This window comes from Streptomyces sp. JJ38, assembly GCF_019303475.1.
GTDB lineage: Bacteria > Actinomycetota > Actinomycetes > Streptomycetales > Streptomycetaceae > Streptomyces.
In genome coordinates this window covers 62,921-116,240 of sequence record NZ_JABLSI010000001.1, presented here as the reverse complement: position 1 = coordinate 116,240, position 53,320 = coordinate 62,921, and the positions used below count along the sequence as shown (strand labels likewise).

Annotated in this window: 44 protein-coding genes (1 of these 44 only partly in view); 12 read left to right on the top strand and 32 right to left on the bottom strand. The window is 73.1% G+C overall.

Translation table 11 applies throughout. The annotated features are described in order from the left end of the window. Nucleotides 1-22 precede the first annotated feature (22 nt). Nucleotides 23-1,174 (bottom strand): GTP-binding protein, encoded by a 1,152-nt coding sequence (locus HPT28_RS00450; RefSeq protein ID WP_219088175.1) that lies wholly within the window; start codon nt 1,172-1,174, stop codon nt 23-25. 92 nt (nt 1,175-1,266) lie between these two features. On the opposite strand from HPT28_RS00450, the gene HPT28_RS00445 reads away from it, so the two are divergent. After that, nucleotides 1,267-2,169, top strand: coding sequence for a sucrase ferredoxin (locus HPT28_RS00445; protein WP_219088174.1), 903 nt, complete (start codon nt 1,267-1,269; stop codon nt 2,167-2,169). A gap of 8 nt (nt 2,170-2,177) precedes the next feature. Here HPT28_RS00445 and HPT28_RS00440 read toward each other — a convergent pair whose 3' ends face one another. The 3 genes from HPT28_RS00440 to HPT28_RS00430 all read right to left on the bottom strand — a co-directional run bounded on the left by HPT28_RS00440 (nt 2,178) and on the right by HPT28_RS00430 (nt 6,733). Further along, nucleotides 2,178-3,773, bottom strand: a complete 1,596-nt coding sequence (locus HPT28_RS00440; RefSeq protein WP_219088173.1) for a cation acetate symporter — start codon at nt 3,771-3,773, stop codon at nt 2,178-2,180. Continuing rightward, on the bottom strand, nt 3,770-4,408 hold the full coding sequence (locus HPT28_RS27670) for a DUF485 domain-containing protein (protein ID WP_374226899.1): 639 nt from the start codon (nt 4,406-4,408) through the stop codon (nt 3,770-3,772). Before HPT28_RS27670 ends, HPT28_RS00440 begins: the two co-directional genes overlap by 4 nt. Before the next feature lie 198 nt (nt 4,409-4,606). Then, nucleotides 4,607-6,733, bottom strand: a complete 2,127-nt coding sequence (locus tag HPT28_RS00430; protein ID WP_219088172.1) for a type IIA DNA topoisomerase subunit B — start codon at nt 6,731-6,733, stop codon at nt 4,607-4,609. Between the two features lie 426 nt (nt 6,734-7,159). Between HPT28_RS00430 and HPT28_RS00425 the strand changes: the two genes are divergently transcribed. Further along, complete coding sequence (locus HPT28_RS00425) at nt 7,160-7,390, top strand: hypothetical protein (RefSeq protein WP_191209959.1); 231 nt, start codon at nt 7,160-7,162, stop codon at nt 7,388-7,390. A 184-nt stretch (nt 7,391-7,574) separates the two neighbouring features. On the opposite strand, the gene HPT28_RS00420 is transcribed toward HPT28_RS00425, so the two are convergent. The 6 genes from HPT28_RS00420 to HPT28_RS00395 all read right to left on the bottom strand — a co-directional run bounded on the left by HPT28_RS00420 (nt 7,575) and on the right by HPT28_RS00395 (nt 15,650). Next, nucleotides 7,575-8,402: a trypsin-like serine protease gene (locus HPT28_RS00420; RefSeq protein WP_219088171.1), complete on the bottom strand. Its 828-nt coding sequence runs from the start codon at nt 8,400-8,402 to the stop codon at nt 7,575-7,577. 191 nt (nt 8,403-8,593) lie between these two features. Then, nucleotides 8,594-10,189: an RNA polymerase sigma factor gene (locus HPT28_RS00415; protein WP_308119020.1), complete on the bottom strand. Its 1,596-nt coding sequence runs from the start codon at nt 10,187-10,189 to the stop codon at nt 8,594-8,596. 400 nt (nt 10,190-10,589) lie between these two features. Then, the gene (locus tag HPT28_RS00410) at nt 10,590-11,549 is read right to left on the bottom strand and encodes a FadR/GntR family transcriptional regulator (RefSeq protein WP_308119019.1); all 960 of its coding nucleotides are present in this window, start codon (nt 11,547-11,549) and stop codon (nt 10,590-10,592) included. A 97-nt stretch (nt 11,550-11,646) separates the two neighbouring features. Continuing rightward, the gene (locus tag HPT28_RS00405) at nt 11,647-13,557 is read right to left on the bottom strand and encodes an ATP-binding cassette domain-containing protein (RefSeq protein WP_219088168.1); all 1,911 of its coding nucleotides are present in this window, start codon (nt 13,555-13,557) and stop codon (nt 11,647-11,649) included. 97 nt (nt 13,558-13,654) lie between these two features. Continuing rightward, complete coding sequence (locus HPT28_RS00400) at nt 13,655-14,398, bottom strand: NUDIX domain-containing protein (protein WP_219088167.1); 744 nt, start codon at nt 14,396-14,398, stop codon at nt 13,655-13,657. Between the two features lie 73 nt (nt 14,399-14,471). Further along, nucleotides 14,472-15,650: a DUF4192 domain-containing protein gene (locus HPT28_RS00395; RefSeq protein ID WP_219088166.1), complete on the bottom strand. Its 1,179-nt coding sequence runs from the start codon at nt 15,648-15,650 to the stop codon at nt 14,472-14,474. Between the two features lie 132 nt (nt 15,651-15,782). Between HPT28_RS00395 and HPT28_RS00390 the strand changes: the two genes are divergently transcribed. Further along, nucleotides 15,783-17,948, top strand: coding sequence for a RecQ family ATP-dependent DNA helicase (locus tag HPT28_RS00390; RefSeq protein ID WP_219088165.1), 2,166 nt, complete (start codon nt 15,783-15,785; stop codon nt 17,946-17,948). A 165-nt stretch (nt 17,949-18,113) separates the two neighbouring features. Then, nucleotides 18,114-18,641 (top strand): hypothetical protein, encoded by a 528-nt coding sequence (locus HPT28_RS00385; protein WP_308119018.1) that lies wholly within the window; start codon nt 18,114-18,116, stop codon nt 18,639-18,641. Nucleotides 18,642-18,659: 18 nt separating this feature from the next. On the opposite strand, the gene HPT28_RS27315 is transcribed toward HPT28_RS00385, so the two are convergent. From HPT28_RS27315 to HPT28_RS00325, 12 genes are all read right to left on the bottom strand, one after another. Beyond that, nucleotides 18,660-19,058, bottom strand: a complete 399-nt coding sequence (locus HPT28_RS27315; RefSeq protein WP_306824556.1) for a hypothetical protein — start codon at nt 19,056-19,058, stop codon at nt 18,660-18,662. A 281-nt stretch (nt 19,059-19,339) separates the two neighbouring features. Beyond that, nucleotides 19,340-20,050: a ribonuclease HII gene (locus tag HPT28_RS00375; RefSeq protein WP_219088163.1), complete on the bottom strand. Its 711-nt coding sequence runs from the start codon at nt 20,048-20,050 to the stop codon at nt 19,340-19,342. Between the two features lie 9 nt (nt 20,051-20,059). After that, nucleotides 20,060-20,968, bottom strand: a complete 909-nt coding sequence (locus HPT28_RS00370; RefSeq protein ID WP_219088162.1) for an ADP-ribosylglycohydrolase family protein — start codon at nt 20,966-20,968, stop codon at nt 20,060-20,062. A gap of 66 nt (nt 20,969-21,034) precedes the next feature. After that, nucleotides 21,035-21,691 (bottom strand): histidine phosphatase family protein, encoded by a 657-nt coding sequence (locus tag HPT28_RS00365; RefSeq protein ID WP_219088161.1) that lies wholly within the window; start codon nt 21,689-21,691, stop codon nt 21,035-21,037. 118 nt (nt 21,692-21,809) lie between these two features. After that, complete coding sequence (locus HPT28_RS00360; protein WP_219088160.1) at nt 21,810-22,418, bottom strand: YdbC family protein; 609 nt, start codon at nt 22,416-22,418, stop codon at nt 21,810-21,812. Nucleotides 22,419-22,438: 20 nt separating this feature from the next. Continuing rightward, nucleotides 22,439-23,266 carry an arylamine N-acetyltransferase gene (locus HPT28_RS00355; protein ID WP_219088159.1) on the bottom strand — a complete coding sequence of 276 codons (828 nt, stop codon included), beginning with the start codon at nt 23,264-23,266 and terminating at the stop codon, nt 22,439-22,441. A gap of 153 nt (nt 23,267-23,419) precedes the next feature. Beyond that, on the bottom strand, nt 23,420-26,311 hold the full coding sequence (locus tag HPT28_RS00350; RefSeq protein WP_219088158.1) for a vitamin B12-dependent ribonucleotide reductase: 2,892 nt from the start codon (nt 26,309-26,311) through the stop codon (nt 23,420-23,422). A gap of 125 nt (nt 26,312-26,436) precedes the next feature. Continuing rightward, entirely contained in the window at nt 26,437-26,961 is a 525-nt protein-coding gene (gene nrdR / locus HPT28_RS00345) for a transcriptional regulator NrdR (RefSeq protein WP_219088157.1), read from the bottom strand. Nucleotides 26,962-27,574: 613 nt separating this feature from the next. Further along, the gene (lexA, locus tag HPT28_RS00340; RefSeq protein ID WP_219088156.1) at nt 27,575-28,381 is read right to left on the bottom strand and encodes a transcriptional repressor LexA; all 807 of its coding nucleotides are present in this window, start codon (nt 28,379-28,381) and stop codon (nt 27,575-27,577) included. 192 nt (nt 28,382-28,573) lie between these two features. After that, nucleotides 28,574-30,583: an ATP-dependent DNA helicase gene (locus tag HPT28_RS00335; RefSeq protein ID WP_219088155.1), complete on the bottom strand. Its 2,010-nt coding sequence runs from the start codon at nt 30,581-30,583 to the stop codon at nt 28,574-28,576. A 49-nt stretch (nt 30,584-30,632) separates the two neighbouring features. Further along, nucleotides 30,633-31,376 carry a GNAT family N-acetyltransferase gene (locus HPT28_RS00330; protein ID WP_219088154.1) on the bottom strand — a complete coding sequence of 248 codons (744 nt, stop codon included), beginning with the start codon at nt 31,374-31,376 and terminating at the stop codon, nt 30,633-30,635. 25 nt (nt 31,377-31,401) lie between these two features. After that, nucleotides 31,402-33,384 (bottom strand): IucA/IucC family protein, encoded by a 1,983-nt coding sequence (locus HPT28_RS00325; RefSeq protein WP_219088153.1) that lies wholly within the window; start codon nt 33,382-33,384, stop codon nt 31,402-31,404. A gap of 222 nt (nt 33,385-33,606) precedes the next feature. On the opposite strand from HPT28_RS00325, the gene HPT28_RS00320 reads away from it, so the two are divergent. Next, nucleotides 33,607-34,812, top strand: a complete 1,206-nt coding sequence (locus tag HPT28_RS00320) for a serine protease (RefSeq protein WP_219088152.1) — start codon at nt 33,607-33,609, stop codon at nt 34,810-34,812. 139 nt (nt 34,813-34,951) lie between these two features. Next, nucleotides 34,952-36,157: a serine protease gene (locus tag HPT28_RS00315; protein ID WP_219088151.1), complete on the top strand. Its 1,206-nt coding sequence runs from the start codon at nt 34,952-34,954 to the stop codon at nt 36,155-36,157. A gap of 75 nt (nt 36,158-36,232) precedes the next feature. Here HPT28_RS00315 and panD read toward each other — a convergent pair whose 3' ends face one another. From panD to HPT28_RS00265, 10 genes are all read right to left on the bottom strand, one after another. Next, nucleotides 36,233-36,649 (bottom strand): aspartate 1-decarboxylase, encoded by a 417-nt coding sequence (panD, locus tag HPT28_RS00310; protein ID WP_219088150.1) that lies wholly within the window; start codon nt 36,647-36,649, stop codon nt 36,233-36,235. Nucleotides 36,650-36,854: 205 nt separating this feature from the next. Further along, nucleotides 36,855-37,463, bottom strand: coding sequence for a hypothetical protein (locus HPT28_RS00305; protein ID WP_219088149.1), 609 nt, complete (start codon nt 37,461-37,463; stop codon nt 36,855-36,857). Between the two features lie 34 nt (nt 37,464-37,497). After that, a complete protein-coding gene (locus HPT28_RS00300) occupies nt 37,498-37,926 on the bottom strand; it encodes a helix-turn-helix domain-containing protein (protein ID WP_308119016.1) in 429 nt (142 codons plus the stop codon). Nucleotides 37,927-38,050: 124 nt separating this feature from the next. Continuing rightward, nucleotides 38,051-38,626 carry a GAF domain-containing protein gene (locus HPT28_RS00295; protein ID WP_219088147.1) on the bottom strand — a complete coding sequence of 192 codons (576 nt, stop codon included), beginning with the start codon at nt 38,624-38,626 and terminating at the stop codon, nt 38,051-38,053. Next, complete coding sequence (locus HPT28_RS00290; protein ID WP_219088146.1) at nt 38,623-39,465, bottom strand: S8 family serine peptidase; 843 nt, start codon at nt 39,463-39,465, stop codon at nt 38,623-38,625. Before HPT28_RS00290 ends, HPT28_RS00295 begins: the two co-directional genes overlap by 4 nt. 8 nt (nt 39,466-39,473) lie before the next feature. Further along, nucleotides 39,474-42,587, bottom strand: coding sequence for an adenylate/guanylate cyclase domain-containing protein (locus tag HPT28_RS27310; RefSeq protein ID WP_219088145.1), 3,114 nt, complete (start codon nt 42,585-42,587; stop codon nt 39,474-39,476). A 20-nt stretch (nt 42,588-42,607) separates the two neighbouring features. Continuing rightward, nucleotides 42,608-42,823 (bottom strand): aroma-sacti cluster domain-containing protein, encoded by a 216-nt coding sequence (locus tag HPT28_RS00280; protein ID WP_219088144.1) that lies wholly within the window; start codon nt 42,821-42,823, stop codon nt 42,608-42,610. After that, nucleotides 42,820-43,572, bottom strand: a complete 753-nt coding sequence (locus HPT28_RS00275) for an iron-containing redox enzyme family protein (protein WP_308119015.1) — start codon at nt 43,570-43,572, stop codon at nt 42,820-42,822. The genes HPT28_RS00280 and HPT28_RS00275 overlap by 4 nt, the downstream gene beginning before the upstream one ends. Next, entirely contained in the window at nt 43,569-44,705 is a 1,137-nt protein-coding gene (locus tag HPT28_RS00270) for a radical SAM protein (protein ID WP_219088143.1), read from the bottom strand. Before HPT28_RS00270 ends, HPT28_RS00275 begins: the two co-directional genes overlap by 4 nt. 48 nt (nt 44,706-44,753) lie before the next feature. Then, a complete protein-coding gene (locus HPT28_RS00265) occupies nt 44,754-46,583 on the bottom strand; it encodes an AfsR/SARP family transcriptional regulator (protein ID WP_219088142.1) in 1,830 nt (609 codons plus the stop codon). A gap of 323 nt (nt 46,584-46,906) precedes the next feature. Here HPT28_RS00265 and HPT28_RS00260 point away from each other — a divergent pair, with 323 nt between their 5' ends. The 6 genes from HPT28_RS00260 to HPT28_RS00235 all read left to right on the top strand — a co-directional run. Next, nucleotides 46,907-47,068, top strand: a complete 162-nt coding sequence (locus HPT28_RS00260) for a hypothetical protein (protein ID WP_219088141.1) — start codon at nt 46,907-46,909, stop codon at nt 47,066-47,068. Nucleotides 47,069-47,186: 118 nt separating this feature from the next. After that, nucleotides 47,187-49,832, top strand: coding sequence for a class III lanthionine synthetase LanKC (gene lanKC / locus HPT28_RS00255; RefSeq protein ID WP_219088140.1), 2,646 nt, complete (start codon nt 47,187-47,189; stop codon nt 49,830-49,832). A gap of 29 nt (nt 49,833-49,861) precedes the next feature. Continuing rightward, nucleotides 49,862-51,187, top strand: coding sequence for an MFS transporter (locus tag HPT28_RS00250; protein ID WP_219088139.1), 1,326 nt, complete (start codon nt 49,862-49,864; stop codon nt 51,185-51,187). A 259-nt stretch (nt 51,188-51,446) separates the two neighbouring features. Beyond that, nucleotides 51,447-51,980, top strand: coding sequence for a ParH-like protein (locus tag HPT28_RS00245; RefSeq protein WP_219088138.1), 534 nt, complete (start codon nt 51,447-51,449; stop codon nt 51,978-51,980). Nucleotides 51,981-51,985: 5 nt separating this feature from the next. After that, a complete protein-coding gene (locus tag HPT28_RS00240) occupies nt 51,986-53,251 on the top strand; it encodes an MAB_1171c family putative transporter (protein ID WP_219088137.1) in 1,266 nt (421 codons plus the stop codon). A gap of 53 nt (nt 53,252-53,304) precedes the next feature. Then, nucleotides 53,305-53,320, top strand: the start of a protein-coding gene (locus HPT28_RS00235) for an ROK family protein (protein ID WP_219088136.1). It continues 947 nt past the right edge of the window; 16 of the gene's 963 nt are visible here — the first part of the coding sequence; the start codon lies at nt 53,305-53,307; the stop codon falls past the right edge of the window.

Genomic DNA, 53,320 nt, shown 5'->3' with positions numbered 1-53,320 from the left:
CGGCGGGCGCCGCCGGGCTCGCTCAGACCGGTTCCCCGTAGGGCTCCGGGGCGTCGGGGTCCTCGATGTCGGGGTCCTCGTAGGCGTACTGCTCACCGTGGGTGTCCGCGTCCTCGGCGGACGGTGTGTCCACGTACCGCAGGACGCCCCACAGTGCGCTGGGCCCCGTCTCGTCCGGTCCCGGCCCCGCACATCCCTCCAGTCGGCGCCGCAGCGCGTCGACGTCGAGCCCGGCGCCGATCAGCACCAGCCGCGTCGACCGGGGTTCACCCGGCGGCCACGGCCGCGGGGTGAAGCGCAGGAAGCCGCCCACCGCGTGGACCGTCCAGCACCGCTGCCGCTCGTCCCCGCCGAGCAGGACGTGGCCCTTCATCCGGTACAGCCCGGCCGGGCGCTCGTCCAGGAACTCCAGCAGTCGGCGGGGGCTGAGCGGTTCGTCGCAGGTGAACGACAGCGCCTCGTAGGCGTCGTGCGGGTGCTCGTGCGCGTCGTGCCCGTGCCCGCACGCGTCGGGCCCGTCCTCCGCGTACAGATCCTCGAACGAGAGCTGGCGGACGGCTGGCTCCCCATCCCGGGCGGCATCGTGGTCGAAGAGCAGTCCGGGGTCGATCCGGCCGTGGGCCGCGGCGACGACGGGGGTGCCCCCGGCCAGCGAGTTCAGCCGTTCCAGCAGCGCGTCGCGTTCACCGGCGGGCACACGGTCCGTCTTGTTGAGGACGACCAGGTCGGCCACACGGACGTGCCGCTCCAGCTCCGGGTGGCGTCGGCGCACGGCGTCGAACTCGGCGGCGTCCACGACCTCGATCAGGCCCCCGTAGACGATGCGCTGGTCGGTGCTGGCCAGCAGCATGCGGATGAGGGTCTGCGGTTCGGCCAGTCCGCTCGCCTCGATGATGATGAGATCGATTCCGGCGGCGGGACGGGCGAGGGCGTCCAGCACCTCGTCCAGGTCCTCGGTGTCGACGGCACAGCACAGGCAGCCGTCGCCGAGCGAGACCATCGAGTCCACCTGCCCGGACACCGTCATGGCGTCGATCTCGATGGCCCCGAAGTCGTTGACGACCGCCCCGATGCGCACGCCCCTGCGGTTGCGCAGGAGATGGTTCAGCAGCGTCGTCTTGCCGGAGCCGAGGAAACCCGCGAGGACGATGACCGGAATACGGTGTGTGACCACCTGTGCCCCTTCTCACGCAGACATGCGGCACCGCCGGAGGCGGCCCTCGGGTGAAACGGCAGTCGATCGTAACGGAGGTTAGGCTCACCTCCGTGACCACATGCGCGAGCGCCTCCCGGAACCGGGCCGAGCCCCTCGCGGCCACCGCCGCGACCGCCCGCACCTGGCTGCTGCTCGAACAGCCGGGCCCGTGGGGCACGGACGCCCTGCACGCCAGTCACCTGGACCGCGACACCGCCCGCACCCTGACCGCCGCCGTCGAGGGCACCGACGTGCGCGTGGCGCTGATCCGCCGCCCCGGCCGGCACGCGGACCGCACTCCCCGGCCGCCGCGCCGCGTCTACCTGGCCCACACCCTGCCGGGGGCGTCCTGGGTCCGCACGTGGCTCACCGACACGCCGGAAACCCTCAGCGCCCTCGACTTCGCGGCGCTCGGCCGCGGGGAGCACGGGGGCACCGGCGAGCCGTACCGCGGCGATCCGCTGGCCCTGGTGTGCACCAACGGCCGGCGCGACCGCTGCTGCGCGCTCCTCGGCCGCCCGCTGGCCGAGGAACTGGCCGCCTCCGGGGACGCGAACACCTGGGAGATCACCCACATCGGTGGCCACCGCTTCTCCCCCACCCTGCTGGTGCTGCCGTACGGCTACGCCTACGGCCGGGCCGACGCGCCCGCGCTCAAGGGCGTCCTGGGCGCCGTGCGACGCGGCCGCGTGGTCACCGAACGGTGCCGGGGCCGCTCCGCCTGGGGCCGCGCCGGGCAGGCCGCGGAGCTGGCGGTCAGGGAGCTGACGGGCGAGGAGGACGCCGACGCGCTGACCCTGGACGAGCCGCCCGCCGACGCGTCGCGGTGGGCGCTGGTGGTGCGCCACCGCGACGGCCGGTCCTGGCGCGTCGACGGCGTGACGGAGCCGGGCCCCGCGGTACCCGCGAGCTGCGGGGCCGCCCCCGGGCCCCAGCCCCGCGCACAGGCCGTCGCCGTCACCGCCGCGGACTGAACCGGTCCTCAGACGGCACCCGCACCCGTCAGCGCACGGACCTCCGTCTCGGCGTGCTGGAAGGGGTCGGGGCGCTCCCGCCCGCCCAACGTGCCGAGCCAGCCCGCGAGGAAGCCCAGCGGGATGGAGACGAGCCCCGGATTCTGCAGCGGGAACCAGGCGAAGTCCCGCGCGGGGAACAGCGCGTCCGGGCTGCCCGACACCACCGGCGAGACGACGACCAGGGCGATCGCCGGAATCAGCCCGCCGTACACCGCCCACAGCGCGCCGCGCGTGGTGAAGCGCCGCCAGAACAGCGTGTAGAGCAGCACCGGGAGGTTGGCCGAGGCCGCGACGGCGAACGCCAGGCCGACCAGGAACGCCACGTTGAGGTTCTGGGCCAGCAGTCCGAGTCCGATGGCGAGTGCGCCGATGCCGATGGCCGCCAGCCGCGCGACCGTCACCTCGCTCGTCCGGCGCCGCCGACGACGGGCCAGCGAGCCGTACAGGTCATGGGCGATGGCGGCCGATGAGGCGAGGGTGATCCCGGCGACGACGGCGAGGATCGTGGCGAACGCGATCGCCGCGACGACGGCGAACAGCACCGTGCCGCCCGTCGTCCCGGCCCCGCCGCCGAGGAAGCGGGCCAGGAGCGGCACCGCCGTGTTGCCCGCGGCGTTGTCCGCCCGCACCGCGTCCGAGCCGAGCAGCGCGGCCGCGCCGAACCCCAGGACGATCGTCATCAGGTAGAAGCTGCCGATCAGGCCGACGGCCCACAGGACCGAACGGCGCGCCGCGCGGGCCGTGGGAACCGTGTAGAAGCGCGAGAGGATGTGCGGCAGGCCGGCCGTGCCGAGGACGAGCGCGAGGCCGAGGCTCACGAAGTCCGCGCGCGAGGTCCAGCTGTCGCCGAAGAGCAGCCCGGGCGCGAGGAACTCGTCGCCGTGCCCGCTGCGCTCGGCGGCTCCGGAAAGGAGGGAAGCCGGATCGCCGCCGAAGCGCAGCAGGACGAGGGCGGTCAGGGTGATGGCGCCGCCCATGAGGAGAACGGCCTTCACGATCTGGATCCACGTCGTCCCGCGCATCCCGCCGAACGCCACGTAGACCACCATGAGCGCCCCGACGCCGACGACCGTCCAGGTGCGCACCTGGGAACCGGTGTCGCCCAGCAGCAGCGCGACCAGCGTCCCGGCCCCGACCATCTGGGCCACCAGGTACATCAGCGACACGGTCACCGAGGCCGTGCCGGAGGCCACCCGGACCGGGCGCTCGCGCAGCCGGGAGACGAGGACGTCGGCGAGCGTGAAGCGCCCGCAGTTGCGGACCAACTCGGCGACGAAGAACAGTACGACCAGCCAGGCCACCAGGAAGCCCACCGAGTAGACCATGCCGTCGTACCCGTACAAGGCGATGAGCCCGGAGATGCCCAGGAACGAGGCGGCCGACATGTAGTCCCCGGCGATGGCGAACCCGTTCTCCAGCGGGGAGAAGAGCCGCCCGCCCGCGTAGAACTCCTCCGGCGACCCCTGGCGCCGACGCCCGGCCCACGTCGTGATGGCGATCGTGACGGCGACGAAGACGCTGAAGAGGACCAGCGCGGGGAGCCGGTCGTCGTGCCAGCTCACCGCACCGCCTCCCGGGTGCGCTGCTGGGTCTCCCACCGCAGGTCGAGAGCGGCACGGTCCCGCCGGAAGTGGGCGTGCCAGGCGTACGCGCCCACCAGCAGGGCCGTGCTGAGGAACTGCCCGAGCCCCGCGAGCAGACCCACGTTGACCGGGCCGCCGCCCACGGGCGTGGCCATGAGGCCGGGGGCGGTGGTGGCGGTGACGATGTACGCGAGGTACCAGAGGAGGAACACGACGGCGGCGGGGAAGACGAACCGGCGGTGGCGGCGCCGCACCTCCTGGAACTTCGCGCTGCGGTGCACCGCGAAGTACACGGCCGCCAGGCCGTCGTCACGTGGCCGCTCGTCGCGAGCGTCTCGGGCGTCTCGGGCGTCTCGCGGGCCTTCCGGTCCGGCGTCCTGTGGACCCAGGCCCGCCGGGACGCGACGCTCGGCCGACGGGTGCGGCCTGCTGGGCGGCAGCGGCTGGGCGTTCCACGGCACGGCCCCGCCCGACGGAGCGTTCCTGCACCCGCCCCCGGGCCGGGACCGCTCGGCCGCCGGGCCGGGAAGGCCGGAGGCCACCGCGTCGTACCACGGGTCGTCCTCGTACCGCAGCGCGCCGCCGTCGTCGTCCGGACCGCCTTGCTCTGTCACCGCACGTCTCCTCAGATCCCCCGGGGGGCTTCCCGGGGCACCCAGGATGGCGAGACGGACGGTGAGAGGAGCGGGGCTTGCGGCCACCTTCACCTTTTCAGGTGATGCTCGAACGGTCGCGGCACGGAGCTTCGGGGCCGCGACCGTTCGGCGCGGAGCCGTCCCGGCCCGGCGCACGGGTGCGGGACGGCGTCCGGCTCAGACGTCGATCCGGGAGCGGTCCAGCGTCGCCGCCGAGGTGGTGATGAACTCCTTGCGCGGCGCCACCTCGTTGCCCATGAGCAGGTCGAAGGCCTTCTCCGCCGCCTCCAGGTCGCCGATGTTGATACGCCGCAGCGTTCGGTGCCGCGGGTCCATCGTGGTCTCCGCGAGCTGGTCGGCGTCCATCTCGCCCAGACCCTTGTAGCGCTGGATGGAGTCCTTGAAGCGGATGTTCTTGCTCTGGAGCTCCAGCAGCGTCTGGCGCAGCTCGTTGTCCGAGTACGTGTAGCGGTACTTCTCCTGGCCCTTCCTCGGGTTGATCAGCTCGATGCGGTGGAGCGGCGGCACCGCCGAGAAGACCCGGCCCTGCTCGACCATGGGCCGCATGTAGCGCTGGAAGAGGGTCAGCAGCAGACACCGGATGTGCGCCCCGTCGACATCGGCGTCGGCCAGGAAGATCACCTTGCCGTAGCGCGCCTGGTCGATGTCGAACGTGCGCCCCGACCCGGCCCCTATGACCTGGATGATCGACCCGCACTCCGCGTTCTTGAGCATGTCGGAGACGGAGGACTTCTGGACGTTCAGGATCTTGCCCCGGATGGGCAGCAGGGCCTGGAACTCCGAGTTCCGGGCGAGCTTGGCCGTACCGAGCGCGGAGTCACCCTCGACGATGAACAGCTCGCTGCGGTCCACGTCGTCGCTGCGGCAGTCCGCGAGCTTGGCGGGCAGGGCCGAGGACTCCAGAGCCGTCTTGCGACGCTGGGCCTCCTTGTGCTGCCGTGCGGCGATCCGCGTGCGGGCGGCGGCCACGGCCTTCTCCAGCACCGTCCGGGCCTGCTGTTTGGCGTCGCGCTTGGTGGAGGTCAAGAACGCCTTCAGCTCCTTGGCGACGACCTGCCCCACGATCCGGGACGCCGCCGAAGTGCCGAGCACCTCCTTCGTCTGGCCCTCGAACTGCGGCTCGGCCAGGCGGACGGTGACGACCGCGGTGAGCCCCTCCAGGGCGTCGTCCTTGACGATGTCGTCCTCGGCCACGCGCAGCAGCTTCGTCGCGCGCAGCACCTCGTTGACCGTGCGGGTGACCGCACGCTCGAACCCGGCGACGTGCGTCCCGCCCTTGGGCGTCGCGATGATGTTGACGAACGAGCGGACCGTGGTGTCGTAGCCGGTGCCCCAGCGCAGCGCGACGTCCACGCCGAGCTCCCGGGTGACCTCCTTGGGCATCATGTGCCCGCGGTCGTCGAGCACCGGGACCGTCTCCTTGAAGGTGCCCTGGCCCTCCAGCCGGATGACGTCGTTGAGCGGTCTGTCCTGCGCCAGGAACTCGCAGAACTCGCTGATGCCGCCGTCGTAGCGGAAGACCTCCTCGGCGGCGGCCGAGCCGTCCCCCGTGCCCCGCTCGTCCCGGACGGTGATCGTGAGCCCGGGCACGAGGAAGGCCGTCTGGCGGGCGCGGGCGTGCAGCGTCTCCAGCGAGAGCTGGGCGTCCTTGAGGAAGATCTGGCGGTCCGCCCAGTACCGCACCCGGGTACCGGTGCGGGTCTTCGGGATCTTCTTGCCCTTGAGCAGCCCGCCGGACGGGTCGAAGGGGGCCTCGGGGCCGGACTCGGTGAAGATCCCCGGGACGCCGCGGCGGAAGCTGACGGAGTGCGTCCTGCCGCCGCGGTCGACCTCGACGTCCAGGCGGGCCGAGAGCGCGTTCACCACCGAGGCGCCGACGCCGTGCAGACCGCCGGAGGCGGCGTACGAGCCGCCTCCGAACTTGCCTCCGGCGTGCAGCTTCGTCATGACGACCTCGACGCCGGACAGACCCGTCTTCGGCTCCACGTCGACGGGGATTCCGCGGCCGTTGTCCCGGACCTCCACGGAGCCGTCCTCGTGCAGGAACACGTCGATCCGGTCGCAGTGGCCGCCGAGCGCCTCGTCGACCGAGTTGTCGATGATCTCCCACAGACAGTGCATGAGCCCCCGGCTGTCCGTGGAGCCGATATACATGCCGGGTCGTTTCCGCACCGCCTCGAGGCCCTCGAGAACGAGGAGGTGCCGCGCGGTGTAGTTGGAACCGTCCCGGTCCGCTCCGGTCAGCAGCGCTGTGGACGACGGCACAGACGTCTCGGCGGTCACGCGGTTCGCTCCTCGCTGAATCCAACTGGGGGTGGCTTGCTTGCCGGACAGAGGGTACCGAGGCATAGGAGCCCTGGTGAGCAGCCACCCACGGGTAAACCTATGCTAGAGGAGAGTCGTATGCACGTTCGATAACCCAAGCGGGTGACGTGTACATCACGTTCCCTTTGAGGCATGAACCATCTAGGCTCCGGGCACGTCCTCCGATACAAGCCGGGTGACTTCCCGGAACCAACCTCAGGACGAACGGCATGAGACCCGCAAGCAACCAGTAACCCTTCGCAATACGGCTCTTTCGCCGCCAACCGGTGACAGCCAACCCCTCGGCCGAAGAAGTTTCGAGGAAATGCTCCGGGCGGGAACATTCTCGGACTGGTTGGATGTTGACCCTGGTACGACAGCTCGTCGAGCTAGAGAAGAGGCGACGTGACTACTGTTCTGACCCCCGCGAGCCCGCTGACGGCGGCGGACCGCTGCGACCGTTGCGGCGCCCAGGCATACCTGCGCGTCGTGCTCGTGAGCGGTGGCGAGCTGCTGTTCTGCGCGCACCACGGCCGCAAGTTCGAGCCGGAACTCAAGAAGATCGCCGCCGAGATACAGGACGAGACGGAGCGGCTCACCGCCACTCCCGCGAACGCGTCCGACGACGAACGCTGACCTGCGGGTCTGCCGGAGTCGGCCCCGTTCTTCGGAGCCGGCCTCGCGGACGAGTGCTTCACCGGCCCATGAGCCGGGAAACGGCGGGCGGTCCCCCCGAAAGGGGGCGGCCGCCCGTCGTCGCACGCGGGCCGCCCTCGCCTCGGCCCTCCCCTGCCTCATGCACCCGGGCCTCACATACCCGTCAGCGGTGCTCCTCGATCAGTTCACGCAGGGCGCCCACCCGCGTGTAGACACCGGGCAGTCCGGCGCGGCCGCAGCCAACCCCCCACGACACCAGCCCCACCACGCGCCCCTCGGCCACCAGAGGCCCCCCGCTGTCCCCCTGACAGGCGTCCCGGCCCCCTTCGGGCACCCCGGCACAGACCATCGTCCCGGCCTCGTACGAGCCCGACGCGCCCTTCGCATACGCCTCCTCACACTGCGCGTCCGCCAGGACCCGCACGGATGCCGCCCGCAGCCGGCTGGCGTACATCCCGTTCCCGCGCACGTCCCCCCAGCCGAAGACCGTGGCCGCCGTGCCCGGCTCGTAGGCCTCGTCCCCCTTCTCGGCGAGCGGCAGCGCCGCCTCGGCGGGCAGCGGCCGGGCCAGGGTGAGCACGGCCAGGTCACCGGAGTTCGTCCGGCTGTCCCACTCGGGATTGACCCACACCTCGGCGACGCCCACCTCACGTCCCGCGCCGGTGCGCAGATCGGTACGCCCTGCGATGACCCGCAGATCCCCGACCTGCGGGAGCCGCTCTCCCAGCACCTCCTCGCTGAAGCAGTGCGCGGCCGTCACGACCGTGTCAGGGTCGACCACCGCGCCCCCGCAGAACTGCCCTGAGCGCCCGTGACCGAACTGCTGACGGCTCGCCACCGCGACCACCCAGGGGTGCTCCTCCGAGGTGACGGCGTCGCCGCCGATGACCCGTGGAGCGGCCGAGGCCGAGAGCGGCCCCGGCGCGACGACATGGCCGAGGGGCAGGGCGAGCGTGAAGGCGCCGAGCAGCAGGCGCGGGAAGTTCCTCATAGGGCTTCCTGACTCTACGCACCCAGGACGTCACACAGAGCCCTCCCGCCCTCGGTTTCGCCCGATCGGGAACCCCTCGCACACACGGTCAGCGGACGACGCCCCGAGGCCCGCCCGTGCGGGACGGTCGGCCAAGCACAGCGCCCCCGGACCGCGAAGGATCGGTCCGGGGGCGCTGTGGGGAGTGCGGCTCAGTCCAGGTAGTCGCGCAGGACCTGCGAGCGGGACGGGTGCCGGAGCTTGGACATGGTCTTCGACTCGATCTGGCGGATGCGCTCACGCGTCACGCCGTAGACCTTGCCGATCTCGTCCAGGGTCTTCGGCTGCCCGTCGGTGAGGCCGAAGCGCATGGAGACGACGCCCGCCTCACGCTCGCTGAGCGTGTCGAGGACCGAGTGCAGCTGCTCCTGGAGGAGCGTGAAGCTGACCGCGTCGGCCGGGACGACCGCCTCGGAGTCCTCGATGAGGTCACCGAACTCGCTGTCGCCGTCCTCACCCAGCGGCGTGTGCAGGGAGATCGGCTCCCGCCCGTACTTCTGGACCTCGACGACCTTCTCCGGCGTCATGTCCAGTTCCTTGGCCAGCTCCTCCGGAGTGGGCTCGCGGCCCAGGTCCTGGAGCATCTGGCGCTGGACACGGGCCAGCTTGTTGATGACCTCCACCATGTGGACCGGGATACGGATCGTGCGGGCCTGGTCGGCCATGGCGCGGGTGATGGCCTGCCGGATCCACCACGTCGCGTACGTGGAGAACTTGTAGCCCTTGGTGTAGTCGAACTTCTCGACGGCGCGGATCAGACCGAGGTTCCCCTCCTGAATCAGGTCCAGGAAGAGCATGCCGCGGCCCGTGTAGCGCTTGGCCAGGGAGACCACGAGACGGAGGTTCGCCTCCAGCAGGTGGTTCTTGGCCCGGCGCCCGTCCTCCGCGATGATCTCCAGCTCGCGCTTGAGCTTGGGCGCCAGCTTGTCCGAGTTCGCCAGCTTGTCCTCGGCGAAGAGACCCGCCTCGATGCGCTTGGCGAGCTCGACCTCCTGCTCCGCGTTGAGCAGCGGGACCTTGCCGATCTGCTTGAGGTAGTCCTTCACCGGGTCGGCCGTGGCACCGGCCGCGGCGACCTGCTGGGCCGGGGCGTCGTCCTCGTCCTCGTCGGACAGAACGAAGCCCTCGCCGGTCTCGCCCTCGGCCTTGCCCTCGGGCGCCGCCTCGTCGCCCTTGCCCCGCTTGGCGGTCGGCTCCTCGACGACCTCGTCGTCGCCCTCGAGCAGCTCGTCGACCACGGACTTCTTCGCGGTCGTCTTCTTGGCGGCGGCCTTCTTCGCCGTCGTCTTCTTCGCCGCCGTCTTCTTGGCCGCGGTCTTCTTGGCCGCGGCCTTCTTGACGGGCTTGGCCTCGGCGGCCGGAGCCGCGGCCGTATCCGCCACCGCGGCGGTCGCGGCCTCCGCCGGAGCGGGGTCGGCGGCAGGAGCGGCCTTCTTGGCCGCGGTCTTGGCAGCGGCCGGCTTGGCGGCGGCACGCCGGGCCGGTGCCTTCGCCGCGGCACTCTTACGGGTGCGCTTGGGCGCCTCGGCGGCACTCACCATCAGCGTCACACCCTCCTCGTCGAGGATCTGGTTGAGGCTGCGCAGAACGTTCTTCCACTGGGTTGGCGGAATCTGGTCAGCCTCGAAGGCCCGACGCACGTCGTCGCCGGCGATCTGCCCCTCAGTCTTTCCCCGCTCGATGAGCGCCATCACAGACTCGGACTCGGCGATCTCCGCGGGGAGCGTACGGGATGTGCTGGCCGACACGAACAACCTCTCGGAACGATGGGAACGGCTACGACCCTGCCCACGGGGGGCCGAGCCGAGGGGCACCGGCGGGGATGAACCGGCTGCCCGGGCGAGCAGTGCAGGGTGGGAACACAACGCCGATTCGAGCGCACGGTATTCCCGCTGTGGCTACTACCTCTTGAACCATCGCGCTGTCCGCGTGAAGCGTTACGCCCAATCCGCGTGTCGCGAGTCACAGGACATAAGTGTACGTACAAGAGTGTATGACCCATATCTGCCAAGGCGGCGGGAGCGGGACGCGGTCGCGATCAGCGACGGCTCGGGTCCCGTACGGGTGCCGGCCGTACAGAAAGGCGTCGCCGGATTCCACTCTGCGGGAATCCGGCGACGAGGGAAGACGATGGGCGTCGCGGGGGCCTCAGTGCTCGCGCGGCGGAGGGACGATGTGACCGTCCCCGGCCGCCGTACCCGCCGTCTCGGGGTGCACGGACAGCAGCTGGCGCATCGCCGCCTCGGCGGCGGCGGGCTCCCCCGCGTCGAGCGCGTCCACGATCCGCTGGTGCTCGGTGACCGCCGCCTCCGTGGGGCGCTCACAGCCGGTCGCGGGCCCGCCGGAGACGTGCAGCGCGGCGCAGACGATGCCGGAGAGGTGCTCCAGCATCCGGTTGCCCGCGGCCTGCAGCAGCAGGGTGTGGAACTCGGTGTCGGCACGGGAGAAGGTCAGGGCGTCGCCCTGGGTGAGCGCCCGGCCCATGATCTCCACCATGTCCGCGAGACGCTGCTGCAGCTCGTCGTGGCCGTGCCCCACCGCGAGCCTGGCGGCCAGCGGTTCGATCGCCCAGCGCAGCTCACGCAGCTCACGCCGCTGGTCGTCCCGCTGGGGCCCGAAGGCCCGCCACTCGATGATGTCGGGATCGAGCAGGTTCCAGTCGCTCACGGGACGGACCCGCGTACCGACGTTGGGCCTGGCGCTGACGAGGCCCTTGGCCTCCAGCACGCGCAGCGACTCCCGGACCACGGTGCGGGAGACCTCGAACCGCTGTCCGATCTCCTCGGGCACGAGCGGGCGGTCCGCACCGAGGTCCCCGGAGACGATCATTTGGCCGAGCTGCTGGACCAGTTGGCCGTGCAGGCCGCGTCCGCGGCTGCCGGACGCTCTCCGCCCGGCCCGGGCGAGGTCGGGCTCGCCGCCGTCCCAGGCCGGAACGCTGGTGGTCGCCCGCGGTACGCCGGTGGATTCGGCGTAGGAGTAGCGTCCCAGCTCGCCGCGGGCCGGGTCGGCGGGACGGGAGGACGTCATCGTGGAGTGCGCAAGGGTAGTCACGCATCCTTTGTCGGCGGCCGATCCAACGGGCTTGAGGGCTTTGGTGAAAAGCACACGAAAGGGTGATCGTCGCCCCCTGTGCGATTGACGCCGCGGGCTCACCCCGACGCAGGAGGCGGTCCGCGCAGGTCAGACGCGTCGCCGGGGATCCTCAGCGGGCCCTTCCGTAGAGGGTGGTGCAGGCGTAGGCGAAGAACAGTGCGGCCAGCGAGACGGCCAGCGCGCCGCTCACCGGCTGGGAGAGCAGCCGGGCCGCAGTGGGCGCCCAGGAATCGGCGCCGCCCGGCCAGCGCAGGAGGATCAGCGGCTCCAGGCGCTGGGAGAGCGCGGTGACGGTGTCGACGTTCCCGTCGACGAGGAGACGGCGCACCACGGGGGCGAGGGCCAGCGGCACCGCGACCACGGCGGCGGTCCCGAGGATCGTCGAGCGGAAGACGGCGGCGGCCAGCACCCCGGCCCAGGCACAGCCGACCGCGAGGCAGGCCGTCGCCCCGACGTCCACGGCCCAGTGCGGGGGCAGGCCGAGAAAACCGGTGCCGTAGCAGGCGGTCAGCGCCGCGGCGTTGACCAGGACGGCACCGAGCGTGAGCAGCAGGGCGACAGCCGAGGACACGGCGAGCTTGGCGGCGAGCAGCCCCAGCCGGCGCGGCACCGGGGCCTGGGCCGGAGCCAGTGCGGGAAACCGGAACTCCTGGCCGAAGGACAGGGCCCCCAGCAGGCCCGCCGTGGCTGCCAGCGGCGGCAGGGGCAGGAGGTCCGGCCATCCGGTGAGCGCCCGAGCGCCACCCCCGTCGGCCTGGTGACCGAGCACCAGGGCCGCCACGAGGCCGGCCAGCAGTGTGCCGCCCAGGAGAAGCCACGTACTGCGGATGCCGCTGAGCCGCCGCAGCTCATAGCGCAGCGGCCGACAGGGGCCGGGCGGGGCAACGGTCGGCACCCGCGGCGAGGCGCCCGCCCCCCGCGTTCCCAGGGCCGCACCGCCCCAGACAGCACCGGCGCCGCGGGGCGCGGCGTGACCGCCGCGGCCGGGGCGGCGATCTCCACCCCGGCCGTCGGCGCGTTCGAGCGGCGGTGCGGCGCGGCTGCCCGTGTCACCCACCTCGTCCGCGAGCTGGTGGACGAGGATGCCGTGGCGGTAGGCGATCTCTCCCACCATGGCGCAGGTGCTGCCATAGACGGAGATCCTGCCGCCACTCTCCTCGACGATCTCCACCGGCTGTGCCGTCCCGGTGTCTGGGCCGGAGGTGATGGCGCCCGGCCGGGCCGCGTGTACGGGCCGCGGGCGCGCGGCGCCGGAGCGCTGGGCGGTGAGCCCTCCCGCCCAAGCCGCGCTCCGTGCCTCCTGGGCGAGGACGGCGGCCAGCCGCCGGGCGTGCGGCGAGGTGACGACCACCCGCGGTCGCAACCGGGTACGGGCGAAGTCGTCCGCCTCCTGGTCGGCCAGGAGGCGGCCCCCCTCGATGGTGACGACGCGGTCGGCGATCCGGGCGGCCTCCTTGGGGTCTCGTGTCGTGGTCAGGACCAGACCACCCTGCTCGGCATAGCCCCTCAGGAGGTTGTGGAGCCAGGCGACCTCCCGGGCTGTCAGCCCCTGCGCGGGATCGTCCAGCACCAGCGTGTGGGGGTCGCCCAGCAGTGCCGCCGCGAGCCCCAGCCGACGGTCCATCCCGAGGGAGAAGGCGGCGAGCCGCTGATCGGCGAGGCCGCTCAGCCCGACGACGTCGAGCAGCTCGTCCGCCCGGTCCGCGGGGACTCCCGCCACCGCTGCGAGCATCCTGAGGTGTCCGCGCGCCGTCCGTCCCGGGTGGCCGGGGACGTCGCCGAGGAGAACTCCCACCTCGTGGGCCGGCTGCCGCACCTGGTGCAGCGGACGGCCACGGAAGAGGGCCACCCCGCGGCCCCCTTGCAGCTGAAGCATGAGCCGCAGGGTTGTCGACTTGCCGGCACCCGTGGGCCCGAGCAGCGTGGTGATCCGCCCCGGCCTGGCCTCGAAGGTCAGGTCGTCGACGACGGCCGGCCGTCCGCGGCGGGGGTCGCTGGTGAGTCCGATCGCCTGAATCATCGCTTCTCCGCTGAGCGCACGAGCAACGTTCAGCACGATAACGCGACATATCCGACTTTCCGGTCAGCACGGCGGGCTGCCGGGGTGTCGGGGCCGCTCATACCTCCGGGCGCAGCATCGGCGGGTTCAGCAGCGTGGCGCCTCCGGCACGGAAGAGCTGGGCGGGGCGGCCACCCTGACGTGTCGTCGTTCCTCCCGTCGGCACGAGGAATCCGGGCGTACCGGTGACCTTGCGATGGAAGTTCCGCGGGTCGAGGGCGACTCCCCATACCGCTTCGTAGACGCGCCGCAGTTCCCCCACCGTGAACTCCGGTGGGCAGAAGGCGGTGGCGAGCGAGGAGTACTCGATCTTCGAGCGAGCACGCTCCACGCCATCGGCCAGAATCCGGTCGTGGTCGAAGGCCAGGCCTCCGCCAGATGCCTCGCCGGGGCCGGCGTGGGGGCCCAGCAGCCTGTCGACCGGCGTCCAGCGAGCCGTGTTCGCGTCGCCGCCCGACACGGGCGCCGGCAGGTCGGGAGCCAGGACCAGATGAGCCACGCTGACCACACGCATACGCGGATCGCGGTCGGGATCGCCGTACGTGGCGAGCTGCTCGAGGTGCGCGCTGTGCCCGTCCGGCTCCTCCACACGGAGCCCGGTCTCCTCCGCCAGCTCTCGCGCGGCGGCGGCCCCCAGGTCTTCGTCGGGCAGAACGAACCCGCCGGGCAGCGCCCACTGCCCCTGGAACGGGGCCTCGCCTCGGCGGACCGCGAGGGCGCACAACGCGTGTTTCCGCACGGTGAGGACGACCAGATCGACGGTGACGGCGAACGGCGGATAGGCCGACGGGTCGTAGGGCATGCCGTGATCATAGTCGTCTGCCTGACGATAAACAGAGGCTTGCTGGACGGCTCTTCCGCACCACCGCACACGGTCACCCACCCCCCTCTCGGGCTCCCCCGCGCGTGGCCCGCTGTCCCCGCAGCGTGGCCCGCAGCGGTTCGGGATCCAGGCCGTTGTTGCACGCCGAGTGCAGCAGACGGGCGAAGACGCACTCCGGATCCGCTTCCAGGGCCGCACCGAGCGCCACCCTGGCGTTCGTGTCGTCTCCGAGGGACCAGGCGACCCAGCCGGCCAGGGTGAGCGGCGCCGCCGCGTACTCGGCGTACACCCCGACGCAGCGGCGGCTCAGCGCCCGCCACAACCGCAGGGCCGCTTCGGCGTCCGCGCCCTCCATCCATTCGGCCGCCCGGTCCCGGGTGACCCGGTCCTGCAGACCGACGATGAGCGAGGCCGCCTCCCGTGGACAGATCCGCGCGTCGTCCCTGGTGTCCACCTCGGCCTCCGTGAGCCGGGCGGAACCCGCGGAGGTGGAGAAGCGGTCGAGAACGCGGGCGGCAAGCTCCAGGGTCTCCCCCCGAACCCCCTCCTGGGCGAAGCCGTCCAGCATGCGGGGAAGCAGGGCCGCCGCGGCGGCGTCCAGTGCTCGCTCCTGAACGCTGGCCGATTCCGTGTCCGGAGGCGTGAAACGCGCGGCCAGCTCCTTGAGCGAGCCCCGAACCCGGATGCCCGCGTAGGCCGCGGCCGCGGCCATGGCGGAGGAGCCCGACGGCGCGAGAGCCAAACCCTCGGGTGGACAGCAGCGCGCGTCGGGGCAGCAGTAACTCCAGAAGCGCCCACCGGAGATGCACAGCGCCTCGTAGACGGGCATGTCCAACGCGCCGCACGCGGTGCGCAGCTCCTGCACGAGCGGCCGGAGCCGGGCCATCACAGCCGCCGGCTGCTCCTCCTCGGAGGGGTCCTGGCAGACGTAGAGGACGGCGCCGCTCGGCCGTGGGCCGCGGGCCTCACTACCGGACAGCAGGCAGTCGGCCACCTGACGGGCCGTGCCCGGCCACTCCTCGGGAACCGAGGGGATTCCGAGCCGGATACGACCGCCGAACCGGCCGCGGTCACCGTGTACGGCCACGACGACGATGGAGTCGTCGGGGTGGTAGCCGAGCAGGTAGGGCAGGGCGTCGGCCAGCTCGGCCGGGCCGCGGAGGGTGATCTGCTGTTCGGGCCGCGAACCGGGGGACGACTGGTGGGCGATGTTCCGATCACTGTGTGTCATGGCTCGACTGTGGCTGATCGGCCACGCAGGCCCTCCACAACCAGGAGCCGACCATCGGACTGATATGCCGAACGCCGCCTTTTCCACAGCCCGGATTGGCCGCGGCGGCGCGGTGTCAGGTTGCATGGCGCCATGACCGCCAACGATTTGCGCAGTGCCGCCGACGCCGTCCTATCCCGCCTGGTGGGTGACGCCACTGGCGCGGCACGCCTGCGTGAAGACCAGTGGAAGGCCGTCGAGGCGCTCGTCGCCGACCACCGGCGGGTGCTCGTCGTCCAGCGCACGGGCTGGGGCAAGTCCGCCGTCTATTTCGTCGCCACGGCGCTCCAGCGCCGACGCGGCGACGGACCCACGGTGATCGTCTCTCCCTTGCTGGCTCTCATGCGGAACCAGGTCGAGGCCGCCGAACGAGCGGGCATCCGGGCACACACGATCAACTCGGCCAACGTCGAGGAGTGGGAATCGGTCCGTGAGGCCGTGTCGGCCGGCGAGGTCGACGTGCTCCTTGTCAGCCCCGAGCGCCTCAACAACCCGGACTTCCGCGATCAGGTACTCCCCCACCTCGCGGCCACGACAGGGCTGCTCGTCGTCGATGAGGCACACTGCATCTCGGACTGGGGGCACGACTTCCGTCCCGACTACCGGCGGCTGCGCAGCATGCTCGCCGAACTGCGGCCCGGCGTCCCCGTGCTGGCCACCACGGCGACGGCGAACGCACGGGTCACCGCCGATGTCGCCGACCAGCTCGGGACGGGGACAGGGGAAGCCGGCGCGCTGGTCCTGCGCGGTTCGCTGGACCGCGCCTCGCTCAGCCTGTCCGTACTGCCGCTCCGGGAGCCGGCCCAGCGGCTGGCCTGGCTCGACGGTCATCTGGCCGAGCTGCCGGGCTCGGGCATCATCTACACGCTGACCGTCGCCGCGGCCGAGGAGGTGGCCGCCTACCTCAGGCAGCGGGGGCACACCGTTGCCTCGTACACCGGGCGGACGGAGAACGCGGATCGCGAGGCCGCCGAGGCGGACCTGCTCGCCAACCGCGTCAAGGCGCTCGTGGCCACCTCAGCCTTGGGCATGGGGTTCGACAAGCCGGATCTCGGGTTCGTCGTGCACCTCGGGTCCCCGTCCTCGCCGATCGCCTACTACCAGCAGGTCGGCCGGGCGGGGCGCGGTGTCGAGCACGCCGAAGTGCTTCTGCTCCCCGGCTCCGAGGACGAGGCGATCTGGAAGTACTTCGCCTCGCTGAGCTTCCCGCCGGAGGACCAGGTCCGCCGCACCCTGGAGGTGCTGTCCGCCGCGGACGGCCCGCTCTCGCTCCCCGCTCTGGAGCCCCGGGTGGAACTGCGCCGGTCCCGGCTGGAGATGATGCTCAAGGTGCTCGACGTGGACGGGGCGGTACGGCGGGTTCGCGGTGGCTGGACGGCGACGGGACGGCCGTGGGTCTATGACACCGAGCGCTACGCATGGGTGGCCCGGCAGCGTGCGGCCGAACAGCAGGCGATGCGCGAGTACGCAACCACGAACGGGTGTCGGCTGGAGTTCCTGCGCCGCCAGCTCGACGACCCGCAGGCCGAGCCCTGCGGCCGGTGCGACAACTGCGCCGGGCCCCGCTTCAGCGAAGAGGTCGCCCCGGAGTCCCTGACCGCTGCCCGGGGGCAACTCGATCGCCCAGGAGTCGAGATCGAACCGCGGCGCATGTGGCCGACGGGCCTCGCGGCCGTGGGCGTGGCCCTGCGGGGGCGCATCCCGGCTGGTGAACAGGCCTCCCCCGGCCGTGCCCTGGCCCGGCTGACGGATCTGGGCTGGGGCAGTCGGCTCCGGCGACTCCTGGAGCCACAGACGCCGGACGGCCCGGTCCCCGAGGAGGTGGCACGCGCCGTCGTCACGGTGCTGGCCGAGTGGGCCAAGGGCCCCGGCGGCTGGGCCTCGGGCGATCCGAAGGCCCCGGTCCGGCCCGCCGCGGTGGTCACGGTGGCCTCCCGCACCAGGCCGCGCCTCGTGCGTTCCCTCGGTGAACAGATCGCCTCCGTCGGGCGCATACCCCTGCTCGGTGAGGTCGGCCTGTCCGAGGGGGCCGCGGCGCGCCCTTCGTCCCACGCCAACAGCGCGCAGCGCGTCCGGGCTCTGCACGACGCCGTCCACGTTCCCGGGGAACTGGCGCGGGCGGTGGCCGCGGCGCCGGGCCCGGTCCTGCTCGTGGACGACTACACCGACACCGGCTGGACGCTGGCCGTCGTGTCCCGGCGGCTGCGGCAGGCGGGCGCTCCGGGGGTGATGCCACTGGTGCTGGCGGTTCAAGGCTGACCGATCAGTTTCCGTCACTGGACGGATTTGTGCGTTGCCGGACGTCAACCCGCCAGCGACAATTGACCCTCACTCCCGTAACGGACCGCGAGGTTCCCCGTGCTCGTCGTGGCATGCGCCCCTGCCCGACAGCACCGTTCCGCCGGGCGCACAGAAGGGAGAGCCGTGACTGTCGCCGCCGCATCGGCACCGACCACCGACCCCACCTCCCGCTTGGCCCGCACCGTGGAACCGGCCGAGTGGACAGCGTCCGGCATACCACTGCTGCGCAATCCGCGAGAGATCGTCACCGGGCTCCACGCGCGACACCGGCCGACGCCGCCCACCGTGGTCGTCGCCGTGCTCGGGCCGGAGGAGCGGGTGGCGGCCAGCGCCTCGTTCAGCAGGGGCACCGGCCTGCCGGACGGCTGGGAGTTCCGCAACGCCCTGCTGGACCAGCTGCGTCGCGTCATCCCGCACGACCTGCGGCTGCGCCGCCCCATACGCACGGCGGTACTGCTCTACTGCCGTGCGGGGGACGGCCGCTGGACGGAGGAGGACGGGGCGTGGATGTGGGGGCTGCGGGACGCCTGCACCCTGCACGGGCTCCGCTGCGGCGCCTACATCACCCTCACTCCGCACGGGTGGCGCGTCCACGGGGACGACCGTCAGGGGCGCCGTCCGGCGGCCGTGGGCCGGGGCGAGCACCCCTGACCCGCGCTCCCGCGAGGCTCAGAGCAGGCTGCGCAGCCGCTCCGGGTCACCGCAGACGATGAGATCCGTACCGGCCTTGGCCAGGGCCGCGGGCAGCGTCCTGGCGACGTCCGCGTCCGTGCCCCCGTTGACGGCGACCACGACCACGGGGCGGGAGGTCGTCCGGGTGACCGCGGAGGCGAGCGCGTAGAAGACGTCCTCTCCCTCCGTCTGCTGCCGCCAGTACGACTCCTCGCCGAACGAGAGCTCGTGTTCGGCCCACGGGTGGGGCTCGCCCGTCGTCAGCACCAGGATGTCGGCGGGGGCGCGCCCCTCGTCGAGCAGGGTGTCAACGGTGTCGTCCGCGGTGGCGACAGCGGTGTCTGGGGTGGCGGCCTCCAGCCGGATCCGCGCTGTGCGGACAGGCGTTGGCGTCACTGTCGCCGTGCCGGAGGACGGCGACGTGCTGCGCGCGGCCCGGGACGGACCGGGGCCGGGGCGGCTGCCGGCACCACGTGGCGGGCCGGGACGGGGGCCGGGGCGCGGCCCCGGTACGGCGGGGCGAGGCGGCTGGGGTACACGGGCGGCGCCCGCAGAGGTGCGGGGGCCGGGAACGCTGGGGCGGATCTGAGGCTCCTCGGAGCTGTGCGGCATGGATGTTGTCTATCAAACGTGGGGCGGTGGCGTGTGGGCGGGTTCCTGCGCCCCGATGGCAAGCGTCAGAACAGTTCGGCCTGTTCCACCTCGATGCCCTCGGTGGACGGCCCAAGAACGGAGGTGAGCGGATGGGGTTTCCTGAGGTGCTTCCAACGGGGCAGCGCGTCCAGGTACGCCCAGGTGAGCCGGTGGTGCGGGGTCGGCCCCAGCTCCTCGAGCGCCGCGCGGTGCACGGGAGCCGGGTAGCCGGCGTTGCCCCTGAAGTCGAACGCGGCATGCTCCTCGCCGAGTTCGGCCATCAAGGTGTCCCGCTTGACCTTGGCCAGCACCGAGGCCGCGGCCACCGGGACACAGGAGCGGTCGCCCTTGATCACGGTACGGACCCGCCACGGTGCCCCGAGGTAGTCATGCGCCCCGTCGAGGATCACCGCGTCCGGGCGCTCCGGGAGCCCTCCCAGTGCGCGCTCGGCGGCGAGCCGCAGGGCGGCCGTCATCCCGAGGGCGTCGATCTCCTCCGGCCAGGCATGACCCAGGCTGTGTGCCGTGACCCAGCGGCTCAGTACCTCCGCCAGCTCGGTCCGGCGATCCCGGGTGATCAGCTTGGAGTCGGTGAGTCCCTCGGGCGGGCGGCGCAGCCCCGTCACGGCCGCGCACACGGTGACCGGGCCGGCCCAGGCGCCACGTCCCACTTCGTCGACACCGGCGATGATCCGGGCGGACGTCGTCGCCCGCAGCGAGCGTTCGACGCGATGTGTAGGTGGGTCGTACGGCACGCCTCCAGCCTACTCGGCCACCCCCGGCGTCCATGCGGGCAGGTCCTCGGTCGCCGCGGTCCAGCCGGCGGGCGGAGGCACCTGCGCGGACGCGGCCAGGACCCCGCCCACGATCGCACAGGTCGTGTCGACGTCGCCGCCGGCCTGGGCGGTGGTCCAGATCGCGTCGGTGAAGCTTCCGCCGTGCCGGGCCACGGCCCACAGGGCGAAGGGCACGGTGTCGTGGGCGCTCGTCCGCCGTCCGCAGCCCAGGACGGCCGCCACGGTGCTGACGTCCACGTAGTCCAGCAGGTCGACGGCGCGCCGCAGCCCGGCACCGACCGCGCTGCGCGGCACGAGGTCGACGACGGCGTTCAGCAGCTCGGCCCCGCTCCCCTGCCGCCACGGGTCCGCCTGCGCCCGCAGGGCCGCGGCCGCCGCCACGGCCATCGCCCCGCACACGGCCTCCCGGTGCTGGTGGGTGACGAAGGCGCTCAGCTCGGCTTCCGCCACCGCCCGGGACGGGTCCTCGGAGAACCAGGCGCCGACGGGGGCCACGCGCATGGCCGCCCCGTTCCCCCACGAGCCCCGGCCGTCGAAGAGGGCCGCGGCCAGCTCGCGCCAGTCCGCCCCCTCCTGCCGGATCAGCCGCAGCATGCGGTTCACCGCGGGCCCGTAGCCGCGGTCGAAGTCGTGGTGGAGGGCGAACGCGGAAGCCAGCGCATCCTGGTCAACGGTCCCGTGTTCGTGCAGGACGGCCACCACGGAGGCGGCCATCTCCGTGTCGTCCGTCCACTGCCACGGTCCCGGGGGCGGCTCCCGGCGGGCGAGCAGCGGATAGTTGTCGGGTACGAAGAACTGCGAGCCCAGGGCGTCCCCGACGGACAGGCCGCGCAGGCTCGCCCGGGCACGGCTGAGACGGGCGGAGTCAGCGGTCATGATGCCGAGCACTTTAACCGCCCGGCACGCGGAGTCCCCGGGTTCGCGCCGCTCCCGGGCGCGGTGTCACAGCAGCTCGGAGGAGTCGGGTACACACCACCGCTCGAAGGGACGGTCGAGGTGGTAGCGGTCGTCCCGGCCGAGGAGGAGGGCCCGGGTCTCCCCGTTCGCGGGATTCGACAGGGACTCGAACTCAGCGACGCTCCAGTGCATCCAGCGCATGCAGAACAGCCGCATCGTGAGCCCGTGGGTCACCAGGAGCACGTTCGGCGGATGGTCCGCTGCCTGGAAGCTGCGCCACAGGCTCTCCAGGAAGGCGCCCACCCGGTCGTAGACGTCGGCACCCGACTCGCCCTGCGAGAAGCGGTAGAAGAAGTGGCCGTAGGCGTCCCTGGCCGCCTTCTGGGCACGCACGTCCGCCCAGTCCTGCCAGTTTCCCCAGTCCTGTTCCCGCAGGCGAGGCTCCTCGCGCACCCGCGCCCGCGCGGGATCGAGGCGCAGGGCGCGGAAGGTCTCGTGCGTGCGGCGGTAGGGCGAGACATAGGCCGAGACCCGTTCGTCGCCGAACAGCGCGCGCAGTCCGTCGCCGGCCTGCGCGGCCTGCCGCCATCCCTCGTCCGTCAGCCGCAGGGCGTGGTCGGGGACACGGGAGTACACCGAGTCGTCGACGTTGCCCTCGGATTCGCCGTGCCGGAGGAGAACGATCCGCCGAGGTCGTGCCATAGGGACAGCCTAAGCTCGCGTTCCCCGCCGGGCAGCACCCCGCCGCGCGGAGCCCGGCCCCGGCCGGCGGCGTCGGCCGCACGGGCGTGCGACGGGTGGAGCGTGCGGGGGTGAGGTGTCACACCGTCCAGGAGGGCTGGAGGTCGATCACGTCTCCGTCGACGGCGGCGATGTCGGCCCCGGTCTGGGCCCGGAGTGACAGCCGCTCGATCCGCTCTTCCCGGTATTTGCCGTGCTCGGCGGCGGAGTCCCACATGGACAGCACGAGGAACTCCTCGGTGTCCGGCGCCTGGGCGAAGAGGCCGCGGACCATGCCCGGAGACCCGGCCATGGCCGGGTTCCACACCTTCTCCTGCATCAGCACGTAGTGGTCCACGCGCTCGGCCCGCACCGTGCAGTGCGCCACCCGCAGGAGGTCCGTGTCGGTGAACTCGGGGCTGAAGCCCGTCTTCACGTCGAAGCGGTACTCGAACAGCAGCGTGCGCAGGTCCCGGTAGGTACCGACCTGCGCCGCGTGCAGCCGGTCATGGGATCGGGCCATGAAGGAGTCGTAGAAGGCGCGGCTCTCCCAGAAGCCGAAGAGGTGCACGACCGCGTCCCGCGTACGGCTCCATCCCCCGCCCTGCCCCCGGAACCCCGGTTCCCCGAGGAGGCCTGCCCACTTCCGCTGCCCGCGCTCGAACCCACGACGATCGACCACGGTGCACCGCATCCACTTGACCAGCACCGCGCCATCGTACGGGCATCTCAGCCGCTGATCGTCCGATACCGCTGACGCAGCATCCCCAACTCCTCCTCGGTGAGGTCGATTCCGAACTCCCGCTCCAGCAGGGGACCCAGCTCGTCCGGGCTCACCGCGCGGTCCTCAAAAGAGCCGTTCGGACCGGCCAGCCGGAGGCGGTCTCCCACGAAGGTGGTCCGCTGGTGGGCGCCCGGGCGCTGCACGATGGGCCGCTGGGTGAACACGCTGTCGGGGTGCGTGGACACGTAGTAGTTGGCGACGAACTGGTCCGGCGGATACGCGGGCTGCTCGGTGAACGCGTAGAGGTCGAACCAGCCCTCGGGACGCAGGGTGCGCAGCACCCAGACGCCACCGTCTTCCCGGGCCACGGAGAACGTCCAGTCCCCCTGGTGCGTCTGCACGCCTTCCCGCAGCCGGACGGGAGCGTGGGGCCCGTCGCCCCCGAAGCCCACGTCGGCCACCCAGCGTTCCCCCTCGGCCTCGACGGTGAGGAGCATGTGGGTGGCGGGCAGGAGCTTGTCCCGATCGCCCATGCGCACCCGGGCCGCGTGCGCGGTGAACGAGAAGCCGACGCGCTCGAGCACGGCGGCGAACAGGGAGTTCTGCTCGAAGCAGTAACCCCCGCGGCGCCGGGTGACCAGCTTGTCCTGCAGAGCCGTCAGGTCCAGCGGCACCGGACGGCCCAGCATGATCTCCAGGTTCTCGAACGGAATCCGCGCCGCGTGGGCGCGATGCAGTTTCCCCAGAGTGGCAGCGTCGGGCCGCGGCGTCGCGCCGGGGAGGTTGATGCGGGAGAGGTACGCGTCCAGGTCGAGCTTCTCTGCTTGCCACATGATCGTTCCAACGCGCGCCGGACCACCCCCATTCCCGCACTGACGCGTCGCCGACCGACCGCCCTCGGCCGCGACACGCGTGAGGCGGGGCCCCAGACCGATACCCGGGACCCCGCCCCCTCCCCCCCGGCCGCTGGGCCGGGGGGAGGTGCGTCAGCTGCAGCCGCTGGTGGAGCCGCAGCCCTCGCAGAGGTAGCAGCTGCCCGCACGGCGCATCTTGGTGCCGCAGGAGAAGCACAGGGGTGCGTCCGCGTTCAGGCCGAGCCGCATCTCCGCCAGCTCCGTGGAGTTGTGCGCCTGGGGCTGGCCGGTCACCTGGACCTCCGGATCCGGTGCCTGCTGCGGCTGCTCGACGTGGCGGGGAGCGGACTGCGCCAGGCTCTCGACGTCCAGCTCCTCCTCGGGCTCGTAGGACCCCGTCTCCAGGTGCCGCTCACGCTCCGCGGCCGAGTGGATGCCGAGCGCGGACCGCGTCTCGAAGGGCAGGAAGTCCAGCGCCAGGCGGCGGAAGATGTAGTCGACGATGGACTGGGCCATCCGCACGTCCGGGTCGTCGGTCATTCCGGCCGGCTCGAAGCGCATGTTGGTGAACTTCGAGACGTAGGTCTCCAGGGGAACGCCGTACTGGAGGCCGACCGACACGGCGATGGAGAAGGCGTCCATCATGCCCGCGAGGGTCGAGCCCTGCTTGGACATCTTGAGGAAGACCTCGCCCAGGCCGTCGTCCGGGTAGGAGTTCGCCGTCATGTAGCCCTCGGCACCGCCCACGGTGAACGAGGTGGTGATGCCCGGACGGCCCTTGGGGAGCCGACGGCGCACGGGCCGGTACTCGACGATCTTCTCCGGCGCCGCGCCCTGGTCGCCCTCCGCCTTGTCCGCGTCCTTCGTCTTGGCCGACAGGGGCTGACCGACCTTGCTGTTCTCGACGTAGACGGCCAGGGCCTTGGTCCCGAGCTTCCAGCCCTGGAGGTAGATCTCCTCGACGTCCTCGACGGTGCTGCTGCTGGGCATGTTGACCGTCTTGCTGATGGCGCCGGACAGGAACGGCTGCGCGGCCGCCATCATCCGCACGTGACCCATCGGCGAGATGGCCCGCTCACCCATGGCGCAGTCGAAGACCTCGTAGTGCTCGGGCTTGAGGCCCGGGGCGTCGATCACGTTGCCGTGGTCCGCGATGTGGGTGACGATCGCCTCGACCTGCTCGTCCTGGTAGCCGAGCCGCTTGAGGGCCTTCGGCACGGTGTTGTTGACGATCTGCATGGAGCCGCCGCCGACGAGCTTCTTGAACTTCACCAGCGCCAGGTCCGGCTCGACGCCGGTGGTGTCGCAGTCCATCATCAGGCCGATGGTGCCCGTCGGGGCGAGCACGCTGGCCTGCGCGTTGCGGAATCCGTTCTTCTTGCCCAGGCGCAGGACGTCCTGCCAGGCCTCGGTCGCGGCGGCCCAGACGGGGGTGTCCAGGTCGTCCATGCGCTTGGCCACGTCGTTGGCGTCGGCGTGCTGCTGCATGACGCGGTTGTGCGCGGCGGAGTTGCGGGCGTACCCCTCGTAGGAGCCGACGATCCCGGCCAGCTCGGCGGAGCGCCGGTAGGAGGTGCCGGTCATCAGGGAGGTGATGGCGCCGGCGAGTGCGCGACCGCCGTCCGAGTCGTAGGCGTGGCCGGTGGCCATCAGCAGGGCGCCGAGGTTGGCGTAACCGATGCCCAGCTGGCGGAAGGCGCGGGTGGTCTCGCCGATCTTCTCGGTCGGGAAGTCGGCGAAGCAGATGGAGATGTCCATCGCGGTGATGACCAGCTCGACAACCTTGGCGAAGCGTTCGGCGTCGAAGGCCTGGTTGCCCTCGTCGTCGTCCCGCAGGAACTTCATCAGGTTCAGCGAGGCGAGGTTGCACGAGGAGTTGTCCAGGTGCATGTACTCACTGCACGGGTTCGAGGCGCTGATGCGGCCCGACTCCGGGGAGGTGTGCCAGTGGTTGATGGTGTCGTCGTACTGGATGCCCGGGTCGGCGCAGACGTGGGCGGCCTCCGCCATCTTGCGGAACAGCTCGCGGGCGTCGACCTCCTCGATGACCTCGCCGGTCATCCGGGCGCGGAGGCCGAACTTCGAGCCCGACTCGACGGCCTTCATGAACGCGTCGTTGACCCGCACGGAGTTGTTGGCGTTCTGGTACTGGACGGAGGTGATGTCGTCCCCGCCCAGGTCCATGTCGAAGCCCGCGTCGCGCAGGGCGCGGATCTTCTCCTCCTCCTTCACCTTGGTCTCGATGAAGGCCTCGATGTCCGGGTGGTCCACATCCAGGACGACCATCTTGGCGGCCCGGCGGGTGGCGCCGCCCGACTTGATGGTGCCGGCGGAGGCGTCGGCACCGCGCATGAAGGACACCGGCCCCGAGGCGTTGCCGCCGGAGGAGAGCAGTTCCTTGGAGGAGCGGATGCGGGAGAGGTTCAGCCCGGCTCCGGAACCGCCCTTGAAGATCATCCCCTCTTCCTTGTACCAGTCGAGGATCGACTCCATGGAGTCGTCGACGGAGAGGATGAAGCAGGCCGAGACCTGCTGCGGCTGCTTGGTGCCGACGTTGAACCAGACCGGGGAGTTGAACGCGAAGATCTGGTGGAGGACGGCGTAGGCCAGCTCGTGCTCGAAGATCTCGGCGTCGGCGGGCGAGGCGAAGTAGCCGTGCTCCTCGCCGGCCGCGCGGTAGGTCTTCACGACGCGGTCGATGAGCTGCTTGAGGCTCGTCTCGCGCTGCGGGGTGCCCACGGCGCCGCGGAAGTACTTGCTGGTAACGATGTTGGCGGCGTTGACCGACCAGAACTCGGGGAACTCCACACCCCGCTGTTCGAAGTTGACGGAGCCGTCCCGCCAGTTGGTCATGACGACGTCACGGCGCTCCCAGACCACCTCGTCGTAGGGGTGGACCCCCGGGGTGGTGTGGATGCGCTCGACCCGCAGGCCCCCGGCCGTGCGACCGGACTTCACAGCCTTCTCCGGCTTGCCGGCCTTGGCTCGTGAGCCTCGTGCCGGGCCGCTCGTCGTCTCTGTCATTCCCGCCTCCCTGGTAAGGGCGTAACGCCCGATGTGCCCGTTTTCTTCCGGGTCACGATGTCTGACTGCCGCCGGACCCGCATCGACCGGCGCGGATCCGGTGAGGTCCTGGCTGTGCGTGCCGCTCAGTCGCCGGCGACCACCGGCGCCGGGGCGTCCGGCCGGACTCCGGCACCTGGCGCCGCGCCCTCGGCGCCCTGTTCCGGCACGGAGTGCCGGAGCTCGGTGATGGCGCTCTCGAAGTCCTCCAGCGTGTCGAACGCCCGGTAGACGGACGCGAAGCGGAGGTAGGCGACCACATCGAGTTCCCGCAGGGGCCCGAGTATGGCGAGGCCGACGTCGTGGGTGGACAGCTCGGCGCTCCCGGTGGCGCGCACCGCCTCCTCGACCCGCTGGCCGAGCTGGGCGAGCGCGTCCTCACCGACCGGCCTGCCCTGGCACGCCTTGCGTACCCCGGCGATCACCTTGTCCCGACTGAAGGGCTCGGTGACGCCGCTCCGTTTGATCACCATCAGTGACGCGTTCTCCAGCGTCGTGAAACGACGGGAGCAGTGCGGGCACTGACGGCGCCGGCGGATCGCGGTGCCGTCGTCCGCCGTCCTGCTGTCGACGACCCGGCTGTCGGGGTGCCTGCAGAAGGGGCAGTGCATGGCGAACCACCTTCCTCACCCTCGATACGCGACATGACGATATCGCCCCTCGGGGATCGGATCGGCCCCCTCGGAACGGACACCAGCATAGGCGATGCAGCGCGTCGAAGACGCATCGGGACACAACCTGTTGGGGGTGCTTCTCACACAACCACTAGATGTGGTGCCCAAAGAGAGAGGTGGCCGAAGAGACCGCACCGACCGGAAACGGATATCCGCCCGCCGCGGGGCGGGGGTTGCGGGCCGCACGGTGGCACGGATACGGGCGCGGAGGGGGCGTTGCGCCTCCGCGTGGAAGCCGCCGGGCTCACCCGCCGACGACTCGGGAACGCCTCCGGGCTCGCGCGAACCCGGAGACCGGGGCACCGCCACGAGAGGCACCGGCGAGAGATTACCTCAGCCGGAACCGACGCGCCGCGCCGGTCCACCGCACACACAGAGTGACGGCCGGGGTCCGTTGGAGAGGGCCCCCGAAGCCCGTGCGCCTGCGGCCCGCCGGCCGGGAGACACGAGGGGGCCGACGCGCCGACACAGGCGGCCAGGACGGGCGGCGAGGGCGGGCTGGTGGGCCGGACGCGGGCCCCGGGCGCGCCGGCCCACCGCGGGGCAGCTGTCAGATGCGGCGCATGACGGCGACGACCTTGCCGAGGATCGTCGCTTCGTCGCCGGCGATGGGCTGGTAGGCGGAGTTGTGCGGGAGCAGCCACACGTGCCCGTCCTCCCGCTTGAAGCGCTTGACGGTGGCCTCGCCGTCAAGCATGGCGGCCACGATGTCGCCGTTCTCGGCCACGGGCTGACGGCGCACCGTGACCCAGTCGCCGTCGCAGATCGCCGCCTCGATCATCGAGTCCCCCACGACCTTGAGGACGAACAGCTCACCGTCGCCGACGAGCTGGCGGGGCAGGGGGAACACGTCCTCGACGGACTCCTCCGCGAGGATGGGGCCGCCGGCGGCGATGCGGCCCACGAGGGGGACGTAGAACGCGGCGGGCTTGCCGGTGGTGTCCGTGGTCTGGGTGCTCGGCGTGTCGGAACCGCGGACCTCGTACGCGCGCGGCCGGTGCGGGTCACGCCGCAGGAACCCCTTGCGCTCCAGGGCCATGAGCTGGTGGGCGACGGAGGAGGTGCTGGAGAGCCCCACCGCCTGGCCGATCTCGCGCATGGAGGGTGGGTAGCCACGGCGCTGGACCGAGTCCCTGATGACCTCGATCACGCGGCGCTGCCGGTCGGTGAGGCCCGTGCTGTCCGCCCGGATGCCGGGTGGCCGTCCCGGCAGCGCCCGCGCCGCCGTGGAGGCCGCGCGTCCGGCGGCCGCGGTGGCCCCTGCGGGCCCCTCCGCGTCGCCGCCCGGGCGGGGCTGGTCGACGCCGTCGGTGACGTCGCGAGCGGTGATCATGGCGCTGTCTGCGGTGGTGGTCACGGTGGTCGGCACCCCTTTCGAACTGTTCTCCCTGCTGCACAACGGTAGTTGGTTTCGAAAGGTTGCGCCAAACACACGTTCGAGTGAAATATCGGCGATTGCCTGCCGTGATCACGCTCTGCGGTGTATAGGCCACAGCGTGGGAGGGCCCGCGGCGGGCCCGCCGCGCGGCTTCTCAGCGCCCGGCGACCGTCAGCCCGGGTCCCCGGCCGCCGCGTCGATCGCGGAGAGCGAGCGACGGACCTGCCCGGGGTCGGTCGTGTACCAGAAGTCCGGCATGGAGGCGCGCAGGAAGCCGCCGTACCGCGCCTTCGCCAGCCTCGGGTCCAGCACCGCAACCACGCCCCGGTCCCCGGTGGCGCGCACCAGGCGGCCGGCGCCCTGGGCCATGAGCAGTGCCGCGTGGGTGGCGGCGACCGCCATGAATCCGTTGCCGCCACTCTGCTCGACCGCCCGCTGCCGGGCGCTCATGAGCGGGTCGTCGGGCCGCGGGAAGGGGATGCGGTCCATCACGACGAGCTGGCAGTTCGGGCCCGGCACGTCCACGCCCTGCCAGAGCGACAGCGTGCCGAACAGACACGTGCGGGCGTCCTCGGCGAACCGTCGGATCAGCTCCCCGAGCGTCTCCTCCCCCTGGAGGAGGATCGGGACGTCCAGCCTGCCGCGCAACTCCTCGGCCGCCGCCTGCGCGCCCCGCATCGAGGAGAACAGCCCGAGCGTGCGCCCGCCCGCCGCCTCCACCAGCTCGGCGAGCTCGTCCAGCATGTCGCCCCGGCTGCCCTCCCGGCCGGGCGGGGAAAGGTGCTGGGCGACGTAGAGGATGCCCTGCTTGCGGTAGTCGAACGGCGAACCCACGTCCAGGCCCCGCCATGCGGGGGCCTCCGCGTCCTGCTCGTGCCGGCCCTCGGGGGCCAGCCCCAGCGAGGCCCCCACACCGTCGAAGTCCCCGCCGAGCTTGAGCGTCGCGGAGGTGAGAACCACCGAGCGGTCCTCGAACAGCTTCTCCCGCAGCAGCCCCGAGACGGACAGCGGGGCCACCCGCAGCGAGGCACCGTAGCGCTCGTGCCGCTCGTACCAGACGACGTCGTACTCGGAGCCCTGCGCCACGCGCTCCGCGACGGCGTGCACGTTCTCCAGGGAGGCGACGGCCTGCTTGCGCACCGCGTCCTCGTCCTGCACGGAGCGGTCCCGGGTGTTGCCGAGCGCGGTCAGGCAGTTCCGCGCGGCGTCCCGCAGGGCGGCGAGGGCGAAGCCGAGGTCCTCGGGGATCTCCTCCAGCCGTCCGGGCAGGGCCAGCTCCATGAGCCGCTCGAACCCCTCGGAGGCCGTCAGCAGCTGGTCCGCCGCCTTCTCGTCCACGAGCTTCGCCGCCCGGCGCACGGCGCGGGCGACTCCGCCGGGCGTCAGCTCCCCGGAGGCCACACCGGTGACGCGGGAGACGAGCTCGTGCGCCTCGTCGACGATGAGGACCTCGTGCCCGGGCAGCACCGGGGCGCCCTCGATGGCGTCGATGGCGAGCAGCGCGTGGTTCGTGACGATGACGTCGGCCAGCTTGGCGCGCTCGCGGGCCGCCTCGGCGAAGCACTCGGCGCCATAGGGGCACTTGGCGGCCCCGAGACACTCCCGCGAGGACACGGAGACCTGCCCCCAGGCGCGGTCGGAGACACCGGGGCGGAGGTCGTCCCGGTCACCCGACTCCGTCTCGTCCGCCCAGTCCCGCAGGCGGAGCAGGTCCTTGCCGAGCTTGCTGGAGGCCCCGGACGCGCCCGGTGAGGCCTGGGCAACGGCTTCGAACGGGTCGAAGAGGCCGTCCTCCTCCTCGGCCGGGACGCCCTCGTGCAGCCGGTGCAGGCACAGGTAGTTCGACCGGCCCTTGAGCATGGCGTACTCGGGGCGCCGCCGCAGGACGGGGTGGAGCGCCTCGACCGTACGCGGCAGGTCCCGTTCGACGAGCTGGCGCTGTAGCGCCAGCGTCGCCGTCGCGACGACCACGCGCTCGCCCTGCGCCAGGGCGGGCACGAGGTAGCCCAGGGACTTTCCGGTGCCCGTACCCGCCTGGACGAGCAGGTGCGTGCCCTCTCCGACGGCGTCCGCCACCGCCTCGGCCATGGCCACCTGCCCAGGCCGCTCGGTGCCGCCGACCGCGGTGACGGCGGCGTGCAGGAGCTCGGTGAGGGCGGGGCCGCCGGATGCTTCGCTCATAGGGCAGTAACCCTACGTCGTGCCACTGACACCCCCGAACCGGGCGCCGTCAGGGCGCCAGGTGCCCGGGCCGCTCCCGGACGACGAGGGCGGCGCGCTTGTCCGGCAGGTCCACCTCGGCGGCGAGCCGGAAGCCAGCCCGCAGGAAGGCGGCGACGGAGACGGCGTTGCGGACGTCGGGCTCGGCGAGCACCCGGCGGCAGGCCGGGCGGCGGCCGAGGACGAGCTCGGCGACCGCCCGCAGGAGCGCGGCGCCGAGCCCGCGCCCCCGGTACTCCGCCGGGCCGATGAGCAGGTGGATGCCGATGTCGTGGGGACGGGTGGGGAAGTGCCGGGCGAGCGGGTCGAGATCGGCCCGGTAGAGCTCCCAGTAGCTCATGGGCGTGCCGTCGAGCACACCCAGGCAGGGGACGCTGCGCCCGTCGCCCTCGAGCTGCGCACGCAGGTGCCGGGCGGTGACGTCCGGATCTCCCGCCAGGCCCCAGTACGCGGCGACGTCCGGATCGTTCATCCAGGCACCGAGGAGCGGCAGATCGCGCTCCAGGCGGACGGGGACGAGCTGGAAGGTGCCGAAGGGCCCGGCCACCGGTGGCCACCGGTCGACAGCACCGATCAGCTCGCCGGGCGCGGTGACGGGCCCCGAGGCAGGAGCCGAGACGGACCGTGAGCCCTCGGCGGGCACCGCTCCGGTCCCGGGTGCCGTGGCGAGGAGCTCGGGCGGCAGTTCGAGATCGAGGGTGTCGTCGTCACCGCGGTCGCCGGACTCGGTGACGGTGGGTTCGGGGGACGGCACGGCGTCGCTCCTTCCGGCAGGTGGGTCAGGACGGCAGCCGGGCGGTGCGCGGGCCGGCGAGGGCGTGGGCCAGTGGGTTCGGCACGGTGACGTACACGGACTGGGTGTCCACCGGGCCGACGAGCTCGTCCAGCCCGTGCAGCCGGGTGAGCAGGTTGGCCTTGCACCGCAGCGCGGGGGCGTCGAGGAGGAGTCGCGGGAGCGGTGAGCGCGGTGAGCCGTCGTCGCCGGGCTCGGCGTGGGCGGCCAGGAAGCGGCGGAAGGCGGTGAGCAGCAGTTCCTCGTCGACGCCCGCCTGGGAGCCGAACGCGCCGATCAGGCCGAGGACGTGGTTGATGCCGAGGTAGTAGGCGAAGCGTTCGTCGGTGACGGCGTCGGGGACGAAGGAGTCGCTGGCCTCCCCCACTCCGGGCAGCCGCGCGTCGAGGGCGTCCCGGTGGGAGGCGCGGAAGTAGTAGCCCTGGTTGTCGCGGTACCGGCCGCCGCAGGGCCAGCCCTCACCGTCGAGCAGGACCACGGTGTTCTGCTGGTGGGCTTCCAGGGCGATCCCGGCGTGGGCGTCGAGCCACAGCACCGGGGCGACGACCGTGTCCAGGTAGCGCAGGAACCACTCGACGGCGACGGCGTGCGCGGGCCGCCCGGTGCGCGCGGCCAGCCTCCGGACCGTGTCGGCGAGCCGGGAGCGGACGGGGTGGCCCTCGATGCCGGGCCAGGGCCGGGGCGAGGTCAGGGAGGCCACGCACACGGCGTCGTCCTCCGGGCCGAACGGGTTGTGGCGGAAGACTGTGTCCAGTCCGGGCACGGGCGCGCCGTCCGGGCCGTCGACGGCGAGCCAAGCGGGGTCGCGGACGATGTCGAATCCGGGGTGGGCGGCCCGCCAGCGCTCGCCGAGCCCGCTGCGCAGCAGCCGGTGGACCTCGACTCCGCGGTGCAGCTCCTTCCGGAGGTTCTCTCGGCGGGAGTTGGTGATGCGCAGGGCCAGGGAGAGCTTCAGCATCGTCGGGGAACCGGGCCGGGCCACGGTGCGCACCGACGACGTCGGGTGCCAGGGTTCTCCGGCGGGGCCCAGGTCCGTCAGCAGGCCGGCGTCGAGCAGGGCGGCCACGGCGGGCCGGTGCCGCACGGCGCGGGCCTGCCAGGGGTGCAGGGGCAGGACGACGGTACCGGTGGGGCGCCGCAGGTCGGGCGCGAGGCGGGCGGCCAGGGCGGCGGCGGGGACCACCCGCCCGCGCTCGGTCCACGCCGAGTCGGCGGCGAGCACGGAGTGGTGGACGGCGAACCAGTGCAGCGGGAACGCGCCGCGCAGCTCCGGCGAGTACCGCTCCGTCTCGTCCTCGGCGAGGCCCTCCCGGCTCTTGGGGGCCGGATGTGCCGCGTGGCCGAGGACGAGGTCCTGCTCGGCGGCGAGGAACGGCACCGTGCCGGGCGCCGGACCGGGGTGCGCGCGGCGGGCGGCGAGGAAGCGCGCGGTGTGCCGGACGGAGTCGGCGACGCGCCCGACGAGTTCGGTGCCCTCTGCCGCCGCTCCGGTCTGGTGGGCGGCCTCGCGGGCGAGGAGGGCTGCGAGGGTCACCGCGTCCAGCGGCGCGGCGTCGGCGGGTGCGTGTTCGAGGGCTGGTGGCCCGAAGCGGTGCCATCCGGAGGGCGACCAGTAGCGCACCGGTACGCGCAGGGCGGTACCGCTCGCGCGGAGCGGAACGCGCAGCGTGCGGCCGACGGGCGCTGCGGTCTGGCCCGTCTCCCGTACCCAGCAGCGCAGCAGGTTCTCCGTTCCGGCCACGTCGGCCGCGCGGTGGGGCTCGGGGTCGTCCAGGGGGTCGGCGCCGGGGTGGTCCAGGGGGACGGCGGCGGCGCCCCCGGCGCAGGCGTCGGCCGGGGCCGCGGTCCCGGTCGGCGCGCGTCGCGTCTGACGTGGCACCGGGGGATCGTCGAGCGCTCGTGGGGAGGGGCTTCGGGGCGGGCTGCCGTTGCCGTTCGGGAGCTCCTCGGAACCGGCACGTGTCTTCACAAAACCTCCCTGTGCCTGCGGAACCGCTGCGCAGTCCGCAGGGACCAACGACGCGAGGGGCCTTCGATCACGGCCCCGGCGGGGATATCCGCGGGAGCGGGCGGAACCGCGGACCCGACGCGTGCCGTCGTAGGCGGCACCGGCATAGTGGGGGGCGCCTCGCTTCAGCGCGGTTCATGACAAGTAACACGCAGATGCATCCAGTTCAGGGGGAGTTCGTCCATGTCGTCCAAGCGAACGTTCGCGCCACGCCGCTCGGCGCTGGCCGCGGTCGCCGCGGTAGCCGCGCTGTCGGTGACCGCCACAGCCTGTGGTCCCGAAGAGAACCCGGAGAGCGACCCGAAGCCGAGCTCTTCGGCCTCCGCCGACAGCGGCAGCCGGGACCTCGGACTCCCCAAGGACCTCCCCTTCTCGGTCGACGACCTCAAGCGCTGGAAGGAAGGCGAGTGGGACAACTGGGAACCCGACGGCTGGCTCGGTGACGCCAAGGACTTCATCAACCCGATCATCGAGGACCTCTGGGACCGGGACCGGATGAACGACGCGGAGGAGCCCGAGCGCGAGGTCGACGAGGACGAGATCGACGGCACACCGGACGGCGACGGCGAGGGCGCGAACGAGGACGAGGGCGTCACGGACCCGACGCCGCCGGTCGTTCAGGCCGTCGAGGTGGAGACGCCGTACACCGAGAAGGCACCTGCCCACGGCAAGGTCTTCATGGACACCCCGAAGGGCCAGATGGTCTGCTCCGCGACGGTGGTGCAGGACCCGGCCAACCCCGGCAAGTCCAACCTCGTCGCCACCGCCGGCCACTGCGTCCACGGCGGCAAGGACAAGGGCTGGTTCCGCAACGTCATCTTCGTGCCCGGCTTCAACCACGAGGGGCTGGCCGCCGAGGAGCTGGAGTCCGCTCCCCGGGAGGACGTCCTGCCGCACGGCATCTGGTGGGCCGCGGAGGCCGCCACGACCGACCACTGGCGCAACACCGGCGCCGATCGCGGTGGCGCGGGTGCCCAGCAGGACTTCGCCGTGCTCAAGGTGAGCCCGGAGGAGGAGTCGACCACGGCCTCCCTGGAGGAGACCGTCGGTGACGCGGTGAAGGTCAACTTCAGCCTCCCCAAGGTGAGCACGCTGCCCGAGATGACCGTGCGCGGCTACCCGGCCGCGCCGCCCTACGACGGCAGCGCGATGTACAGCTGCACGGGCGCGCCCGGCCGTCTCACGATCGACACCGAGCAGCCGACGATGTACCGGGCCGGCTGCACCATGACCGGCGGCTCCTCCGGCGGCGGCTGGCTCGCGCCGGGCCCCGACGGCGAGGACGAGCTGTACTCGGTGACCTCGATCGGCCCGGTCACGGCGACCTGGCTCGCCGGCCCGCGCCTCGGCGCCGAGGCCAAGGCCGTCTTCGACTCACTGAGCAAGTAACGGGCAACGGGAGGGCTGCGCCGACGGCCCTCCCGCACGCCAGGTCCTCGGCAGGTAGGGGCGGGTGCGCGGAACCCCGCGTGCCCGCCCCTACCTGCCCACGCGCTGCGCACCGCCCGAGTTCCGAGGAGAACTCCGCATGTCTGCTGTACGAACGGCCCGCCGCCGCTCCTTCCTGCCCGCCGCGGCGGCGCTGGCCGCGCTCGCGCTCACCGCCACCGCCTGCGGCCCCGAGGAGAACGCCGACGCGAAGCCCAGCGCGTCCGCACCGGCCGAGGACGGCGCGAAGGACCTCGGCCTCGGCCTCCCCGACGAGCTTCCCGACGGGCTCCCCGACTCCCTCAAGGATCTGGAGGGCTGGAAGAACGGCGGCTGGGAGGACTGGGACAAGGAGAACTGGCTCCGCGACGCCAAGGACTTCGTGAACCCCTACATCGAGGGGCTGTGGGACGCGGACCGCATGCGCGAGGCCGAGGACCACCACAAGGAGGTCACCGAGGAGGACCTCGCCTCGTCCTCCGCCACCGGCGGCACGGACCCGGCGCCGCGCGCCGTCGAGGCCCGGAGGGTGGACCTTCCCTACCACCGGCACGCGGCCCCCGTCGGCAAGGTGTTCATGGACACGCCGAACGGTCCGATGGTCTGCTCCGGCACCGTGGTCAAGGACCCGGAGAACCCGGGCAAGTCCAACCTCGTCGCCACCGCGGGCCACTGCGTCCACGGCGGCGGGAACGCGGGCTGGTTCCGCAACATCATGTTCGTGCCGTCCTACAACGACCGGGGCCGCTCCCCCTCGCAGCTGAACAGCGCGCCCCGGCACGAGGTGGCGCCCTACAAGATCTGGTGGGCCGACTGGGCGCAGACCACGAACTACTGGATCCAGCGCGGTGACGCGCTGCGCGGCGACGCCGGCGCCTCCCAGGACTTCGCGGTCCTGCACGTCGAGCCCGAGGACGGTTCGGACACGTCCCTGGAGGAGACCGTCGGCAACGCGCTGCGCATCAACTTCGACGCGCCCGCGCCCGACGAGCTGGCCGGACTCAGCTCCTACGGCTACCCGGCGGCGCCGCCCTACGACGGTGCGCTCATGTACACCTGCACCGACCGGCCCGGACGCCTCCAGGTGGATCCGGGCCAGCCGTCGATGTACCGGATCGGCTGCACCATGACCGGCGGCACCTCCGGGGGCGGCATGTACGTCGCCGGCGCCGACGGCAAGGCGGAGCTGGTCTCCGTCAACTCCATCGGGCCACGCCCCGCCACCTGGCTCGCCGGGCCGTACCTCGGGGCCTCCGGTCAGGGGGTGTTCGACGCCATCAGCGGGAAGTTCGCGAACGAGAGCTGACCGGCTCCCGCATCGGGCCGGGCCCGGCACCCCCCGCGGGGGGTGCCGGGCCCGGCCCGTTCGGCTGCCGCGTCCTCAGACGTGGGCGAAGGGGCTGCGCACCGTGTCGCTGCCGGGCACCGGAGCCGAGGGGTCGTCCCCCAGCTCGACGATGCGGTTGTCGGCGTCGACGTGCACCACGCGGGGCTGATAGGCGCGGGCCTCGGCGTCGTCCATCTGCGCGTAGCTGATCAGGATGACGAGGTCGCCGGGGTGGACGAGGTGCGCCGCCGCGCCGTTGATGCCGATCACACCGGAACCGCGCTGCCCCTCGATGATGTACGTCTCCAGGCGCGCGCCGTTGGTGATGTCGACGATGTGAACCAGCTCACCGGGCAGGAGGTCGGCGGCGTCGAGCAGGTCGGCGTCGACCGTGACGGAGCCCACGTAGTGCAGGTCCGCCTCCGTGACCGTCGCACGGTGGATCTTGGACTTGAACATGGTACGGATCATCCGGATCCCCCTGGATCTAAGCTTCCTGCCTGCTCATTGCAGGTCAAGTGCGGTTTTACTGCCCTACGACGAGTCCCGAGTTCGGGCAGCGTTCCCAGGTCTTCCAGAACTCGCGCTGACCACTTGCTGACGAGACCAGCCTACGCAACACCGTCCCCTGCGGGGACCGTGATCACCGTCACTCCGGCCGTGGCCCGGATCCCGGTCACCCGCGCCGCCACCAGCGCCGGCGGGGCGGCGGCCCGCCGCCGGTCCGTGCCGGGCCCGACGGGGCCGCCGACGCCACCACCGATCCGGACTGGGCCCCCGGCGCACCGGGCAGCCCGGACAGCGCCGACCGCATCCCGGTCAGCTGCTCCCGGACGGCGTCGCGCCGCGCGGTCAGGGCGGCCACCTCGCGCTCGGCCGGGTCCAGCAACCGGGTCAGGGCGTCCCGTGCGCCGGACTCGGCCTCGGCCAGCAGCCGTGCCGACGCCGCATCCGGGGCCTCGCGGCCGCAGCCGTGACAACGCCAGCCCGGCGCGTTTGCGGGATCCGACGGCTCGGGCAGCGGCTCGTCCGGCACCGGCGGCGCCGGGTCCGCACCGCCGGGCGCCGTGCCGGTGAGATCGGAGAGCAGGCCGCGCACGTCACGCAGCTCCTGTTCCGCGGCGGCGCGGCGCAGGGCGAGCCGCTCCAGCTTCCGCCGGCCGACCGCCTCGTACGCCTCGATCAGCTGACGGGACCGCCGGGCCGCCTCCGCGCGGGTGTCGCGCAGCTGGCTCTCCGTCGGCCGGCGTCCGCAGTGCGCACAGGTCGGTGCGGACGTCGCCATGTTCCCCCCATTCTTGGTCGTCTCAGGCCGCGGGTCAGCCGGACGGGGCGTCTCCGCGCTCGCGGCGGGCGATCACGTTGATCATGTCGCTGATGGTGTCGACGCCCTCAGGCGAGAGACCGACGACACGCAGGGCCACACTGCGCACCCCCGCGTCGCGCAGGGCTCCGAGGAACTCCAGCTCCCGGGCGATCTCGGCGCCCTGGGCATCGTCGAAAAAGTAGCCGACCGGCACCTGGAAGAACTGCGCCAGGGCCTCCAGATGCCGCTTGGTCGGGTTGTCGCGCCGCCCGGTGCGCAACTGCCACAGATAGGTGGCGGAGAAGCTCTCCCCGGTGGCCTCCCGGCAGGCGCGGGCGACCTCCTCGTGGCTGTACTGCTCGCGGTTGGGCCTGCAGACGACGCGGAAGAGCGCGTCGATCTTCTCCGCCAGGCTCGTAGCTTCGGTTTCCCCACCCGCCACGGCCTGCCTCCCTCGTCCCGTCCGCGAAAGGCGGAACAACTCACGTGACTGGACATCACTCCTGACGTTCATAGTAGTTGACCTCCCGGCATACGTCCGGAGGGCGGGCCGGGACGGTCGGGCGTCACGATGCCGGAGCGCCGCTCTCCAGACAGTCCATGAGGCTGTGCACCAGGTCGAGGGCGGCGGCGCGGTCCCAACCCGGGTGCGTGACCCCGACTCGGCGCTCCTGCACGACGCGCAGGGCGGTGGCTGCCTGGTGGGCGAAGAGGGCGAGCAGATCGAGCTCGCCCAGACTGGAGCGCGACTGGGGCACCGGGTCGAGCACTTCCAGCACGCCGAGCACCCGGTCCCCGTGGCACAGCGGCGCGGCCATGATGGTGTCGGGGACGAACTCGGTGGACTCGGCGAGCTCCCGGTCGAACGTCGCGTTCCGGGCCAGGTCGTCGACGACCATGGCCTCGCCGGAGCTGAGGACCCAGCCCGCGATGCCCCGGCCGGTCGGGAAGCGGCGGCCCACCAGGTGGTTCTCGCCCTCCCCGGACACGGCCTGGAACACCAGTGCGTCGTCGTGTTCGTCGTGCAGGAGGAGGGAGCTGGCCTGGGCTCCGAAGATGGCCCGCGCCACCTCCACCACGGACTGGAGGAGTTCGCGGGACAGCGGGTCGGCGATGGCCTCGGGCGGCGTTGCTGCGGTCACGGCGTACCTCCGGTGCCGATGCGCACGTTGGCGGCGGACAGGTACAGGGCGTTCTTGAGCTGGAATGTCGTCATTCTGGGGTGCTTGGAGAGGACTCTGGCGCACAGGCCGGCGACGAACGGGGTGGCGAAGCTGTTGCCGGTGGTGCGGATCGTGGTGCTGTTCAGCCAGGCGACCGTGATGTTCTGCCCCGGGGCGAAGAACTCGACGGGCGGTGTGGGGTTGTAGAGGAACAGGTCGGGGTCGTCCTCCTGGTGGCTGCCGACGGAGATCACCGAGGCGAACCGCCAGGGGAAGCTCTCCACGGGCGTGTTGTGCGCGGAGGCGACGACCACCGCGCGGCGGAAGTAGGCGTCGTCCGCGAGAGCGTGCAGCTCCCCGGCGAACCGCGTGCGGGTGGTGGACAGGCTCAGGTTGATCACGTCGAAGCCCTGGCGGATCGCCCAGCGCAGACCCGCCAGCAGCATGTCCCCGGTGCCGTTGAAACGTTCGCCCAGGACCCGGACGCTGTACAGCTCGCAGCCTGGCGCGGCCCTGCGGATGATCCCGGCGCACGCGGTGCCGTGGCCGCAGGCGTCCCCGGCGGCGCTCTCCCGTACCGTGAGCCCGTCCTCGGAGTCCACGACCTCCCAGGAGCCGGCCACCGGCCCGACCAGCGGGTGCCCGGCCTCGATTCCCGAGTCCACCACGCACACCCGCACTCCCTGGCCACCGGCACCGCCGAAGGCCCAGGCAGGCGTCACCGGTTCCCCGTCGGCCGCCACCGCAACCTCGTCGGGACCCTTGCCCCGCAGGTTCCACGTGAGCCGACTCGCCGGCTTCGCGTGTGCCGTGTTCATCGTGCGGCTCACTCCTTCCTCTCGAGGTGACGGGAGCGGATCCCGGCGGCGCGCCGGGCGCCCGGCAGGTGCCCCTTGGCGCGGAAGTACCGCCGGGCCAGCTCCGCCGCCCGGGCGGCGTCGTTCTCCCGCCCCCGGGCGGCGTGGACGTGGGCCAGGTCAACGGCGGCGACCGCCCGCACGACCGGGGAGTCGGTCCGACGGGCGGCGGCGCGGGCCCGGTCAGCGAGGCGTGCGGCGTCCTCGCTCCGGCCCTCGGCGGCGGCGAGCCGGGCGCCCAGTCCGTCGAGGTCGGCGGCCTCGGCCTGCCCCTGCGGGCCGGACGGCTCGGAGCACGCGAGGAGCTCCGCGGCCCCGGTGGGGTCGCCCTCGTCCAGCAGCAGCCGCGCCGTCGCGCGGTTCACCGCGTCCAGCAGCGCACCGGCCCCCAGCCGCCGGGCGGCCCCGGCCGCCTCCGTGAGCAGGGCGTAGGCCTCCTCGGGCCGTCCGGCCAGCGACTCCACGGTGGCGGCGAACAGCGGCACGACGACGGCGCTCTCCGCGTACCCCAGGCCGTCCGCGAGCTGCCGGGCCTCCGCGAGCTGCGCGCGGGCTGCCGCCCACTCCTCGCTCAGCGCGAGCAGGACCGCGAGCGGGCAGCCCAGCGTCAGCCGGGCCGCGGGGCGTTGACCGCCGTGCTCGTCGAGCAGGTTGCGGCAGTGGGCCACGGCCGCGGGGACCGGCTGCGGGCCGCGCCACAGCGAGACCCCCACCGCGCCCAGCGCGAGCGCCCGTTCGGGCTCCGCCCGGGCCTCCGCCGCGTGGGCCAGCGCGCGGGTGAGCTGCTCGGTGGCCTGCGCGTGCCGACCCTGGAACTGGAGGTCCTGCGCGATCCGGATGCGGGACCTCGCCTGGCCCAGTGCGTTCCCGGCGGACTCGAAGACGGGCAGCGTCTCCCGGGCCGCCGTGACGACCTCGGCGGGCCGTGCGGCGGTGGCCACGGCCAGCCCGAGGCGGGCGTGGGCGGCGTCGACCGGATCGTCGGAGTCGTCCAGCACCGCGCGCAGCAGGTCGATGCCCTCCCCGGATCGACCGGTGGCCAGCCGCACCTCCGCGAGACGCAGCGCCGCCCCGGCCCAGCCCGCATCGCCGCGGGTGAGGAGTTCCAGCCCGCGCTTCAGCAGCACCTCGGCGCGGGCGAGGTCGGCCCGGGCCCGGGCCCTGCCCCCGGCCTGGACGAGCAGTTCGGCCGCGCGACGGCGCAGGGCCTCGGTGTGCGGGCCACGGGTACCCAGTTCGGCGTGGTAAAGGTAGGCGCGTCGCAGGTGGTCGGCCACACGGGCGTCGCCGGCCCGGTGGGCGGCCAGCAACTCGGCGGCCCGCTCATGGCGTTCGGCCCGGGCCCGCTTGGCCATCGACCGGTAGGTGACCTCCTGGACGAGTTCGCTGCTGAAGCGGAACGGCCTCCCCGTCGAGCCCGCGGACCGGACGGGGCGGACCAGCCGCCGCCGGCTCAGGGCGGGCAGGGTGCTCGTGGGGGCCGGCCGGCCGCCCTCCGGCTGGAGGGCCGCGGCCAGCCCGTCGAGCTCCTCGGCGGTGAACTCCCGGCCGAGTACCGCGGCGAGGTCGAGTGTCGACCGTTCGCCGGGTTCCAGGGTGTCGATGCGGGCGCCGAGCAGGGCTTGGAGGGACGGCGGCAGCGACGCCCCGTCGTCCGTGCGCAGGGCGGGCAGGTCGATGCCCGCGAGCAGCTGTTCCAGGAAGAAGGGGTTACCGCCGGCGGCGTCGAGGATCCGGGCCAGCACGCCAGAGCGGTGGGCGCTGACCTCGGTCAGCGCGGTGGCCAGCGTCGCGGACTCCGTGGGCGAGAGCCCGGTGAGCATGACCGCGCGGGCCCGGGGCCGGCCACTGCCCCAGCCGGGGCGCTGGTCCAGCAGGTCCAGCCGGGCGACGCACAGGAACAGCACGGCGGACAGGTCCAGTTCCTCCACCAGCCGGTCCAGCACGTCGAGCAGCAGCTCACCGGCCCAGTGGCAGTCGTCCACCGCCAGGACGACGGGCCGGTCCCGGGCCAGCGCCTCCAGCAGGCCGACGAGTGCGGCGCAGGTCTCCTCCACCGACGGGCTGGGCGTGCCGTCGCGGAGCAGGCCGGGGGCGAGCACTGCGGTCGCGGCGTCGAGTTCGGCCCGGGCGGGGCCGCCCGGGGGCGGCAGGGGGCCGTCCAGCAGCTGGCGGACCGCCTCGGCCAGCGGGGCGAGGCTGCCGTGGTCGCCGTAGGGGCGGCAGCGTCCGGCGCCGAACGCGACGGGGGTCTCCAGCCGGGTGCGCCACTCGTGCACCAGCCGGGTCTTGCCGACCCCCGCCTCCCCGTAGACGGTGACGAGCTGGGCGCCCTCGTCCGCGGCCACGCTGCCCAGCGCGAGATGGAGCTCGGCGAACTCGCGGGTGCGGCCGACGTAAGGCACGTCGAAGCGGCGCACCAGCTCGGGGTCGTCCTCCTCGACCGACAGCAACCGGTAGGCCGTGACCGGCTCGTCCTTGCCCTTGACCCGCAGCGGGCCCACGGGCTCGACGCGGGTCGCGGGGCCCGCGGCCAGCCGGGTCAGCTCGCCGATGAGGACCTGCCCCTCGGGCGCGTGCTGCTCCAGCCGTGCCGCGACGTTGACGGTCTCCCCCGAGACGAGTTTCTGCCGCGTGGAGACCTCCGAGGTGGCCACCACCGGGCCCGTGTTCACGCCGATGCGGACCCGCAGGCACACTCCGAGGGTGGCCCGCAGGCGGGTGTTCAGCTCCTCGACGGCGGCCAGCATGGCGAGGCTCGCGGCCAGCGCGCGGCGCGCGTCGTCCTCGTGGATCACCGGCACGCCGAACACGGCCATGACGGCGTCGCCGACGAACTTCTCGACCGTGCCGCCGCGTTCCTCGACGCAGCGGCGCATCGCCTCGAAGTAGTCCAGGACGACCGTGCGCAGGGTCTCCGGGTCGAGGGCTCCGGACAGGGCTGTCGAGCCGACCAGGTCGCAGAAGACGACCGTGACCGTCTTGCGCTCCTCCGGCGGCGCGGAAGGGGCGCAGGAGCTCCCGCAGTGCGGACAGAACCGCGCGCCGTCCGGGAGGGTTTGCTCGCACGAGCCACATGGCATGACTGCTGTTCCCCGTTCCGTCAGAAGAGGGCCCCGCCCGCGACCTCGCAGTGCGCCTGGACCTCGTCGTCGGCGCCCTCCAGGCCGGCCTTGACGTCCAGCAGCACGGCGAGCTCGTCGAGGCTGAGGTCGCGGAGCAGTTGCCGTTGCTCGGCGGTGAGGCCGGCCGCGTCGAAGCCCCGTGCCCGCAGCTCGGTGAGCACGTCGGGGGCGGGCTGGTCGCTGTGGGCTGTCATGGTGTACCTCCTGAGAGTCCTTCGAACCCGGGACGTGCTGCGGAGCGGGGACGTGGGGCGCCGGGGCCGGGCGCCCCGGTGAGCGTGTCGAAGAGCCGGACCAGTGCCTCGGCCGTGTACAGGCCGCTCGTGACGACGGCGTCCGCCTGGTCGCCGGTCAGGTCCAGGCCGTCGAGCAGGGCGTACAGGGCCTCCGTGTGGCCGCCGTCCAGCTCGGCGTGGGCGCGGACGGTGCGCAGCGCGGCGTCGGGTGCTCCGGTGGCTTCGATCACGTGGTCGGCGAGCTGGGCGCTCGGCGCGTTGCCCTCCAGGACGGCGATGTAGCCGAGCAGGGTCACCGGATGATGGTGTTCGATCCAGTAGTACTGGGCCCCGGCCAGTGCGGCCACCGCCGGATGCGGGGGCCGGGCCGCGGCCGCCGCCGGATCGGCGCCCAGCGCCGCCAGATCGCCGAGCAGCCAGTCGTCGTGGCCGCGCTCCTCCTCGATGTGGGCGGCAAGGTACCGGGCGAGAGGGGCGGCGACGGGGTCCGGGCCGAGGGCAGAGCAGCGTTCGGCGGCACGGCTCATCAGCGGCACCGACGCCCGGACGACTCCGTGCATCAGCCGAAGGTACTCGGGGTAGCGGCGGGCCAGCCCGGGGCCGTGCCACAGCCTGCCGGTCGCCGCGTGCAGCGCCGGTGCGGTGAGCCGCAGCCGGGCGCGCAGGGTCCGGCCGACGGCCGACGGCCGGGCCGCCGGGGCCGTCACGAGCCGGTCCCGGGCAGCGCCACCAGGTCCGCGTAGGGCGCGCAGCCGTGGCGGCGCACGTAGGCCACCGGCCCCGCCTCCCGTTGCCGCCGCGCGGCCCGCTGGTCGAGCAGGGCCCCGGCGGGTCCGGAGGCGAGGCGCTCGGCGCCCGCGACGGCCTCGGGGTGCTCGCCGAGGGCCCGGCAGCCGGCGCAGTAGCCCGCGTCCCGGGTGGCCTGCGCCGCGGGGCCGCCATGACGGGCGAGGAGGCGGGTCGGCCCCACGGTCCGCACCGCACGCAGGACGGGCGAGCCCGTCGTCCGCCGCCGCACGGTGGGCCAGTCGTCCTCCCCCGCGTGGCCGAGCAGCAGGTGCGGGGGGACCGGCCGACGGTCCACGGTGTCCTGGTTGCAGCAGGCGACCACGGTGCCGTCGTCGGCGACCACGGGCCAGGCGGCCATCGAGCAGGGCAGCGCGCGCAGGGGGTCGTGCGCCACGCCGGCGGCCGGACCACGGTTGGCGGCCGGACGGGCGTCGGCGGCCGCGCGGCCCACCGGGCGGACGGAGTTGACGAGCATGGGGACTCGGTCGCCGAACTCCCTGCGCACGGCGGTGGTCACGTCCGCGAGGTAGGGGTCCTCGGGGCCGGTGCCGAGGAGATGGAAGCTTGCGGCGGTCCCGGCGTCGAGCACCTCCCGCACCACCCGGAAGACGCCCGCTCTGGGCACCTCCCGTTCGTGGAAGGCGTCCAGGCTCACGGAGAAGTGGTCGACCGCGTCGACCGCCCGCCGGATGCGGTCCGGCAGCACACCCCGTGCCCCGGGCCCCCCGGGCGTCCGTCCGACGTCGCGGGCGAAGAAGGCCCCGGTCAGCAGTGCGGTGCGGGTGCCGGCCGCGCGGGCCAGCCCCGCCAGCTCGGCGGTGAGTTCCGGCAGGAGCAGGGGTTCACCGCCGGTCAGCAGCAGCGTCTCGGGGTGGTCGGCCGAGGTGAAGGAGCCGGTGAACCGCAGCAGGTTCCCCGCGTCCGGCTCGGCGGCGGTCATGGTCGAGCCGGTCGAACAGTGGGCGCACCGCAGGGGGCAGCGCCGCGTGAGCATCATCAGCAACCCGGCCGCGGGCTGCGGGCGCAGGTCCATGAGCTGGGCGAGTTCCACGGTGGTCCCTCCCTCGGTGCCCTCCCGCCGATCGTGGCGCGTACGGGTTCAGCCAGGGGCGGCCGACGGTTCGGAAGCGGTATGTGCGCAGCTCGTGGCCGCGTACACATGGGTCAGGCGCGGCAGTTCGTAGAGGGCCGCGTGTGAGGTCACCTCGTGCTCGGGCGCACTGAGCACCCCGGCGTCGATCAGGGACTCCAGCCTCCGGCGGGCCGTCGCGCCGTCGCACTCCAGTGCCGTGGTGGCCTGATGGAGGGTGAACACGGGCTCGGGCAGGCTGCCGAGTCGACGCAGCACCGCGCCGTCGGCGTCGGACAGATCGCGCCAGCTCTGGGCCACCCTGCTGCGGACCCCCACGTCGCCGGCGGTCAGTTCGTCGAGCAGCGAGCCGGGGTCGGTCAGCCGTCCGGCGAACTCGCGCAGCGGCAGATGACGCAGGACGGCGAGCTTCAACCCGGCGGCGCGGACCGCCAGAGGCACCCGGCCGGCCGTGGCCAGGATGCGTTCGGCGGACGCCGGGTCCGCCGCGACGCGGTCCGGGCCGATGAGGCGGCTGAGCAGTTCCAGCGCCTCGCCGCGGCTGAACGGCGGCACGTCGACGCGGTGGGCTCCGGCCAGGCCGGCCAGCCGGGAGCGCGCCGTCACCAGCACGGCGGCGGCTCCGCTGTCCGGCACCAGGGGCCGGACAGCGCTTTCTCGGGGCACGTCGTCGAGCACCAGCAGGACGCGGCGGTGGGAGAGCCACTCGCGCCACGCGGCCGCGGCCTCCTGCGCTCGGTCCGGCGCGGGCGCGGGCAGTCCGGCGAGCCGGGTGAGCTCAGCGAGCACCTCCCCGGCCGGGCGCGGGCGGCCTTCCTCGTCGCGCAGGCGTACGAACAGCCGGCCGTCGGGGAAGTGCGCGGCGAGGCGGTGGGCCGCGCGGACGGCCAGCGTGGTCTTGCCGATGCCGACCGGCCCGGTCAGCGCGACCAGCCGGTTCCGGCCGCCGGCCAGCAGAGCGTTCAGCTCGGCCACCTGCCGTTCGCGACCGGTGAAGTCGGGCAGGTCTCCCGGGAGCAGGCAGCGTGCCCTGCCGCGTACGGCGGTGTCGGCGGCCGGAGCGAGCCGGTCGCCGGCCAGGATGGACCGGTAGAGAGCGGACAGCGGCGGGCTGGGCTCCAGGCCGAGTTCGGCGGCGAGGCGCTGCCGCAGCGCGTCGAAGACCGCCAGTGCCTCGCTCTGCCGACCGCTGGCGTACAGGGCGTTCATCTGCGCGGCGATCAGGCGCTCCCGCAACGGATGGCGCTCGGTCAGCTCGGCGATGGAGCCGGCGACCTCGGCGGCGTTGCCGAGCCGCAGCTCCGCCTCGGCCCAGTCCTCGTACGTCTGCAGGTGACGGGCGCCCAGCCGCTCGGCTTCCGCGGCGAGGACCGGGGAGCAGGAGAGCTCCGCCAGCGGCGGGCTCTGCCAGAGGTCGAGGGCGCCGCGCAGGAGGCGGGCGGCGGTGGCGAAGGAGCCCTGGCCTGCGGCCTCCCGGCCGGCACGGGCCAGCTCCGCGAAGCGCAGCGTGTCCAGCTCGTCGGCACCGATGCGGAGGTGATAGCCGCCGTTCCGGTGGCTCAGCCGGTCGTCCGCACCGGCCTCGGCCAGGATGCTCCGCAGGGTCGAGACGTAGACCTGGAGGTTCTTGCGGGCGGTGCGCGGCGGGGCGGCGTCCCAGAGGGCTTCGGTCAGCGTGCCGACGGACACGGGGTGGTTGGCGCGGCAGAGCAGCATCGCCAGGACCTGGCGCTGTTTGAGCGGTCCGAGCGGAAGTGCCCTCCCGTCGTGGTCGGCGGTCAGTGGTCCGAGGATGCTGAACCACAGTCCGGCGGGGTGCTGGGTGTGCGGACCTTCCATCAGGGCCTCCCCCTTGCGCGGGCCGGTCTCCCTGCTGAAGCGAATGACTCTCACAAGATCATTCATTTCAGCTTATGTACCCACAGTGAGCCTAGGACATTGACTGGCTCCGCGCCAGTCATCAACCCGCGGTCGTGCCGGGGAACTTGACGTCGCCTCAGCGGCACGGAGCGTCAAGGGCCTCTCGCACGTTCCTGGCCTGGCGGGGATACCGGGGCCATACCGTCGCCAAGCCGCTGTCGAATCCCCCCGCCCTAGCTTCGGAGCACGGACGGAAGCCGGGCACGGCCTCCGTCACCCCCCGATGAGAAGGGAGATCCGGTATGTCGGACGTCAACGAGCCGAAGCCCGAGGAGCCGCAGGCCGCGCCGCAGGAGGAAGAGGCCGAGGTGGAGGCCCACTCGGTCCGCAACCTCCAGGGCATGGAGGGCGAGAAGATCGAGGACCCCGCGGGCAACAGCGACGTCAGCCTGCTCCTCTGCTGAAGCGCACAGGGTGCCGGTGTGGCCGCCGCGGCGGCCACACCGGCACCAAGGGCATGCGCACACCTCCGGCCACGGCCGCGCCGGCCGGTGATCTCTCTTCAGGACGGGTGGATCGAGGATGAGGAAGAACCCCTCCGGGTACATCGTCGCGGACCCGGAGTTCTACGCGCCGCTGGAAACCTGCACGGACCAGGGCGAGCTGTTCCGGCCCGCCCGGATACCCGACGGGTGGCGCAGCCGTCCGTCGGGGCTGTGGACCGTCTGGCATCGCGACGGGCTCGGGGGCGTCGAGGACGGCTGGAAGGTGCACGTGTCGGCCCGGCCCGACCGCCTCGCCCGGGTGCTCGACACGACGGCCCGGGTGTGCTTCGCCCACGCGGTCCCCTTCAAGCACCTCGCCAGCCGGCTGTTCCACCTGTGTACCCACTACCCCCACGGTTCCCGCGCCCAGAACGGGAAGTTCATCGCCGCCTACCCGCCCGACGTGCCGACGGCCCGCGGGCTGATGGAGCGGCTGAGCGAGGAACTGGACGGTGAGGAAGGCCCCTTCATCCTCACCGACCGGCGCTTCGGAACGTCCCGCACCGTGCACTACCGGTACGGGGCCTTCGTCCACCGTCCCCGGACGCGGGGGGACGGGACGTCCGTCTCCCTGGTCCGTGACGGGCACGGCAGGCTGGTCGAGGACCGCCGCGGCGTGGAGTTCCACCTCCCCGAGGGCATCACCGACCCGTTCGTGACGCACCAAGGCAGCGGTTCCGGGCGGCAGACCGCGGCGGCCGATGGGGGAAACGCCCGGGCGGCGGCTTCCGAGGGAGCGGGCGCCGACGGGCCTTCGGTCTTCAACGGCTTCGCCTTCGAGGAGGCGATCCGCTTCAGCAACGCCGGGGGCACCTACCGGGGCCGGGAGACGTCCACGGGCAGGACGGTGTTCGTCAAGGAGGCCCGGGCGCACTGCGGAGTCCTGGAAGACGGCAGCACGGCACCGGAGAACCTGCGGCGGGAGTGGGAGACCCTGCGCCGCCTCCACGCGCTCGCCCCGGGGCTGGCCCCCGAACCCCTGGACGTCTTCCAGGTCTGGGAGCACCACTTCATGGTGACCGAGCTGGTGCCCGGCGTCCCTCTGTCGCGCTGGCTCAACACCGCCCACCCGCTGCTGTCGCCCCCTGTCCACCGGGAGGAGCTGCGCCGCTACTACCAGCGGTGCCTGCGGATCATCTCGGCGGTCGAGCGGGCGATCGAGCGTCTGCACGCGGTCGGTTACCGCTTCGGCGACGTCAGCCCCGGGAACGTTCTCGTGGACGAGGACGACCAGGCCCGCCTGGTGGACTTCGGAGCCGCCCGTTCCGTCGACGAGCCGCCGTCCTCGGTGGGCACCCCCGGATACACGCCACCGCCCGGCATGGCCGTGGACGACCCCGCGGTCAAGGACGACTACGGCGTCTCCGCCCTGACCCACCTCCTGCTCGGGCCCCTGCGGCACGAGGCCCGGCGCAACCCGCACGTCCTCGCCCACCAGCACCACGAACTGTCCCGCTACGCCCCGGTGCCGAAGCCGCTGTGGGACCGCGCCACCCGCTACGACCGGCCGCGGGGCACCGCCGAGCTGCCCGGCCCGGACGAGGTCGCGCTCGAACCCGAGCGGCACCTCGCCGACCTGCGGGACGGCGTCGCCGACGCACTCGTCGCCATGGCCGACGCCGACCACGCGACCCGCATGTTCCCCACCGTCATGGAGGGGTACGCGCTCAACACCCTGTGCGTCGCCTACGGCGCGGCCGGCGTGCTCCACGCGCTGCGCCGCGCCGGCCGGCCCGCGCCCGACGGCGTGCTGGAACGGTTGCGCAAGGACGCCCTGGCCGCCGCGAACCTGCCCCCCGGCCTGTACGCCGGGGCCGCCGGTATCGCCCGCGTACTCGCCGACCACGGCATGCTCACCGAGGCCGTCGACCTGCTGGGCCGTGCCGACCGCCACCCCCTCACCCGCGAGTGCGCCACGCTGTTCGGCGGCGCCGCCGGTGTGGCCATGGCCCACCTGGCCGTCCACGGCCACACCGGTGACCCCCGCCATCTCGACCGGGCACTCGCGATCGCCGCCGAGCTCCCGCCGGACGCCCTCCTGCGGCCACTCCTCGGCCCGGACGACGCCACGGGCCTCCTGCACGGCCGGTGCGGCATCGCGCTGATGCTCCAGCAGCTGGCCGCGGTCACGGGGGACACGAGCCATCTCGCGCGCGGACTGCGGCTGCTGCACGCGGAACTCGACCGCGCCTGCGACCCCGACGCGCCGACGCTGACCTTCCCCGTCTCGGCGTCCGACAGCCGCAGGATGGCCTACCTCTCCTGCGGCTCGGCCGGCATGGTGCACACCGTCACCCGGTACCTAAGCGTGCTGGACGACGACCGACTCGCCGAGGCACTGCCCAGACTGCTCGCCCCGCTGCGTCTCCCGTTCACCGTCATGCCGGGCCTGTACCAGGGGCTGGCGGGCCGGGGCTTCGCACTGGCCGAGCACGCGGCACTGACCGGGGACCAGGAGAGCCGTCGCGACGCCGTCCGCATCGGGCGCGCCCTGTTCAAGTACGTGATCCCGCATCCCACCGGCGTCCGGGTGCTGGGTGACCAGTCGCTGCGCTACAGCGCGGAGCTGTTCAGCGGCTCGGCCGGAGTGCTGCTGTTCCTGTCCGACCTGCTCGACCCCGAGCCCGACGCCCTGTTCACCGTGGACGCGCTCGCCGCCCGGCCCGCGCCCACACCGGCATGACCGGTACGACACGTCCTGGAGTGACCGCCGTGCGGCGTGATGTCAGCTTGTACTGGTGGGGCCAGACCACCTCCGCCTTCGGTTCCTACTTCACCGCGGTCGCCTTCCCCCTCATCGCCGTCGTCCAGTTGAACGTGTCGGCGGCCGAGGCGGGCCTGCTCACCGCCTCCGGCATCCTGCCCGTGCTGCTCTTCGGCCTGCCCCTGGGCACGTTCGCGGACCGGATCGCCCGCCCCCGTCGCGCACTGGTCATCATGGACCTGCTCTCCGCGGCGGCGGTGGGCGTCGTCGCCCTGGGCCTGGTGGTGGACGCCGTCTCCCTCCTGTGGCTCGCCGCTCTGAGCGCGGTGCGCGCGCTCCTCGGCACGGTGTCCGGGGCCCTGTTCTTCGTGCACCTGCGCGAGCTGGTCGACCGGGACCAGATCGGGCCGGCCCGGGCCCGCCTGCAGTCCGGCAAGTTCGGCGCCTCCCTGGTCGGCCGTTCACTGGCGGGCCCGGCCGTGGCCGTGTTCGGCGGCGAGGCGGCCCTGGCCGTGGACACCCTCAGCTATCTGCTCAGCGCCCTGGCCCTGGTGTCGATGCGGGCACCGGACGCCGCCCGGGCCAGGCCCACGGCCCAGAGGCGGGGCCGGGAGCGGAGAGCGGCGGGGGTGAAATTCTTCCTCGGCGACGCCTACCAACGGTCGCTTGCGGTCTTCCTGGTCTCCACCGCCCTGTGCAGCTCGGGCTTCACGGCGCTCACCGGCCTCTTCCTCCTGCGGGAGGTCGGGCTTCCCACATCGGCCTACGGGCTCGTCTTCGCCCTGTCCGGGCTCGCCGGGCTCGGGGGCTCGGTCGTCGCAGGCCGCCTCCTGGGCCCCGGCAGCGACGCACGCCGGATCACCGTGGCCACCTTCAGCCTCGCGGCGGTCTCCACCCTGCTGCTCCCGCTGGCCTTCGGCCCGTTGCCGCTGGCCGCCGCCATCGCCGCGGTGGGCGTCTCGCTGCCGGTCTTCTTCGGCGCGATCGCCAACGTGGGCATGGGCACGGCCCTCACGCTCGACGCCGCCGAGGACGAGCTGGGGCGGGTGATGACGGCGATCCAGGTGTTCGTGGCGGGCGCCAACGCCCTGGGGGCGCTGGCCGGCGGAATGCTGGGCCAGTGGGCGGGGGTGCGGGAGGCCCTGCTCCTCCTGGGCCTGGGCCAGCTGACCGTCAGCGCGCTCGCCGTGCCCCCCGCGCTGCGGGCGGCGCGGCGTCTGCGGGCCGCCGAGACGGCCGAGGAGAAGGCGCGGGCCACGGGCCGCCCCGAGGAGGAGGGGAGCAACGCCGAGAGGCCGGCGGAGGGACGAGCGCGGGCCGCGGAGCGGCCGTAACGCGAGGGCCGGGCGGCGACGGCGCCGAGGCCGGGGAAGCCGGTGCCAGGAGGACGGCCACCGGGCCGCTTCGGGGCCGACTCGCCCCGGGCGGGAGGGTGAACGGCCGTGGTGATCACTCGTCACCCGTGCGGGCTGACGGTATACTTTCACTTCTCGACACGGTCCGATCACCGAGCGGTCACAGGTTTCTCCCTTTAGTTCCGCGTTCATCCTCGCACCGCCGCGGAGAGGAACTCCGCGCTGAGAGGGGCATCGAGTGCGCGTCGTTCGGCAGCAAAGGCGCTTATGGCGACGGGCCGGCCGGATCGCCGACAGCCTGCCCCTGCCCAGCCCCTTCGACGCCACCGCGTTCATCGCGTCCGTGGCCGAGCGGCGCGGACGGCCCATCGAGATCCTGCCCGTCCCGCTCCCGCACACCGCTCCCTGCGGGCTGCTGGCGACCACCGGCGGCACCGACTACATCCTCTGCACGCGGGACACCACCACACTGCACCGTGAACACATCCTGCTCCACGAGGCGGCACACCTGCTCTTCGGCCACGACCGCGAGGCCGACGCCGACGCGGGGGCCCTCGGCATCCTGATCCCGCATCTGCCGCCGACGCTCGTGCGGCAGGTGCTCGGACGCACCTGCTACAGCGAGCCGCACGAGCAGGAGGCCGAGGTCCTCGCCTCGCTGCTGCGCTACCGCGCGCTGCGCAACGACGCCGTGTCCCCGCCGCCCGGCCAGGGGCGCTCCCGGGCGGCGGCCCTGATCGGAGAACCCGTCCGCCGGCCGGACGGGAACTGACCTCCGTGGGGCCGGGCGAGACGCTGCCCTACCTGCCGGCGCTTCTCGCCATCGGGGTGAGCGGCTACGAGTTCCGGCAGATCCGCAAGGGCAGGACGGGGCCGGCCGCGCGGCTGCTCTGCTGCTTCGGGTTCGCCATGGGAGCGGCCGTGGTGATCCTCGCCCCGCCCACCGGCGAGGCCCTGGACCGGCTCGCCGCCCCCTTCTCCTCGCTGACCGCCCCGGCCCATCTGCTGGGCCGCGAGCTCAAGATGGTGGCGCTGTACTTCCTGGTTCTGACGGTCTTCAAGCTGCGGCTGTCCGGGCCGACGGTCACCCGGGAGGAGCGGTGGACGGGACGCGGGCACGGCCGGTTGACCGTCACGGCGCTGGTGGTGTGTGCGGTGTGCTTCCTGGCCGCCCGCCCGCGGGCGGCGGACGGGCACGTGTACGCGCACGGCGCCGGGCGGTACGCCGTCGCCGCCGCCAACACCGTCTTCACCCTGTACAGCCTGTGGTGCGTGTGCGTCTTCGTCCTCGTCGTCGTGCAGCACGCGCGTGGCCTGCCACCCGGCCCGTTGCGCACGGGGCTGCGGTTGCTCGTCGCCAGCGGGGTGGTCGGGCTGCTGTGGGCCGCCTGGGGGGTGACCGCGATCGTCGACATGCTGGGCACGGGAGCCCAGCCGGTCGGCCACAGCACCGTTTCGGTGCTGCTCAGCGGGTGCTGCCTGCTGCTGGCGGGGCTGGGCGCGACGGCCGCGCGCTGGGGGCCGCTCACCGAACGTCCGGCACGCTGGCTGCGCGCCTACCGCGACCACCGGGCGCTTCGGCCCCTGTGGTCGGCCCTGTGGAGCGTGCTGCCGGAGAGCGCGGTGCTGGTGCCCCGGCGGCGGGGCGTGGAGTTCGCCCGGTACCGCCGGGTGATCGAGATCCGGGACGGGTACCTGGCCCTGCGCCCCTACGTCCACCCCGACACCGCCGCGTGGACGGCCGAGGCCCTCCGCAGGCATCCGGTGCCCGAGGAGCGCCGGGCCGCCGCCACCGAGGCGGCGGCCCTCGCCGTCGCCCTGGAGTGCGCGGGAACGGGACGGCGGAGGCCCCGCACCGCCGAGCGGGTGGGGCACACCAGCGCCCCGGCGATACCGGTGCGGCGCGACCGCGTCGACGCCGAGGCGGCCTGGCTCGCCGACGTCGCCTGGGAGTTCGTCCACTCCCCCGCCGTGGCCCACGCGCGGGCCCGGGCCGCCGGGACCGGGCCCGCGCCACCGTTGACGGGCCGCGGCGCGAGTTGACACCGTTGTCGGTCGTCAGACGAGGACCGGGCACCGGAGGTGGCGGAGGGGCCATGGCTGAGCCACCCG

Excerpts from the sequence above, each read along its gene's own strand:
- HPT28_RS00350 (WP_219088158.1), bottom strand. The coding sequence starts at position 26,311 with ATGACAGAGACGACGAGCGGCCCGGCACGAGGCTCACGAGCCAAGGCC.
- HPT28_RS00395 (WP_219088166.1), bottom strand. The coding sequence starts at position 15,650 with ATGACACACAGTGATCGGAACATCGCCCACCAGTCGTCCCCCGGTTCG.
- HPT28_RS00305 (WP_219088149.1), bottom strand. The coding sequence starts at position 37,463 with ATGGCGACGTCCGCACCGACCTGTGCGCACTGCGGACGCCGGCCGACG.
- HPT28_RS00355 (WP_219088159.1), bottom strand. The coding sequence starts at position 23,266 with ATGTGGCAAGCAGAGAAGCTCGACCTGGACGCGTACCTCTCCCGCATC.
- HPT28_RS00420 (WP_219088171.1), bottom strand. The coding sequence starts at position 8,402 with ATGAGGAACTTCCCGCGCCTGCTGCTCGGCGCCTTCACGCTCGCCCTG.
- lanKC (WP_219088140.1), top strand. The coding sequence starts at position 47,187 with ATGAGGAAGAACCCCTCCGGGTACATCGTCGCGGACCCGGAGTTCTAC.
- HPT28_RS00260 (WP_219088141.1), top strand. The coding sequence starts at position 46,907 with ATGTCGGACGTCAACGAGCCGAAGCCCGAGGAGCCGCAGGCCGCGCCG.
- HPT28_RS00320 (WP_219088152.1), top strand. The coding sequence starts at position 33,607 with ATGTCGTCCAAGCGAACGTTCGCGCCACGCCGCTCGGCGCTGGCCGCG.
- HPT28_RS00365 (WP_219088161.1), bottom strand. The coding sequence starts at position 21,691 with ATGGCACGACCTCGGCGGATCGTTCTCCTCCGGCACGGCGAATCCGAG.
- HPT28_RS00335 (WP_219088155.1), bottom strand. The coding sequence starts at position 30,583 with ATGAGCGAAGCATCCGGCGGCCCCGCCCTCACCGAGCTCCTGCACGCC.
- HPT28_RS00400 (WP_219088167.1), bottom strand. The coding sequence starts at position 14,398 with ATGCCCTACGACCCGTCGGCCTATCCGCCGTTCGCCGTCACCGTCGAT.
- HPT28_RS27310 (WP_219088145.1), bottom strand. The coding sequence starts at position 42,587 with ATGCCATGTGGCTCGTGCGAGCAAACCCTCCCGGACGGCGCGCGGTTC.
- HPT28_RS00315 (WP_219088151.1), top strand. The coding sequence starts at position 34,952 with ATGTCTGCTGTACGAACGGCCCGCCGCCGCTCCTTCCTGCCCGCCGCG.
- panD (WP_219088150.1), bottom strand. The coding sequence starts at position 36,649 with ATGATCCGTACCATGTTCAAGTCCAAGATCCACCGTGCGACGGTCACG.
- HPT28_RS00280 (WP_219088144.1), bottom strand. The coding sequence starts at position 42,823 with ATGACAGCCCACAGCGACCAGCCCGCCCCCGACGTGCTCACCGAGCTG.
- HPT28_RS00390 (WP_219088165.1), top strand. The coding sequence starts at position 15,783 with ATGACCGCCAACGATTTGCGCAGTGCCGCCGACGCCGTCCTATCCCGC.
- HPT28_RS00290 (WP_219088146.1), bottom strand. The coding sequence starts at position 39,465 with ATGAACACGGCACACGCGAAGCCGGCGAGTCGGCTCACGTGGAACCTG.
- nrdR (WP_219088157.1), bottom strand. The coding sequence starts at position 26,961 with ATGCACTGCCCCTTCTGCAGGCACCCCGACAGCCGGGTCGTCGACAGC.
- HPT28_RS00370 (WP_219088162.1), bottom strand. The coding sequence starts at position 20,968 with ATGACCGCTGACTCCGCCCGTCTCAGCCGTGCCCGGGCGAGCCTGCGC.
- HPT28_RS00265 (WP_219088142.1), bottom strand. The coding sequence starts at position 46,583 with ATGGAAGGTCCGCACACCCAGCACCCCGCCGGACTGTGGTTCAGCATC.
- HPT28_RS00405 (WP_219088168.1), bottom strand. The coding sequence starts at position 13,557 with ATGATTCAGGCGATCGGACTCACCAGCGACCCCCGCCGCGGACGGCCG.